Here is a 57,671-nt window from a genome sequence, read left to right as displayed (position 1 = left end):
ACCATTTCCTGATCAATGGAATCGTTGCCACCCTCACGGGCACTGCGTCCGTCGACCGATGGCAAACGCATCATGCCATAGCCTAAGATTGATACTTTTTCTCCGGTTTTGGGATTGTTCCGGTATGTCATTTTATCCGTAGGAATTTCTGTAGTTGCGGTCAGATTCCCGGTCACCGGGTTTTGTTTAGAGTCACAACCGGTCAATGTTGCAACCGAAACAGCGGCAGTCCCGATGCCAATCCGTTTCAGAAACTCCCTGCGGTCTATGTTGTTTTTTTCTTTCATTGCTTCTATGATTTAGATGATTCTGTGATTTTCATGTCCTTCGACATATATCGCGCTGAACGGACGCGCCGGACAAAGGTTTTCGCAGGCTCCGCATCCGATGCAACGTTCATCATTCACGACCGGTACCTTAGGGGAATCAGGATTATCCTTGTCGGAAGGTACCATCTGAATGGCTCCCACAGGACAATGGCGGGCACAATTACCACATTCCACACCGTCAGTAAGAGGTACGCAATTGTCCTTTACCCACACCGCATGACCGATTTGAACTGAAGATTTTTCAGCCCGGTCAAGTTTTATAATTGCTCCCGCCGGACAAACCTCAGAACATTTGGTACATTCCGGACGGCAATATCCACGCTCGTACGAAGAACGGGGTTGCATAAGAGTGTCAAGGTCAGAAGACGGACGCAGCACACCATTAGGACAGGCGGCAACACATAATTGACAACCGGTACAATGGTTTGTCAGATGCCTCAGGCTTATTGCCCCCGGAGGAACTATAGGTGTCTTGCGTTCCGGTATTTTCTTGTCGGTTATCACGGCAAGACCTCCATCAACCGTTTTCTCTTCCGCATGAAGGATGGCAGTCGTACCGATAGCAAATGTTGTCGTAAGGAAATTACGTCGTGAAGGGCCTACAGATCCAGTCGTATCCAACTGCTTGTCAGTATTTACTTTTCTGCGGGAATATGATATTGCGTTTTTGTGACATTTGCCGATGCAATCCATGCAAGCCACACATCGGGAATAGTCAATCGTATGGTTCTTGCTGTTGATACATGCCGCTTTGCAGTTTCTGGCACATAGTCCGCAACTATTGCATTTCGTCACATCTATGACAGGCTTGAATAACGAATACTTAGATAGAAATCCTAAGACTGTTCCGACCGGGCATATCGTGTTGCAATATGTGCGCCCGTTTCGCCACGCCATTATTCCGAGTGCAACAATGGTTGCCATAGCGATTCCGAAAGTTATGCCACTGCGTATCCAGACATCTACCGGATAAAAGGCATAGCTTTCATATCTGGCTGCTAATTCCGCAAGAAGGTTATTGCCATATCCCCATATCGGAGAGAGCAGGTTTTGCGCAATGCGTCCATATGAACTATAAGGAGCAAGCAATGCCACAATTGAGCCGATACCAAGAATAATGGAGGCAAGCATCACTATCAGCATTGTATAGCGCAATATGTTTTTAGCAGGGGAATACGAATAACGGTTTTTCTTTTGTTTCTTTCCCATCCAACCGAATATGTCTTGCATAACCCCCAACGGGCATATCACAGAACAGTAAACTCTGCCAAGAAGCAGAGTCAATGCAACAAGCGCAACGATTACACCGAGGTTCAACGCAAGCACGGCTGGTAGGAACTGTATTTTAGCCATCCAACCGAGCCATGTGTGAGTTACTCCGGTGAAATCGAGAAAAAGCAGCGTGATACCTATAAAAAATATCATCGCTAATGTAATTCTGATTTTTCTCAACATGGTCTGTTATTTTGTTAAGTAGTTATGATTATTTCAGCCTTTCAAGCCATGTGTTGACTGTTTTTCGAGCCTGCTCACGATTGTTCTGTGCTGTAGAGCCTTTCACCGCAAGACCTTTGGTTATCGTTGCACCTTTGCACACATCTGATATGTATTTTTCTGTATCAGATAGTCCACTGCCTTCATGTGTGCAAAACGGAATTACGATTTTTCCTTTCCAATTATGTTTTTCGAGAAACGTATAAACAGGCATCGGCATATCTGCCCACCAGTTCGGATAGCCAATGAATATTACATCATAATCCTCTACGGCGATGTCCCCTTTTATTGCAGGTCGAGCTTTTTCCGCCTTTTCCTTTTTGGCGATATCCACCACCTCATCATATGAATCATGGGGATATTCTTTTTCTGGCACGATTTCAAATAGTTTACCTCCGGTTGCCTCACCAATCATTTTAGCAATGATATGAGTGTTACCCTCAGAGATATTGCCGACAGAGTAGTTTTCCCCCGTATGTGAAAAGAAAACCACAAGAGTCTTTTTGTCTTTAATACTTGTTTCCATACTATCTTTCTTATTATTCTTATTCGCATTGTTCCCGGCACATGATGTAATTGCCGTTGTCAATATTATCATTATAATGCTTAGTATTCTTTTCATTTCAGATCTGGATTTAATGGTCCGTAAAAATAGGATGCGGTGGCACCTCCGTCAATTAGAAAATCTGTACCGGTAATAAACGCGCCTTGTGGACGCATAAGCAATTCAGCGACATTGGCCACTTCATCAGCTGTGCCGGGACGTCCTGCCGGACATTTGGCAAACATATTTTTGTAGAAGTCACCGCGTGGTCCATTGAACTCGTCAATGGCAAGCGGTGTAACAATTATACCCGGTGATATGGAGTTGATTCTCGCGTTGCGTTCTCCCCATTTCACCGATTCAGCCATGACGCGCTTCACATTGCAACGTTTAGCCAACTGGTAGGCATGGAGTGTGTCACGGATATTTGTCGGATGCAGCATTTCAAGTGACAGCAGTTCTTCTGTGGGGGTCATGGCGAACAGCGTGTCCTGTTCCTGTGTCAATGCCGGCATACGGTGTCCGCTTTGGCTGGAAATTGTAATACCCGTGCCACCTTTCGCAATGACCTTACCCACCTCTTCAAGTAATACGGCGGTGCCATACAGATCCACTTTCAAAATGGTTTCAATGGATGCTTGACTGGGAGATACGCCTGCGGCATTGACAAGCATGGTTATGTCCCCATGTTTCCGTGCTTCTGCTATTATGGCAAGGATACTGTCACGACTTGAGAGGTTCATTTCAAACGGGACACAATCATATCCTGCGTTATTCATCACATCACAGATAGCGTCGGCATTCTCTATCTTTTTATCGCCAATAATAATCTTCATGCCGTATCCCATCCGCCGGGCAATCGCCATACCTATCTGACCGGCACCGGTTAAAAGCATAACATCTTTCCTCATTGTACTTGTTTCTTTACTATCTTTTTTATTATCCTTGCTGGATTCCCCGCAACGATGGTATTTGGTTCAACATTGTGCGTGACAATGCTTCCGGCTCCTACAACTGCATTCTCGCCCACAGTTACGCCGGGAAGAATTGTAGCTCCGGCTCCAATCCATGCACGTTTGCATATATGCACCGGCTTACACGTTATGACCCAACGATCGTTAAGGTCGTGGTTATTGGAGATAATCTGCACGTTTGCCGCAATCATCACATCGTCATCAATAGTGATTCCTCCGGCAGACATCATCAGGCATCCGGGCATAATAAGCACCCGATTCCCAATAGAGACTTCATCTGTCCGCACGGCAGTGATTGGTGTGTTGATGCGACATTCCACGCCAATATTGGGAAATACCTTTGCAATCAATTCTTCATATTCCTGCGTATAGGGCATTGTATGGTTGAGCCGAAACATCAACTGCGAGAGATTTCTTGCCTTCTCCAATTCTTCTGTGGTTTGGTGGGCACAGTCTATTCGTTTTTCTTCCATATTGTCATCTTATTGATTTCCCCATTTCGTATGCCTGTCGCATATATGGTGTGCCGCTAATTTCTCCTTTTTCATAGACTCCTTTGCCGCATATAACGCCCATCTCTTTTGAGCCTTCAAAGCAAGCGGCAAGACCACGGAAACATTCAAGTGTGCAATCCATAGTATGTCCCTCGTCTTCTGCTGCTGTCATGATGTAGTAGAACTCCTTATTCTTTAATTCAAGCCAACGGGCCACAGTTCGATCGATAACCGCTTTCATCTGAGCGTTGACTGAATAGAAATATACGGGCGATGAAAGCACAAGCACCTCTGCATCAAGCATTTTCTGCAAAACTTCGGACATATCGTCTTTTACGCAACACTCACCGCCATGATTCTTACAGTAATAGCAGGCACGGCAATAGCCAATCTTTTTGCTGGGAATCCATATTTTCTCCACGACATTGCCACTTTCCTCTGCTCCGCGCATGAACTCATCGCAGAGCAAATCTGAATTTCCTCCTTTTCGAGGACTTCCCGACAGTATCAATACCTTTTTCATTGTTATATTCATTATTATCAGTAATATCAAATTTATCCAAGTGCAAAGTTATAGCGTATTATAATAGGGGGTACCACACAGATTACGGATTGAATAACCAATTTTACCTATATGACGAAAAGTGCTTGGTTGTAATGAATTGATAGTGTAATTTTGCACTAAATTAGCAATGTAATTATGAAAGATAATATAATCAATCTCCCGTCTGTTCAAGACTATTGCCGCTTGCTTGGAACGAAGGCTCAGCATCCTCTCGTTTCGGTAATCGATATGTCTGAGCTTCCCCAAATGGCACATTCAGTTAAAAAATTTGGGTTCTTTTGTGTCTTCTATAAGGAAATTAACTGTGGGGAAATGCTTTATGGCAGGAATAAATATGACTACGAAGAAGGCACCATGATGTTTATTGGTGCAAATCAGATTGCAGGAGTCAATGACGGGAAGATTGTTCTAAATCCTAAAGGACAGATTCTGATGTTTCATCCAAACTTGTTGATTGGCACATCTCTTGCGAAGCGTATGGAAGAATACTCGTTTTTCTCCTACGATTCTAATGAGGCACTTCACATGAGCGATAGGGAGAAAACCATTATACTGAATTGCTTCCATGAAATCCGTGAAGAACTCGACCATGCCATTGACAAGCACACGAAACATATAGTTACGTCAAACATAGAAACAATGTTGAATCACTGTGTCAGGTTCTATGATCGTCAGTTTGTGACACGTGAGATATTGAACGCAGATGTAATGGCTCGGTTTGACAAAGTTCTTGCCGACTATTTCCATTCAAATAAAATTGTTTCACAAGGTTTGCCAACTGTGAAATACTGCGCCTCGGAAGTATGTCTTTCTCCAAATTATTTTGGAGATCTTGTAAAAAAATCAACCGGGCATACTGCAATTGAGCATATACATCTATTCGCTCTTAACCGTGCTAAAACAATGCTAACCGAAACCAACAAGTCTATATCGGAAATTGCCTATGCTCTTGGGTTCAATTACCCACATCACCTCACTCGGTTATTCAAAAAGCATTTCAATATCACCCCGGTTGAATACCGTGCCATAGCAAATTAATATTCTATTGGGAATGAAATAATATGGCTTGGCTGTCACATTTTGACAATCAAGCCATATTATTTGCAATTGTTTTAGCACAACCCTCGCCACGACATAAACAAACGGGCAGCTTCTGCCGAATGGTGGTCAAAGAACTGGCTATATCCGAGATCGAGTTTCGCTATTTCGAGCATATCTTCTTCGGAAAGTGAGAAATCTGTAACACTCAGGTTCTCACGCATACGTTCTATGTGCGTTGACTTCGGTATGATTATGACTCCACGCTGATAAAGCCATCTTAAAGCGATTTGAGCCACACTTTTACCATATTTTGCGCCGATATTCTCTAATACAGGATTGGTAAAAAGACCATTGCGTCCTTCTGCCAAAGGTCCCCACGACATTATATGACACCCGAATTCCTCCATAATTTTTTTGGCTTCAGTCTGTTGGTTGAATACGTGGGTTTCCACTTGGTTTATCATCGGAGGAATTTCTACATTACTGGCAAGGTCGATAAAGTGGTCAGGGAAAAAGTTACTCACCCCGATAGCCCGGACTTTACCATCCTTATACGCTTGCTCAAGTGCGCGATACGCAGAATACCTATCACAGAAAGGCTGGTGTAGCAACATCAGGTCAATGTAATCAGTACCAAGTTTGCGAAGTGATTCATCGATGGAAGAGAGAGCTTTGTCGTAAGTATAGTTTGAAATCCATACCTTACTCACAAGGAAGAGTTCATCACGACTAATGCCACTATTGGCAATGGCTTTGCCCACTTCTGCCTCATTGTTGTAAGCCTGAGCTGTATCAATCATTCTGTAACCTACACTGAGTGCGTCTGCAACACATCGCTCACATTCTTCGGGTGTCACTTGATAAACGCCATAACCGATCTGTGGCATTTCCACACCATTGGAAAGTTTAATCTTATTCATATCATCTTTATTTGTTGTGATTTATGTTGCAAAATTACCAGATTATATCATAGGAGTTTTTACCTTTTTCACTCCATTACTTTTCAAAATTCACCAAATCAATTATATTTGCAGCATGGAATATGCTCTTATCCCTCAAAATACAATATATTCGGAAAATCTATTGTCAATACTTGACAAAGGTTTCGGCAAAGATTGGTGTGCACATGTATTGTGTCATGCTGGAACTTTTGCAATGATTTTTAATGGTCAATTGATTACTATGAATCCCGGTAATTTATTCGTATCATCACGTCTTGACCTGATTTCCAAACTACAAATAGGACCTAAGGGGTGTAAAGTCGAAATGATTATTGCTCCGCACCAATTTCTTCAAAACCTACTTCCTACCAATAATTACTCTGTAGGAGGCAGTATATCCCTTTTTGAGAACCCGATAATAACGCTTGATGAATATGAAACGGAATTAATTTCTACAGATTTTCAATCAATAAACAGACGACTTTCAGACTCATCTCATCCCTTTTTTGAAGAAATAGTTGGAAGTCTTTGCAGAAGCTTGATGTATGATATATTTGCAGCCCATATAAGGCGTAATACTATGAATAAGCCAACAACAATACAGGGAGCCGATATAATATCACGTCTGCTGGAGTTATTATCATCAGGATTACCGGAGCGTCACCGCACAGTTGATTTTTACGCCGACAAATTATTCGTTTCATCAAAGTATCTTTCAAATCTTGTTCGGCGTCACACTGGACAAACAGTGACAGACCTGATTAACAGTCACGCCTTGCCCATACTTTCAAACTATCTTAAAAATACAACTCTCACACTTGACCAAATTTGTCATGCTATGAACTTCTCTTCTCCATCATATCTAAGTCGTTACATTACCCGTCATTTTGGAATGTCCCCTAAAGCATACCGTGGTTTATAACTATCAGTATGCACTTTTTATTAGATGTAGATACAAGATTTTTGGGAATACAATTGAAATGAACACTACATTCATTAATTGGCGTTTTAGAAAATAATACGCATATTGAAAAATAGAAAAACAAAAATTGTCCGCATCAGTGAACCGATACGGACAGTTTTAGATGTAAGGTTTATATTTTCAATCCTTTCGGACGGGTCTCATCCTTGACATACAGCCCCGGACGCCCGATTATGACATGGTCGGCAATGAAGTTGCCTGTGGGACTTCGTTCACTTGCCGGACTGCGTATCTGCGGTGGTGCATTTTCAGGATATTGCGTCTGCCTGTTCCGCACATCTTCCGCTTCCGGCTTTACTTGCTGCCCCTCATTCTCCTTTTCGGCAACTTCGGGTGTGGGTGGCGCAAGCTCCAGCTGTATCTTGCGGTCGAGGGCGGCAAGTTCGGACTTCAACTGTTTCAGTTCGTCCTCCTTCTTCCACACCTTGCCCGCTATCTCCTGCAACTGCGGTATCTCACGTTCCAGCACCTCGTTCTTCGTCTTGTACTGGTCGATGATGGAGGGGATGCGCTCCAGTGCGTTGAGAAAGTTGCGGGCGGCAGCCACCGGATCAGCCATCGCCAGATGCCCGTTGTTGTAGGTGTACTTGTAGTTACCTTCAATCACGAAGCGGTTGTCGGTGAACTCCAACCCCTCTTTGAGCATCCTCTCGCTTACCACTTTCACCGGGAAGCCGTACAGTTCCCCGATTGGGCTGTACTGCCCTCCGGTGGTGGCGTTCTTGGCTATCTCCTGCAAACGCTTTCCGAGAACCTTCTCGTCGGTGGAATCCACTCCGTCCACCCGCAGGTGGTTAAGTCGGTTGCCCTCCTTGTCGGTCTGCACCACCGAGAGAAAGCGGTTCCAGTCCTCCGTCATGGCATCCACCATTGCCGTGTTATTTCGCAGTTCACTTGTCTTCGACTCCAATTTGAACTCCGAATCGCGCCTGCCCTTGTTGAACGACTTGCGTTCCCCTTCGAGCGAGGCTATGCGCTTTTCAAGTTTCGCCTTGTCCAAAAGATCGGTGTTGCCGGATAGCAACGCCATGTACTCCGAGAAGTTCATGCCCGACTTCTCATCCATAGCCCCCTCGTCGATGGTACGCGCACCCATCGCGCCGCTTTTGAGCTGACTGATGAAAGTCTGCTTGCAGTGCAGGAGGTTGAACTTGTAGCTGTCCAGCGACTTCTCAACGGCATAGATGATTACATCCACGTTGTTCCCGGCGAAATGCTTGGCGATTTCGTTGCCCGCTCTAACTCCGCGTCCGTCACGCTGTTGCAGGTCAGATGGTCGCCACGGTGTATCGAGATGATGAATGGCGACACACCGTTTCTGAGCGTTCACGCCCGTGCCGAGCATGGAGGTGGAGCCAAACAGCACCCGCACCGTCCCGGCGTTCATGGCGTCTATCACCGCCTTCCGTGCCTTGTCGGTCTTGCACTCCTGAATGAAGCGTACCTCACCCGGCGGTATGCCGTAGTCCTCCGTCAGCTTGCGCTTGATTTCCGAATAGACGTTCCACCCGTCGCCCGGCTGGTATGTCCCCAAGTCCGAGAAGACAAATTGTGTGCCTTTCTGCGCGTCGTATTTTTGGTAATACTCCGCAATCATCTTGGCGCAATGACTCGCCTTGTTGTCGGGGTGATCTTCATAGTTCGGGTCTATCATGCGCATATCCAATGCCATCTTGCGGGCGTAGTCCGTGGCGATGAGCATCTTCGCCTTCTCCTCCGTTTCCGAGAGCGGCAGCCTGCCCAACAGGGTGGCGTCGCCCGTCTTGGCGAACTCCATCAGTTGCTTGATGAAATACTCTTGGTCGGGCGTGGGCGGTATGTGGTGCAGTATTTCGTTCTTGTGCGGACGGTCCACGCCCACGTCCTCCGCCGTGCGGTAGTCCGTTATCTCGTTATAGAAGGCGGCAAGTTCCGGCACTTTGATGAAGTAGCGGAAACGCTCCTTCTGCACCACGTTGTTCGTCACGTTGAACTCGAAGTCGGTGGTCTTCTTGGCGAAAATCGCAGCCCACGCATCAAAACAGCGGATGTCCTGCCGCTCCAGCTCCTTCGGGCGCAGGTACTTGAACAGCAGGTACAGCTCCGTCAGCGAGTTGCTGATGGTCGTGCCGGAGAGGAAGGTAGCCCCCAAGTCCCTGCCCGTGCGCTCCTGTATGGTGCGGATGGCAAAGAGCATATTGAGAGCCTTCTGGCTTCCCTCCGAGTTGCCCAGTCCCGCCACACGGTCGTGGCGCGTGTTGAACGTAAGGTTCTTGAACTGGTGGCTCTCGTCGATGAAGATGTGGTCGATGCCCATCTGCTTGAAGTCCACCACATCGTCCGTGCGTGACTGGATGGCGTGTTCCACCTTCTCCAATTTTGCCACAAGGTTGTGCTTGCGCTTCTCCAGCCCTTTCAGCATCGCCCGCGACACGTTCTTTCCCTGTTCACGCAGCACTTCGAGGTTTTCCTCCACGGTGTCAAGCTCCGCTTGCAGGATGCGCTGCTGCAACTCCGGCGACTGCGGTATCTTGCCGAACTGGTCGTGCGACATGATGACACAATCGTAGTCGTTGTTTCGGATGTTGTTGAAGAAACGCACGCGGTTGGCGGTCGAGAAGTCCTTTTCCGAAGCATAGAGAATACGCGCGTTGGGATATGCCGCCTGATAGGTGGCTGCAATCTCCGCTACATTGGCTTTCAGCCCGATAATCATCGGCTTGTGCGCCAAGTTCAGACGCTTCATTTCATGCGCCGCAATGCACATTATCAGCGTCTTACCGGTTCCAACTTCGTGGTCACAGATCCCGCCGCCGTTCTGTTTCAGCATCCATACGCAATCCATCTGCGAGGGATATACGCTCTTGATACCCCGGCTTGCCAAGCCTTTCAGATTGAGGTCGGGGAAAGTCTGGTGTGAGCCGTCATACTTCGGGCGCACGAAACAGTTGAACTTGCGGTTATACATCGTTGTCAGCCGTTCCTTGAACTGTGGCGACTGTTCCTCCAGCCACTCGGTGAATCCGTTTCGTATCTCGTCAATCTTGGCGTTGGCGAGCTGTATGCCCTCGCTGTCGCGCACCTTGATGTCGTTGCCATGCTCATCCTTGCCGATGGACTTCATCATGTCGGGGCAGGTGTTGTGCAGGGCGTGTTTCAAAAGGCTCATGCCGTCGTAACTGCGGTAATAGCCCTTCACGCAGAATTCGTCCCATATCTTGAAATTCTTGTGGCTGCAAGCCACCGAGAACTCATCCAAAGTCGGAGAGTAAGCAATTTTCACGTCCGTGCTGTAAAAATGGCTCATGTAGGCGGAATAGACACCTGTCGGAATCCAGCGTTCCCCGAAGTTGAAGTCCAGATCCTCGAAGGCGATGCGCGGCGGTTCGGCGTCTTTCAGTGCCTCCAACGCCTGTTTGACCTCCGGCATACGCTCATTTTCGGGATTGTTATCCATCCAAACCTCTATGCGTTCCGCCTTTTCTATCACGTTCCCGGCGATGAATCGGTCTTTTATCTCGTAACCGGTCACGAGCGGATTGTAGTAGATGCGCCCTTGCAGGGCTGTGAGCAAATCCTCCGCCGTGCTGTCGGTTATCTCACGCATATAGTCGAGATTGACCGTGCCGAACTTGTTGAGCGATGCGGACAGGGCTTCTTCGGGAGTGCCAACATTGGCATGGTTCTCCACCGAGAAGGAAACGGGACGCTCGAAGATGTCCGCCTTGACGAACTTTCCGTTCTCCGCCCGTTCCAGCGAAAGGATGTCACGCCCGCCTGCGTCCATCATCACCAGCTTCACATTCTGCTTGGCGTTGAGGTTGCCGTAGCGCATGACGAACTCGTCGTAACAGGTGTTCAGATGCTCACGCCACGGTACATTTTCCTCTTGACTGTTCGATTCATAGCGGTACAGACGCTCGTAGGCATCGCGCAGCGACACATACAGCAACGCCTTTTCCTTCTGGTAGCCTTTCAGGTCAAGCGGCTGGAATGTCGCGCCGTAGGGCGTGATGTCTTTCAGGTAGCCGACGGTACTACGCGACCTGTCAGCCACCAGCGACCCTTCACGCAGGTGCATTTCCGGTGTGCGGTGGTAGGCACGGGGCGAGAGGTCTATGACTTCCTCCTTCGGCTTCTCCGCCTCGATTTCGGGGAAAAGGGAGGATGCCGCCTCCGACGGTGTGTCAGTGGCGACTGGTGTTGCGGCGACCTCCGGCTGTGTTTCCTCCTGCCGTGGTTGCTCACGGGGAGTTTCCGGTGCGGTTTTCACCTCTGCCTTTTCCGTTGCCACCTGCTTCTCATTGTGCTGTCTTGCCAACTCCCGAAGTTCTTTCCGACGTTCCGGCGTGAGGTTCATCATCATCTCATAGAAACCGTTGATGGGAGGATTGGTTTCCCAGTCCAATGTGGCGTAGATGTCGTCCGGGTCGGCAGGCTTGGCGGTGTTCTCCGCTTTCACCTCCTTATTTTCCACAACGGTTTTTGCAGTTGGTGCTGTCGGCGTAACCGTGGCTTTCGGTTTGGGCGGAGTGGTCTTTGCCGTAACTGCCTTTTTCGCCGTCTTTTTCTTTTTGGCGGTTTTCGGTTGTTGGCTGACTTCTTCCGTCATTCCCCAAAGGTCAAGTAATGATAGCTGCACCCCGTCGGAATATTTCGGACGTGGCTCTATCTCCGGCTTTTCTTCAACGGGTTGTGGTTTCTCCGTCGGAGTTTCAACAGTGTGTGAAAATACCGTTTCCTGTGTTACCGCAGGACGTTCCGGCTCCTTTTGAACGGTAACCTTTTCTTCCATTCTTGACCGTTGGATTGAACCCGAATACAGGCGCATGACAAGGCGGAAATGAAAATCCTCGTCAAGCATACGGCGCAAGTCCCCGGCGATGCCTTCGGTCTTGCCCTCGTGCAGATAGACCATAGCGGGCTTCCCGTAGGGGTCGGTGTCAAGTTTCGCCGTCGTATGCACGATGCGTTCCGGGTGGTGGATGAAGTAGGCGTTGTCGGTCAGGTCGGTTTTCGTGTCCGTCTGTATCACGGTCATCAACCGCTCGTCCTGCGACATTTCCGTCTTTTTCAGGTCCTTTTGCAGCACGATAAGGTCACTACCCACCTCTGTGCCCGCATTGTCCGTGAAAAGGTTGTTGGGCAGGCGTATCGCCGATACCAGATGAGCCTGCCGGAACATCTCGTTACGCACGGAGGTCTTGGTGCTGTTCAACACCCCCTGCGAGGTGATGAAAGCCACGATGCCGCCGTCGCGCACGGCATCCAGCCCTTTGAGGAAAAAATAGTTGTGGATGGCGTTCTGTGCCGACCGTCTGCCGAAGGAATCGCTACGCTGAAACTCAGGGTCGAACACGGCGATGTCGCCAAACGGTATGTTGGACACCGCCAAGTCAAAATAATTGTTGAACGGTCTTTCGATTTTCTCAAAACCGCAGGTTCGCATCTTTTGGTCGGGATAAAGATGCCGCAGGATTGTACCCGTGAGCAGATCCTTCTCAAAAGCCATCACATCCGCACTGGGGCTGTGCCGCAGCACGGAGTCCACGAACACGCCGACGCCTGCCGACGGTTCGAGCATACGGGCGGGGCGGACGCTGTAATCCGCCAGCACGTCCGCGATGGTGTCGGTTATCTCTTTGGGGGTGTAGAAGGCGGTAAGCACGGACGCTTTCAGTGAATCCACAAACCGCTTGTACTCCGTTTCGTCCTTGCTGTTCTCTCGGATGAGCCTGTGCAGCTCCACCGTCGGGGCGAACAGTTCGAGGTCGGATTTCGCCCAACGGACGGCATCCGTCAGTTCCTTCGCGGGGTTCAGGATACATTTCAGACCGCCGAAACCGCAGTACCTTTGAAGTATGGCACGCTCTTCAGTTGTCGCTGTCCTGTTTTCCCTGTCAAGGATGAATGCCGTCCGTATCGCCTCGATGTTGTCCCGTAACTTCTGTTTACGGTTAAATGCCATATTCCTCCAAATAAAGGACGGTTGCACCCGTCAGCTCTGTGTAGAGCAGGTCATGGTCGGGCGACAGGGCGAAGTTGTCGTCCGAAAGGTCATAGACGGAGAACACGTTGCCGACAAGCGGCAGTAGTTTCAGGATAAAGGCTTCACGCTTCTCTTCCGGCACTTCGTCGGAGAACTCGTTTTCCACCACTTCGCGGAGGATGGCGTACCGGGAATAGTGCAGTCCGCGCAGCAGCGTGTCCATCGCCAGCTCTTGCGCACCATCGGCGGGATAGCCTTCAAGCCGTGCCTTCTCATACGTTTCGGCGGCACGGTCGGCGCGTTCCCGAATGAAGGCGGCATCGGAAGCCTGTTCAAACTTGTTCGTGCGGAGGTAGTCCAGCAGGTACAGACCGTAATAGGAAAAGTCGGTCTGACCCTCGTTTCTTTTCTTGTTGTTCATTACTTTGGATTTTAGTGGATTGATATTTAACGGGATAATTACTTGTAGAAAAGGAAGAAAAAGGCACTCGGTATCCCTCCGAGTGCCACCACTAAATCCAAAGTATGAGTGTAATCCGGTATCGAAGAACAATTCATTACTCTGAACAAGTGGCAAAGTTAGTGATTATTTCCTTTTCTTCGGAGAGGAAGCCTTGCTTTTCTTTTCCGGGAACACGAAAGTCGTGTTATATTCCCCGTCAAAGGCGACAATGGCATCGAAACTCTTGCCTTGTTTGCTCTTGAAGCCTTTGAGCAGCTTGGTATGCCCGTCGGTGAGCAGATCCTTGATTTCGTCGTCTGACAGGGTGCGTCCCGCTTTCAGGCGGAACACGGGCAGCCCGCACTCCGTGTTGTCGCAGCGTACCACCTTGCCGTAGAACCGCATCCTGCCAGTGCCGCACTTGGGACACGCGCAGCCGGAGTCGCGGCTGCCGAAGAGCTTGTCGCACGAGAGGAGTTCGGAGGTGATCTCCCGTGTGTACGCCTCTATCTCCTTGCGGAAGGTGTCGGCGGACAGTTCCCCGCGCTCGATGCGTGCCAGTTCCTTCTCCCATTCGCCCGTCATGGCTACATCGGCGATGCGCATCGTCTTGACGACGGAGTTGAGGGCAAGCCCCTTTTCGGTAGGCACGAGCGACTTCTTGCAGCGTTCCACATATCCGCGCTTGAATAGCGTTTCTATGATGGCGGCGCGTGTGGCGGGAGTGCCGATGCCGCAGTCCTTCATCGCCTGCCGCAGTGCGTCGTCCTCGATTTCCTTGCCAGCGGTTTCCATAGCGGATAGCAGGGTGGCTTCGGTGTGCAGCGGTTTCGGCTTGGTCTTTCCTTCGGTAATGGACGAGCCTTTCAGCATGAGCGTGTCGCCTTCCTGCCAGCCGGGGATGGTGGTTTCCTCCTTGTCCTCGCCATAGACGGCACGCCATCCGGCTTGCCTGATGACGCTGCCTTTCACGGCAAACTCCACTCCGGCACATTCCGCCGTGACGTTGGTGACGTCCTTGACGCATTTCTCGGAGAATGCCTCTATCATGCGCCCGGCAATCATCTGATAGACGGTGCTGTCCTCTTTGGAGAGGAAGAGCGGCTTCTCGCCCGTGACGAGCAGGGCGTGGTGGTCCGTCACCTTGCCGCCGTCCACGCTGCGGCGTGTCGGCACGGCTTTCGCCTTTGCCTTGCCTTCCCATTCGGGCAGTGTGCCGATGAAGGCGAGCAGTTTGGGGATTTCGGCGAACACGTCTTCGGGGATGTAGCGGCTTCCCGTTCTCGGATAGGTTATCAACTTCTTCTCGTAGAGCTTCTGAGCGATTTCAAGCGTCTGTTCCGCCGTGAAGCCGTGCTTGGAGTTGGCTTCCTTCTGGAGTGTGGTCAGGTCGTACAGGAGCGGTGTTTCCTCCGTCTTCTCCTTGCGCTCGGCTTTTGTGACGGTGGCGAAGCCTGCCGCCTTTACCTTATTATACAGTTCCATCGCCGGCTCTTTCTCTTTCCATTTTTCGGAGGATGAGAATTTCACGACCTCACCGTCGCAACCGTCCGTTGCGATATGCAGTTGCCAGAAGGCTTCGGGTGTGAAGCGGCGGTTCTCCCAGTAGCGTTCACACACCATCGCCAATGTGGGGGTCTGCACCCGTCCCACGGAGTATGTGCCGTGTCCGGCGGCGATGGATAACGCCTGAGTGCCGTTGATGCCCACGAGCCAGTCGGATTCGCTCCGCGCTTTGGCGGCGAGATAGAGGTTGTCGTACCTGCTGCCGTCTTCGAGGTTGCGCAGCCCCTCGCGGATAGCCTTGTCGGTAAGAGAGCTTATCCACAGGCGCACAAACGGGGTGGTGCATCCCGTGTAGTGGTAGAGGTATCGGAAAATCAGTTCACCCTCGCGCCCGGCATCGGTTGCCACGATGATCTGTTCGCTTGTGTCGAACAGCTTTTTGACTGTCTTGATTTGCGACACCACGCCGCTGTCGGGCTTGTAGCCCTTCTCCGTCCTGACCTGACGGGGGACGAGCGTGAAGGTGTCGGGGATAATCGGGAGGTTGTCACGGACGAATCCGCGCACGCCGTAGCCGTCGGGCATGGCAGGCTGTACGAGGTGTCCGAATGCCCATGTAACGAAATAGCCGCCTCCCTCGAAATATCCTTCCTCTCTCTTTGTCGCGCCCACGATGCGGGCGATTTCACGTGCCACGGAGGGCTTTTCTGCAATGATTGTCTTCATGCTTTTTCTTTTTTAATGATTACTTTTTTTACTTTGGATTGGATTTAGTGGCGGACACGGATTTACATCTTCATGCCCTTGTTGTTTTTCTTCGGCTTGTCCTGCTGCCGTTGCTGGTTCTCGTTCTTCGGGGCGGTCTGTCCCTTCTGCAACGGCTCTTTCAGTTCCTTTGTCGCCTCGTTGGTCTTGCCCTCGTTGTTCACCGCCGTCTGTGTGCGGCTCTCGTTGGACGGGGCTACCTGCTGCGCGTTGTCGGGGTTCGTGTCGTAGCGGTACGGGCGACCCTTCTCCGGGTTGAACTTGAGGTACATGGTGGCGTGGAAGCCCTGCTTGTCGGTTACGTTCTCTAATTTGATGGTCTTGCCCGCCACATAGTCGGCTTTCTGCTGTTCGGTGAAGTTCACGCCGCTCCATTTGCTGATGGGGCGGATGCTGCCGTCCTCGTTCGTCCATGTGTTGCGGCGTTCCTTCGTGGTGTTGGCGGCGTTTCCACCGTCATGCGTCTGGCTCTGCGAGGTGTCGCTCTTGGCTTCCTGCGTCTGTGCGGTACGGGGTGACTTGCCCGTTCCCGGCACGAACTCCACGCCGCGCTGCTCCACGTTCACTTGCAGGGTGGTGACGAACTTCCTGCCGTCGTTGCGCTCGATGAGCTTGTCGCGCACGGGCAGTCCGGCGCGGAGCATATCCTGCTCCTGCTTGGTGATTTCCGTCTTGCCGATACGCTTTGGGATGCGCACCCTGCTTGCCGCGATGTCCGTGATTTCATTAGTCTTGCGGTCGATGCTGATGAAGGAGGGCGTGATTTCTCCCGTTTCCTTGTCCACAAGGTCCACGACCCTGCCGAGGTTGCCCGTCTCGCGCAGACTTTTCCGTTCCTCGTCGGTGAACTTGTGTCCCTTGTATTCGTCCAGTTTCTGCTCCTTGCGGATGAAGTGCGGCACGAGGCTGATGTTTCCCTCGCCGTCCTTTTTGAAGGAGAGGCGGGCGTCCAGCTCGAATGATTCGCCGCCGAAGGTGGGCTTGACCTTCACCAAGTCGGACTTGCCGTAGTTGAGCATCTTGGTGAGGTCGCCCGACTGTTTGAGGTCGTCATACTTCACGCCCCATTTTTCCTCCAGCTCCTGCCAGTTGATTCTGCTCTCGTCAATGGGTTGGTAGCCCTGTCTGCCCTGCGTCTGCTGCGGGCTTTCCTGTTGCTGTTCTTTCTGTTGTTCCATGTTTTCTTGTTTTTGATGTTCTTGCTTTTCTGTCTGTTGTGCCGCCTGTTCTTCCTGCACCTTCTTCTCATATTCGGAGGTGTCCACCTTGTGAGGGGCGAGCATCTCCTTGTTTCCTTCGGGGTCTTCAAGAAGTTGCCTGATTACCTCCAGAACATTCTCGGCTTGGTCTGCCGCGATGCGATAGAAACCGAAGCGGCTGGGTTCCTTGCACTGCCGGAAGAAGTTGGTGAAGAAGTTATCCAGCGCGTCGCCGTGTCGGTCGAGTTGCAGGAAACCCTGCGCGTTCTCCGCTTTCGCGGGGATGCGCTTGGGGGAGCCGTCCGCGTTCAGCCCGGCTACCACGCTGATCTCGCCCGTCTTCTCGTCACGGACCACCAGCACGTCCTTTTCGTCTTTTTTCTTTGCCATTTGAAAAAGTTTTTAATTGGTTATTTATGAAAGAAATTATGGATACGAGCCTTGTAGAAGGCTATATCTTCCTTTTTGAACTCCTTGACATGGTTGGAAAGGAATGTCAGCACGTCTTCCTCGCTGTAATAGGTCTTCTTCCCAAGTGTCTTGTAGGGCAACGCGCCGATGCTGCGGTAGCGTTGAAGCGTGCGCTTGCTTATCTGGAGCAGCATGCACAAGTCCTGATTGTCGAAAAGGCGGACGCTTTCCGAAAGCGTGGGCTGTTGCCCCTCCGCCTTCATTGACAGCAGAAGTTCGTCCTGACGGTCGAGCCGTTCCATCAGCTTCTGCATCCAGCCCTCGAAATTGTTTCGTGTGAGCATTTCCATGACCTATGTCCTCCTTCCTTTTGGTTTGCCGCCCGTGCGCAGCCTATGGTTGTGGAAAAGGGTGTCTATTGTCCCTTCCTCGTTCCTTACGGTGTTGTCCTCCAGCAGCCGCAGTATCTCGGAAAGGCGGTAGCGGCAGCTTCCGCGTACCACCACATACTCGATGCGGTGGTCGGTGCGCATACGCTGCATGGTGCGCTTGCTCACGTTGAGCATCTTCGCCGCCTGCGCCGTGTCAAGCAGCTTGTCTTCGGTTTCCCGCTTCCGTTTCTTCTCGTCCCTTGCCTCGCGGATGTATCCGGCGATGTCCGCAATCTGCGCCATCATCTCCTTGTAGGCGGAACTTTCCATTGTTATCACTTTCATATTCAGTCCTTTTTTCTTGTTTCTGCGGCAAAGTTCGGGAATAAACAAAGGGGGCATTAACAACTCACTACATGACTCACGCAAGATTTTTATGGAAGATGGCTCCGTAACCCGGTCAAACGGCGCAACAAGCGGCCTTTCAGCGGAAAACGATACGTCTTGTATGCCGTGTCGTTACCTTTGCGGCAAATTCTAAATGACATGAATATGGAAATAGTATCTATCGAGAAACAGACTTTCGACGGGATTATGGCACAGATGGGTGCTTTCGTGGAGAAAGTCGCCGCCTTGCAGCGCAAAGGCGATGAAAGGCGGCTTGCAAAATGGCTGACCGGGGAAGAGGTCTGCCGACAGTTGAGAATCTGTCCCCGCACGCTGGCGAAACTGCGCGACCGTGGCTTCATCGGCCACTCGCAGATCGGCTACCGTTTTTATTACAAGCCGGAGGACGTGAAAAGGGTCATTCCGCTGGTCGGCACGATTTACCCCGCAGACCGTTAATCGAGTGTTCACCTTAAAATCCGATGCAGAATGAACGAGGAGAACAATGTAATCACGATGGACACGGAAGATGTGACCGTGCTGTTGCAGAACGTGCAGAAAAACTCGAAATGGCTTTCCGCATTTCTGGAGAGTTACAGCCCTCCGCTGGACGGGGAGCGTTACCTGACGGACAAGGAGGTGTCCGAACTACTCCGCGTGAGCCGCCGCACCTTGCAGGAATACAGGAACAACCGCGTGCTTCCCTTTATCCTTTTGGGCGGGAAGGTGCTTTACCCGGAATCTGGTCTGCGTGAGGTGCTGGAAACGAACTACCGCAGACCTATCAGATAGGGCGATATGAAAAAAGGAAACGGGCGGCACTTCAAAATGGTGTCGCCCGTTTCCTTTGTCCTATTTTTCTTTATATCTCAACTGTACCCGATGTTCCCGTTTGGGAAGAACATGACGTATGCCTGCCGCTTCTCTTGTGAGAGAGCCTTGCCTACCAGCCATGTGCGGAACAGGTGGGTGTTGTAGGTGTTCAGCCTGAAAGCAATGGGGATGATGATTTCAATCGCATACACATCCGCGTACAGTCCGTTTTCAAGCTGCATATAGCGGCACACCTCGTAGTCGTTCAGCACGTCCGACTTGCGGACGGCTTTGATGGCGGCGTTCACTGACGGAACTCCCGCGTGGAACAGTCCGGCGATTTCGGTTGCGGTCATCCACACGTCGTTACCGGTTACGCTGATCGCCTTGTCCTCTATGATGATTATGTCACGTTTCATGGCTTTTCTTTTTAGATGGTGCAACCTGCAAATTCCTCGACACTGTTCAACCTTGCGGCAAGGTTTTCCATGTCCTGATTGAGCTTCTCTTTGGTTATCTTCGCGTAGATCTGCGTCGTCTTTATGCTCTTGTGTCCGAGCATGGAACTGACGGTTTCGATGGGTACGCCGTTGGAGAGAAATACCGTCGTGGCTGCGGTATGTCGGCTCTGGTGCCAAGTGATATGCTTGGTTATGCCGCATCTTTTAGCCACGGCACGGATGCCGTACAGACAGGTCATGTAGTGCGGTACGGGGAATATCCTGCCGTCCTCACACAGCCCGCGATACTTGTCTATGATTCGCTTGGCGATGTCAAGCAGGCGGATGTTTGACACCACGCCCGTTTTCTGGCGGTTGATGTTTATCCACTCGTGTTCGTCGAAGTAGGTACGGATATTCTCTTCAGTGAGGTTGCGCATATCTGCGAATGACAAGCCCGTGAACGCACAGAACAGGTAGAGATCACGGTACAGTTCCTGTTTGGCGTTTTTCAGCTTGCCGTCCATCAGCAGGCGGATTTCCTCTTTGGTCAGGAAACTGCGGGTGGTTTCCTCCTTCTTGATTTCGTACTCGCGGAACGGGTCGCGTGTCAGCCACTCGTTGTTGATGGCGATGAATACCATCGTCCGAAGTGGGCAGACGTACAACCACACGGTGTTGGTGCAGCAGTGCTTGTCCGTGCGCAGGAACATCTCAAAGTCGGAGATGAAAGCGGGGGTAAGCTCCTTCAAGGCTATGTCCTTCACATGGTAGCGGATGGTGAGGAACTCTTGCAGGTGCTTGTAAACGGTGCGGTATTTGGCAAGCGTGCCTTTGGCTTTCATGCCTGCCTCCACCTGTTTCTCGTAGTCCTCGTTATGCTGGCGGAACACCTGCATCAGCGTGTGGTAGCGGTGTTCCAGTCCGAGAAAGGCGTTCTTCACCTTTTCAGCAGTGACATAATTGTCACGCTCCATGATTTCCTGATAGTGCCTGTTGATGCGCACCCGCATCTTGTCAAGCATACGGTTCGTTTCGAGTGCCGCCGTGCTTCTGCCCGTGACACGTCCTCCTTTGGTGTCCCACAGCTTCGGATCGACACTCAGCTTGCAACTGAACTGTGTCTGGCTTCCGTCCACCGTGATACGTCCCATGACGGGAACTGTCCCGTCCTTTTTCACTACCTGCCGTTTGAGGTAATAGATTACTGAAAATGTACTCTTCATCGTCCTAAAATTTTTTTGGTTCAAATTTAGTTGGTGAAGAGTCCGCTGTCGATACGCAAAACGGGGAGGAACGGCGCAATCTTTGTCAGGGGCGGATTATTTTTGCGTGAGTTGTTGGTAACTCACTATAAAATAACTAATTTCGCCATTCTGCAAACAGCAGAAACCCCGGATTTTCGCATGGTTACGGAATGGTAACGTAGCGAAGTCACGACATGGCTTCCAACTGGCTTTTAATGCCTCCGGCAGTATTTTTCAACTTCTCCGTTTTGCCTATCTATCAAAGACTTTGCCTAATATTTCCGTATCTCACTATTTATCGCTAACTTTGTGTCCGCAATAAATCAATCTATCAGCATGGCATACTTAGAATCAAAACCACGTTACGAAATTCTTGACGGTTTGCGCGGTGTAGCGTCGATGATGGTGATACTTTTCCACATCTTCGAGATCTACTGTCCGCACGGCGAACAGCAGCACATCAACCACGGCTATCTTGCCGTAGACTTCTTTTTCCTCCTTTCCGGCTTTGTCGTTGGCTATGCCTATGACGACCGCTGGGGAAAGATGACCACATGGGACTTCTGCAAGCGCCGCCTTGTGCGCCTTCATCCTATGGTTGTCATGGGAACATTGATAGGAGGCTGCATGCTGTTCTTCACCGCAGGCAATTTCCCTATGGTGCTGGAAGTCAGCGGTTGGCGGATTATTGGATGTTTCTTTATGGCGCTGTTCATGCTGCCCTGTCCGCCAAGTATGGACATTCGCGGCTGGGGTGAGACAAATCCGCAGAACGGACCAAACTGGTCACTGACGTTTGAGTACATCGCCAACATACTTTATGCTTTCCTCTTCCGTCACCTTCCGACATGGGCGTTGGCAGTGCTTGTAGTAGTTGCAGGCTATTTTACACTTGATTTGACCCTCGGCATAGACCTGTTCAACTTCCTTTCCGCACCACATTATCATGTCAAGGGTGGCTGGAGCATCACTGCAGACCAGATTTACATAGGTTTCACACGCTTGCTCTATCCGTTCCTCTGTGGTTTGTTGATTTCCCGTTTGCTGCCAAGCCGTATGACAAAGGACAATCCAAGCGGCAGCCCTATAAGCGCACGCGGCGGTTTCTGGTGGGCATCATTGATTCTTGTCGTCATATTCTCCGTGCCTTGCATCACAGGCGATGACGGCATTGCCAACGGTATTTATCAGGCAGCGGCAATCCTGCTTGTGTTCCCGTTTGTCGTTCTACTCGGCGCAGGAAGCAGTACCACAGACCCACGCAGTGCAAAGGTGTGCAAGTTTCTTGGTGATATATCCTATCCGATATACATCACACATTATCCATTGATGTACATGCAAATGGGATTCGTCAAGGAACATCCTGACGCACCGTTATGGATGCACATCGCAATGAACACCGGAGTGTTCGTGATGTCCATACTCCTTGCCTATTGCGTGATGAAGGCATACGATGAGCCTGTACGTGAATGGCTCAAAAGGAAATGGCTGAACAAGAAAGCGTAAAATAAAACTATTGCTGCCGTGGGAGAAATGAATACTGTTTTTCCACGGCAGCAATAGTTTTATTTGTATAATCATATTTTCTCAAAGCATCAGACGGCGTGCGAACTCCCATATTATTATGCCCGCAGTGACAGAGACATTAAGCGAATGCTTGGTGCCGAACTGCGGAATCTCTATGCAGCCGTCGCACAAGTCGATGACCTCCTGATGCACGCCATGCACCTCATTGCCAAGGATAACGGCAAATTTTCCGCCCTTTTCGTTGGGAGTCACAGCGTCGCCGAGCTTGTCAAGCATGGTCGAACCCTCACACTGCTCCACCGCAAACACTTTGTAGCCGTCGTGATGCAGCTGTTCCACAGCCTCCACGGCAGTAGGGAAATGCGTCCAGCTGACACTCTCCTCCGCACCGAGAGCCGTCTTGTGAATCTCGTTCTGTGGCGGTGTGGCGGTTATTCCGCAAAGGAAAACGCCCTCGGCACGGAAAGCGTCGCAGGTGCGGAACACACTTCCGACATTGTGCATCGACCTTACGTCGTCGAGAACGACAACGAGAGGCATCTTCTCCGCCTCATGGAACTCCTCGACAGAGATGCGCTGCATCTCCATTGTCTTTAGTTTTCTTATCATAGTGGTATTTTCTTTTCTGCTTGTTTTGAGTTATACACCGCCAATCCCTTCACCGTCAGCTTGTATTTCTGACGTGGATGCTTCGGGCTGTCAGGATAAATCATCGTGACAAAGCCGGCTTTCATGGCAGGGCTGAGATAGTTTTCGATAAAGTTTTTACGGTCATTAAGCCCCATTGCCGCAAGCATTTCCTTTATTGACAACTGCTGTTCTGCCAATGTCTCAACAAGTGTTTGAACTTGCGGGGTACTTGTAGGGTACTTGTGGGGTGCTTGTGGGGTGCTTGTGGGGTTATGCTTCGGAATCCACTCCGGTGGCGGATTGACAACCATGTGGCGGTTCTTCAGTTCGTTCTGCTCGCCCATCATCAGGTTGCGGAAGAAGAGAACAAGGAAACTTATGTCCGGTTCGATGCCTTTCACGATGTTGCGATAGTTCGCTCGCACCAGCGCATTGCGGAAGTACCACGAATGTTCCGCAAACAAATCATTGTCAACATCAAAGCCTATGCTTCTCAGATACTTTATCGTGAACACTGCCGTCGTTCTCGTGTTGCCCTCGCCGAACGGATGAATCTGCCACAGATTGGAGACAAACTTCGCTATGTGTGCGACAACATCGTCAAAGGACAGCCCTCGGTAAGAGAACTCTTTCTCCTGTTCAAGGTCATATTCTATGGCACGGTGCAGGTCTTCCGCATTGACATACAGCACCGTGTCACCACGCAGAACCCACTCTTTCTTCGTTATGTCGTAGTCCCTTATCCTGCCGGCAAACTTGAAAACGCCCTCAAATAGCCTGCGGTGAATGGACACGAAGCCGGCAACGGAGTAGGCAAACGACTGCTCGTTGAGAATCCGCACTATGTTTATGGACACCTTGTCCGCCTCCTCCACGCCCTCGTCGTCAGGCGTCCGCACGGTCTTCGATTGGTAATAACCGTTGATAAGCGCCTTTACCTCATCGATGCTTATGTCACCCTCAATGTGCCTTGCTGCCGTTTCCTTCAGATAGTCGGAGGTCTGCAGACCGTCCACAGCCTGCAGTCCGATAGCCGTCTTCCATGCTGAGGCTTTCTCTTTTCTGTCAGGCTCCCCGTGGCGGATATATTCATCGAAATCAATCATTGTCGGTCGGTTTTGTCGTTTATGTGTGAAAAGGGCAGACATGCTACTTTCCGGCAGCGCATACGCCCTCAAAAACATAAGGTTCACGGCTCTTTCACATAGCCCTCATAATAGTAAGACTGCTCTATGCCTTTGAAAATCACATCCCTGTCGTCCACATTCTCCGTCAAAGCAGGTTGCAGGAGGAAGCGCAGTTCCAGGTCATTTATGGGGCTGCGCTCCATGGCTTGCAGGTACATGTCCTTGTCCACCATGCGCCAATCGACGACTTTTCCGAGGTTCTTCTTCAGCATCATGTCAAGCCAGATTCTTGTGGCGCGTCCGTTTCCCTCCATGAAAGGGTGGGCGATGTTCATCTCCACATACTTCGCGATGATTTCTTCGAATGTCGTTTCCGGCATCTTCTCAATCACGGGTAGTATAACATCGAGGAACATGGCATTTGCAAATCGGAATCCACCCTTTGCGATGTTAAGTGTGCGCACCTTTCCTGCAAAGTCGTAAAGGCCGCCAAACAGGCACTCATGTATCTGGCATAACCCTTTGGCTGTGCCTGTTTCTATGCTGTTTATGCAGCCTGTCTCAAACAGTGCTTTGGCTTTCTCAAGGCTCTGTTCGTCTATGTTGCGTTGCGTCTTGTTTTCCATCTTTGGTGATTTAGGTGCTTTTTCGCTTATCTTATGCAAATTTACATAAAAATATTGATATATAATCCTGTTGGTATAAAAAACTGAAAAGAAATCTCCGAAATACAGAAAGTACAATAAATTATACTTACGCATAATATTTAGCGAAATTAAGTCTGAATAAGAAAACTCACGCTGTTTTTGTCCTCTGAGAATCGCGTGTAAAGATTTTTATGAAAGAGAAATTTCGGAATTGCGAAATTTTTATCGAGTCGTAGTGTACTGAAAACCAATGTTTTATGTTGTATCGCTTTGTGTTTTTCTGCCAAAATGCCGGATTTTCGTGTCTTTTTTATGCTCAAAAAGCTATCTTTTTTCATGCAAAAGGTTATACATTGCAGTGCAAAAGGTATGCCTTCTTGCTGTGAAGGGTTATACTTTCCTGCGAAAGTTGTCTTTTTTGGTATAAAGAACGCATATTTTTCCGATTATGATAAATAGAGCATTAGAAAACTCATGCATAAAAAGCATGCCGTTTTTCAAGGCAAACAGCCACCTCATCCATGAAAGATTGCGGTTGTAATGAAAATGAAAAACATTTGTCGCACAACCTTTAAGTCCATGTAATCTCCATGAAACTTAACCTTCCTACCTTTGCAGCGGATTTATAACTTACTAAAAAAGTATATGAAAAAAGTTATTAAAGCAGTTTCTTTAATGTTGATGATGGCCGGCTACAATAGCCACGCCTTTGCAGAAGTGAATGAGAATGTAAAGCAAGGTGCTGTCCATGGACGTGTCGTGGACAGCGGAAACCAAACTCTTCCGGGAGCTTCCATTTTTGTGGAGAACCTGAAATCCGGAGTCGTAAGTGATGTGAACGGTTTCTATACATTGTCAAACCTGAAGCCGGGAACGTACACTGTGAAGGTGACATACGTCGGTTACAAGCCTATAGAGATGCGACTCACCGTCCCCGAAGGCAAGACTTTGGAGCGCGACATTGTGATGAACGATGGCTTGGAATTGCTGGAGGTGCAGGTGCAGGGCGCATTTCAGGGGCAGAGGAAAGCCATAAATGCGCAGAAGAACAATCTTGGCATTACGAACATTGTCTCTGCCGACCAAGTCGGGAAGTTCCCTGACTCTAACATTGGTGATGCGTTGAAGCGCATCAGCGGCATTAATGTGCAGTACGACCAAGGGGAGGCGCGCTTCGGACAGGTGCGCGGAACAAGTGCAGACCTTAGCTCCGTCACCATCAACGGCAACCGTATCCCCTCTGCCGAGGGAGACACACGCAACGTGCAGCTGGACTTGATACCTGCCGACATGATTCAAACCATCGAGGTAAGCAAGGTGGTCACTCCGGACATGGACGGCGATGCCATCGGCGGCTCTATCAATTTGGTCACCAAGAACTCGCCTTACAAGCGCACTTTCAACGCTACCGCCGGAAGCGGTTATAACCGGATAAGCGGGAAAGCGCAACTGAATCTGGGGCTTACTTACGGTGACCGTTATTTCAATGACAGGCTTGGAATGCTGCTCTCTGCCTCTTACCAAAACTCTCCGTCAGGTTCTTATGACACAGAGTTTATGTGGGAAAAGGGCAAGGACGGCAAAGTGTATCTCAGTGATTATCAGATGCGCCGGTACTTTGTCACCCGTGAGCGGCAAAGCTATTCGGCAGCCTTTGACTTTAATGTGAATGGGAACAACAAACTGACGTTCAAGAGTATCTTCAACAACAGGAACGATTGGGAAAACCGTTACCGCACAAACATCAAAGACCTTGACGAGGACGGAAAGGGAACAGTGCGCATACAGACGAAAGCCGGCACTCCGGACAACCGCAGTGCACGTCTGGAGCGTCAGCGCACCATGGATTTCGCATTGGGAGGCGAACATTTGTGGGGAGCAATAGGCATGGACTGGACAGCAAATTATGCCAAGGCAATCGAGGAACGTCCCAATGAGCGTTATCTTGACTTTCAGTTGAAGAAGCAGAAATTTGACATCGACCTGAGCGATGAGCGCCGTCCGTATGCCGTTCCGAAGTTAGGCTCCACCATGGTGTTGGGCGAAGAGTTCAGTCTGAAGGAGCTTACGGAGCAGCAGGAAAGCATAAAGGAAGAGGATTTGAAGTTCTCTGCCAACTTCAAGGCCTCCATGAACAATGGCGCAAAACTGAAGTTTGGCGCGAAGGTTGTACGCAAGACGAAGGAGAAAGATGTTGATTTCTATGAATATACACCGACGGACGAAGAGGTTTTTATGGCAAACAGTCTGAATAACGCTGTGGACAAAAGCACGGAAAAGTTCATGCCTGACGCGAAATACCAGGTGGGTGTGTTTGCCGACAAAGACTATGTTGGCGGTCTTAACCTGAACGATGCCTCCCAATTTGAGAAGGAACAGGTGCAAGCGGAATTGGCAGGGAACTTCGAAGCGCGTGAGACAGTCACTTCGGGCTACGTGCGTTTCGACCATAAGTTCACTCCGGATGTGAACCTTATGGCAGGTTTCCGTCTGGAACACACATCGTTGCGTTACACCGGAAGGAACTATGATGACGAGACAGACGTGACAACAAAGACGGAACGCGTGACAAACAGTTATGTGAATTTCCTCCCTTCGCTGCTGGTGAAATGGGATGTGAACGACGATTTCAAGGTGCGTGCGTCATACACTCAGACTTTAAGCCGTCCGAAATATTCCGCTTTGGTTCCGAGTGTGAACATCAGCAGGGGCGACAATGAGATAAAGATAGGCAATTCGGACTTGAAACCGACTCTCTCGTATAATCTGGATTTGAGTGCCGACTACTACTTCAAGAGCATTGGTCTTGTGAGTGCCGGTATGTTCTACAAGAGGATTGACGGCTTCATTGTTGACCAGGTGGTGAACAATCATGAGTATCAAGGCAACGTATACACTCGTTTCACCCAGCCGAAGAACGCCGGCAATGCCACTTTGTTGGGATTGGAGTTCTCTTATCAGCGTGATTTCGGCTTCATTTCCCCTGCCTTGAAGTGCTTGGGATTCTACGGAACCTACACCTATACACACTCACGCGTTGAGGACTTCAACTTTGAAGGCCGGGAGAATGAGGGCGGTCTGAGCCTTCCGGGGGCGCCTGCACACACGGCAAACGCTTCACTTTACTTTGAGAAAGGAGGCTTGAATGTGCGCCTGAGCTATAACTTTGCGTCCGCTTTTATCGACGAAATGGGAGCAAGTGCTTTCTATGACAGATACTATGACGCAGTGAACTACATGGACATCAATGCAGGCTATACGTTCGGAAAGAATGTGAAGACGACTTTCTATGCGGAGGCAAGCAATCTCCTGAACCAGCCTTTGCGCTACTATCAGGGAACAAAGGACCGCACGATGCAGGCGGAATACTATGGAATTAAGGTGAATGCAGGCATAAAAGTGAGTTTTTAATGAGTATGGATTTAATTTATTAAGCATTATATGAATATGAAAAGAATCATTTTGTTGGCATTGACCGCTGTCATTGCCTTGTCAGTAAACGCCCAAACTCCTGAGGCATGGAAAGGGCTGAAGCGAGGTCTCAACTTCTATATGGTCAACGATTTGGGGCGCAATGGTTACTATGACCAGAAGCCCATTGCCGAATTGATGGGAGAAATGGCAGAGGAAATCGGACCGGAATGTGTGTTCGCCGCCGGCGATGTGCATCATTTTGAAGGAGTGCGCAGTGTGGATGACCCGCTGTGGATGACCAATTACGAACTCATCTACAGCCATCCGGAACTGATGGTCGATTGGTTTCCTATGCTTGGCAACCATGAGTATAGGGGAAACACTCAGGCTATCCTTGACTATACGAACGTAAGCCGGCGATGGACGATGCCTTCCCGATATTATACCAAGGCGTATTCCGGGAAAGGAACATCAATAAGGTTTGTCATGATTGACACCACTCCGCTGATTGGCAAATACTGCAATGACGGCGAAGGCTATCCGGATGCCTGCCGGCAGGATGCGGACAGGCAACTGGCATGGGTCGATTCGGTGCTGAATGCGGCAAAGGAGGATTGGGTGATCGTCGTGGGGCATCATCCTGTTTATGCCGAAACACCGAAAGACGGCAGTGAGCGCGACGACATGCAGAGGAGGCTTGACCCGATACTCCGTAAGCATAAGGTGGACATTTATGCTTGTGGGCATATCCATAATTTCCAGCATATCCGTGTGCCGGGCAGTGATGTGGATTATGTTGTCAACTCTTCTGCTTCGCTAAGCCGTAAGGTGAAGCCGGTGGAAGGCACAGTGTTCTGTAGTCCGGAAACGGGATTCTCGGTGTTTGCTGTGGACAAAAACGAACTGGCGATGCACATGGTTGACAAGACAGGGGCAGTAATCCATACTGTAAAACGCACGAAATAGTTTTCAGAGGGCTGTTGTTCAGCCCATACGAAGATACGCATAAGTAGACAGAAAACTTTGAATGAAATTTGGTTTTCTGTCTACTTATGCGTATCTTTGCAAATTATACAGCGATTGCTGTACAGGATTTATACTAAAAAATATAGAATATGAAGATTTATGAGATTTGTTTCAGCCCTACAGGCGGAACAGAGAAAGTTTCCCACATACTGGCTGGAGGATTGGGATCTGAGCCGATATTCGTTGACCTTTCCGACAATGCCGCAGTGTCTGCCGGTGTGGTGCTTACAGATGATGACCTTGCCGTGATTGCCGTTCCGTCGTACAGTGGCAGAGTGCCTGCCACGGCTGCCGAACGCATTGCAAGCATAAAAGCCAATGGAGCCAAAGCCGTGATTGTGGCAGTCTACGGCAACCGCGCTTATGAGGACACGCTTGTGGAACTGCAAGATGTGGCGGAGAATGCCGGATTTGCCGTTGTCGGTGCTGTCGCTGCCATCGCCGAGCACTCCATCGCCCGCCGCTATGCAGCCGGAAGGCCTGACGCGGAGGATGCTTCCTGCCTGAAAGAATTTGGAGACAAGATAAAGGCGAAACTCGATAAAGGGGATATGAGTGTCCCTGCCATTCCAGGCAACAGACCGTATCGTGAGGTAGGTGGCAAAAAGATTGTGCCTTCCGCCGGTGGCAAATGTACCAACTGCGGGCTTTGTGCAGCGAAATGCCCTGTGGGAGCAATCAGCAAGGACAATGCCAAGGAGGTTGACAAAGCGGCATGTATCTCATGCATGCGCTGCGTGGCAGTGTGTCCGCATAATGCAAGAAAGATTAACTGTGTCCTTCTTTCTGCTGTCAATCTTATGCTCCGCAAGCCTTGTTCGGTAAGGAAAGAGTGCGAACTGTACATATAATGCCAATGTCTCCGCACATATTTTGCGTAAATGCTGTTGTCCTTTTTTAGGAATAATTGTGACAAAAGATGTTGTTTCTTGTTGTGAAAAGTGACAAATGGTTGAAAAAATATCTGCTCATCTGCATTTAAAAATATGCAAATCGGTTGCTGTTTCATGGTTTCTTTCTATCTTCGCCGCAGAAGCGCATGGGAAACATGTATCTATTTCTTGTAAGGTACGTGTAATACAAGAAACAGTGTTTCCCGGCAGCGTGGAGAGTTAGCCAACGCGGAAATCCTCCATTTCAAGCGCGATGTGCTTCGTCAGCACTCTTTCTTCAAAGAGGTGATGGGCTTGGATGCGAAGCCGGAATGTGATGTGCAGGAACAAATGCCGGTTTATTTTTGATTTTGGAGCCTGTTGCTTCAAATGTCAGATGAACAATATATTATAAGTAAGATAGTCAGATGACTATTCTGCAAAAAAAAAGGACTGCCTGATTTTCGTCAGGCAGTCCTTTTTTTCGCAGAATATGTTTGTAAAATAGTCTTGCAGCATGTTTTTTTTATTTCATATATTTCTTTCCGTTGCGTATCACGATACCACCGTTCTGTAGATATGAAGGATTGATACGCTGACCCGCGATGTTGTAGGTGGCATTATTTGTTGTATCCGTGTCAGAAATGGAGACGTTGCATATACCGGTCAGGATTTCTTGCAGTTCTTTCCAATAAACCACAGGTGAGTAGGAAACATGTGGAGGTTGGTTGTAGGTAGTGTTCTGCCATACGATGGCATTGTCGTAGACATGGTCGTCACGCAAGTACGGCAGCATGTAGTTGCTTTCGTAGTTTGTGGTGATGATATTCAGCCCGAATTTTCCGGCTGCAGCGTCTATGGCATAGTAATAGACAACCTCCTCGCGCCAGTCGCCGAGGATGTCAGCCTGGAGAGACGGAACATTCTTTGAGCCGTTGATGGATGATGCACCCGGTGCGATGTTGTAGAGGGTTGTCAGGCGCTGCCACTGTTTTGTTGTGCTGTTCCACTTGTCTATGTGCTGTCGGTCGTGGTACTCGTCATAGAGGTCTCCGTCCCAGTAAATGCGGAAATTTATGGAAGAGGAGCTTGTTGTGCCTACATGCCAGTCGCTAATGACGTTACCCTTGCTGTCGTACAGTCCGGGATAGGCGGAGCACATGGATTCCGCTCCCTCATGCTTGTCGTCAAAGTCACCACAGAGTCCGCGTCCGCAGTCGCCGCCTGTCTTCGGGGTGCCCCAAAGAAGCTGGCCTGTCTTTGCGTCGCGCATATCCTGTGCGTAGTGGACATAGGATGCTTTGCCATCCTCCATGACAGAATAAATCTCCATTCCAGGGTTGTTCCAGTCAAAGTCGCCTATATGCAGCGCGTCACCATGACCTTCACCACTTCTCCACAGCACATTCACACCGTCATGGTCAAGCACTGCCGAACCGGCAACTATCTCATCAAAGCCGTCACCGTCGACATCCGCTGACTGGAGTGTGTGGTAGCCTTGCCCATACATTCCCTTTCCGCTTGTTGTGGAGGAGTGACGCCATAACTCATGGAGTTCCTTGCCGTCAAAGTATGCTGCCATATAGTATGCCTGGTTGTAATAGCCATGATTCATCACTGCACATGGAGTAGCCTTGCCGTTGACGTCAAGTCGCGCCATGGTTGCGTTATAACGCTCTATGCGTGCTGCACTGCCATAAGCCTGTACGTTGTCGCTGAAATCATCGTGTGCAGGCCAGTAGTGGATGCTGCTTATTGCACCACCTGTTGTGCCGTCGAATACAGTGAGATACTCCGGTCCGCTCTCCACGCGCCCATTGGCAGCAACGTAGTTTGCATAAGGGTCATCATTGCCCATAAGCACGAAATTGCCTTCGCCGTCTATTGTTCCTGGAGCGGTGCGTACAATCATCTCGCCATAGCCGTCACCGTCAAAGTCATAGCAGAGGAATGTTATTGTGTGCTGTGACGCCCACATGTTCCTTCCAAGATTGATGCGCCAAAGGTGTGTTCCGTCAAGTTTTACACAGTCAAGGAACACTGCACCCGTTGAGCCTGTATTTGCGCCATCGCGTACATTGGAAGGTTCCCAGCGTATGACAATCTCCTGCTCGCCGTCGCCGTCCATGTCGTAGCATGAAGCATCATTCGGCGTGTATGTAGCTCCGGTACCGTTGGTGTCCGTAGGAGCCTGTGGCAAGACGAAAGCAGTGTTCTGCGCACCCCATGCTGAAGTCTCCTGCGTTTCAAGCACAGCACCGTCGGCACTGCATACTTCTATGCGATAGTTCGTTCCGGCAGTTTTGCCACGGTCCTTGTAGTTTGTCTTTAGTTTCAAGGTCTGTATCAGTTCGCCCTCACGATAGAGTTTGTACAGAGTGGAACCCGGGATGTCTGTGGCACGCATACGCCAGCTGACAAGATTTCCATCGTTAAGATGAACAGCCAGCAAGCCACGGTTGAGCGGTTTCGCCTCGCCACGGTTGCCGATGTGGCTGACCATGAGGCGTACAGCTGATGAGTAGACAGTGCTGCCATTCTCCTTTATGGTAACAGTGGCAACATTGTTTGCATAGTCGACATTGGCAGTATAGCCTTCCGTCGGTACGGCATTGAAATCTGTAGGAATTTCTGTCAGTTTTGTTCTGAAAAGGCTCTCGACACCATTGCCTGAATCCTTTATCACAGGGTACAGGTCAATGGTTTCTCCGTTGGAACGGCAAGTGAATGCGGACAGGTAATGTGACATGTTGTACACAGGCTCATCCACGATGCCTTCTATTGCCACACTGCCTATTGCAATCTGCTTGGTGTTGGCGATTCCCATGATGTATATGTTCACAGTGTAGGATGAACCTTCTGCTATCACACCGTTGATGTTGTATTCATGCGTGCTGAATCCGGTAGAGTTGCCTGACATGATTTTGTTGCGCAAAGGGGTGATTCCTTGTGCAAATGTTGTTGCAGGAGCAGAACCTGTCTGTGTGGTTATGCTTATTGTGCCTTTGTCTGTTCCGCAGCGTGCCGCATCGAAGGACAAGCGAGTTGGTTTGAATGTATGCCCTTCAGCAATGTTTATGCTGAAAGAGACACAATAGCCGTTGGTGATGTTTTTCACTTCTGCGGCAGGTTGGAACTTGGTCATCGGGCGCTCGTATGTCACGGCAGTATAGCCGTTGTCGGCACCGGAAACTGTCAGCAATTCTGTAGCTGTCAGCTTGTCGCCTGTCGTGCAGGCTGCCGTCAACTGGGCAACTGCAGTTTCATCGCCTGTAAGGCTTGCAGTTGTCAGGTTCTCCAAATCATTGAGACTCCATAATGCTGTCGCTTTCTGTGCCCACATTGTTGTGGTTGTTGCAAGTAAGAGTACAAATAGTAATTTTCTTAGCATGTTTGTTAGTATTTTTAGTTAGTGTTTTGGTTAATCAGGTCAAGCCGTTCCATGAGACCGTTTGGCTATGTTGGAAGCCGTCTTTTTGTTAGGTCATTTCCATTTCGGGTACAAAATTACGAATTTATTTTGATATAAATGTCTATATGCAAGCGATTTTTCATTTCTCATTCATATAATAATAAGGTGAATTAATAAACTTTTGCGAAATAATTTTGGTGGTACTTTGGGTATTTTGTAATTTTGCATATTAATTGTTGTGATTTATCATTTATCCGTCTTGAACGGCATGGTGTACACTCTCTTTGGTGAAAGATATAGGGTTTTCCCATATACAGTTAGGGGAATTCTATTCTGACGTTACCGTGGAAATGAGTACCTTTGCACCAAGTGACAGAAATGGACAAGCCAACAGATAAATATATTTGCAACACTTATTGCTGCTTATGGGCGGCATAGTATTAAAAATGACAATTAAAAACGTAAAACAACAATGAAGAAGATTCTAAGCATTATCGCAGCATTAGTATGCGTACTTACAGTAAGTGCACAGTCAGTCAACCAGTCGGACGATACCCAAAAGGCTACAACAACCTCATGTGTCAGGAAGCAGTGCACACAGTCTGACAAATGTACAGCGAAGTGTGGCACAGCGAAGTGTGAGAAGCAGTGTGACAAGTCCGCAGACTGCAAATCAAAGTGTGAGAAGAAATGCGAGAAGTCAACAGACTGCAAGCAACAGTGCACAAAGCAGGAAGAGTGCAAGAAACAGTGCAATAACAGCAACGCCAAATAAGCGGCAATGTGCTTTGTCACTGATGTGAACAAGTGAATTTCTTGATAATAATATATTCAACATTACTTTTTGATGAAAATTCTGTTGCTTGGCTCAGGTGAACTGGGTAAGGAGTTCGTTATTGCTGCAAAGCGCAAGGGCGTGTATGTTGTGGCATGTGACAAATATGACAATGCGCCGGCAATGCAGGTTGCTGACGAGCGTGAGGTGTTCTCCATGCTTGACGGTGACAAACTTGCAGAGGTGGTTGCTAAGCATAAGCCTGACATCATTGTCCCGGAGATAGAGGCGATACGCACAGAACGCCTTTTCGACTTTGAGAAGCAGGGCATACAGGTTGTACCGTCGGCGCGTGCCGTGAACTATACCATGAACCGCCAGGCCATACGCGACCTTGCCGCAAAGGAACTCGGGCTGCGCACAGCGAAATATTTCTACGCAAAGACCTTCGAGGAACTTGAGGCAGCAAGCCGTGAGATAGGTTTCCCGTGCGTCATCAAGCCTCTGATGTCATCTTCCGGTCATGGCCAGTCCACTGTAAAATGTGCTGAGGAACTGCGTCCGGCTTTTGATGCGGCTATGGCAGGTGCACGTGGTGATGTGCAGGAAGTAATCATTGAGGAGTTCATACACTTCACATCTGAATTCACATTGCTTACCGTAACACAGAAAAACGGCCCGACTCTCTTCTGCCCTCCGATAGGTCATGTGCAGAAAGGCGGCGACTACCGTGAGTCATGGCAGCCTTACATGATTTCTGAAAAAGACCTCAAAGACGCACAGGACATGGCGGCAAAGGTCACTGCGGCACTCACAGGTGCAGGCATCTGGGGTGTGGAGTTCTTCCTTACCGAGACAGGCGTTGTCTTCTCTGAACTTTCCCCACGTCCGCATGACACAGGCATGGTGACCCTCGGTCATACCACAAACCTTTCTGAGTTTGAACTGCATCTGCGCGCTGTCCTCGGTCTGCCTATCCATGACATCAAGCTGGAGCATGCCGGAGCGTCAGCCGTCGTACTTGCCGACAAGGATTATGAAGGCGTGCCGGAATACAACCTTGCCGATGTGCTCTCCGAAGAGAATGCACGCATCCGCATCTTCGGCAAGCCTGAGGCTCACAAGGGACGCCGTATGGGTGTTGTACTGACCTATGGCGATGTTGAGAATGGCACAGACTGCCTGCGAGACAAGGCCAAGCGTCTTGCCGAGACAGTACTTCGATAAAACATTTTTTATATCAGCATTGGGAATGGGACGCATTGTGCGCCTTGTTCCCAATGTTCATGAAAAAGAACTTACAATGCAAACATTATATCCCAAACTAATCACCGACGCACTTGCCACAGTGAACTATGCCGGAACGAAAAAGAACCTCATCGAGAGCGAGATGCTTGTCGATGATGTCCGCATTGATGGCATGAAGGTCTCATTCACACTCCTGTTCCCAAAAGAGACTGACCCTTTCCTGAAATCCACAGTGAAGGCTGCTGAGGCTGCAATACACTACTACGTGGGCAAGGAAGTGGAGGTCACCATAAAGACCGAGTTCAAGACAAAGCCGCGTCCGAAGGAGGACAAGTACCTCACAGACCTGAAGATAATCGCCGTAAGCTCCGGAAAGGGTGGCGTAGGCAAATCCACGGTATCGGCAAACATCGCTGTTGCCATGGCACGCCTCGGCTATAGGGTAGGACTTCTTGACACAGACATCTTCGGCCCTTCCATGCCAAAGATGTTCGGATGCGAGGATGCGCGCCCTTATGCCGTGGAGAAGGACGGCAGACAACTGATTGAACCTATCGAGAAATTCGGCGTGAAACTCCTCTCCATAGGCTTCTTCGTGTCTCCTGAGACAGCTACACTGTGGCGTGGCGGCATGGCTTGCTCCGCATTGAAACAACTTATCTGTGATTCAGATTGGTCGGATATAGACTACCTTATCCTTGACACTCCTCCCGGAACGAGCGACATTCACCTGTCATTGCTCCAGATACTGAACATCACGGGAGCGGTAATCGTCTCCACTCCGCAGCAAGTGGCGCTTGCCGATGCACGCAAAGGCATAGACATGTACCAGAACGACAAGGTCAATGTGCCAATCCTCGGTCTTGTGGAGAACATGGCCTACTTTACTCCTGCCGAACTTCCGGAGAACAAATACTACATCTTCGGCAAGGACGGCTGCAAGAATCTTGCCGAGCAACTCAACCTTCCGCTCCTTGCACAAATACCTATCGTGCAGAGCGTTTGCGAGAATGGCGACAACGGTACTCCTGCGGCAATGGATGTCGCCTCACCTACCGGCCAGGCGTTTCTCGCCCTTGCGCAGGGAATTGTTTCCAAGGTACGCTTATTATAATATGGTAAGTACGTCAAAGAACTCTGCAAACCAACATTCTTGATGTTTCTGGTTTCGCTTGCAAAGGTACGACATTTCACAAGCGATTCCAAATATTATAGGGGTATAGATAGGGGTATGTTCCAATGCAATAGAATAATTCTGTAGGGTACTAATAATATAAGGTGTAAATTATTTATACATTTCCAATGGGGCTGGCTTCATAAATGAGAACGGTCCCATTGTGCTATATGATAGTTCCGTAAGAACAAACTACATTATATTTTGCAATATTGGTGTCGTTCAGCAAAACAAACTGTAGTATCTCGTTGTGCAATATCACGTGAGTTCGACGAATTCTCGCTATCCGCAAAAATCACTGAATTAAAATTCAAGCTAAATCAGCATAATCTTCTGAATCCGCATGATAACCTGTTTGCAACCAACTTGCAAAACATTTTCCGTAATTTTGCACTCGGAAATCGGGATATGTGCGAAATCCACTGTATATTTCCCAATAACATATACATTAAACAAACTACATAAAAAAATGATTATGATTAAAGACATTTTCTCAGACTATGTGCTTTCGTTCTGGCATCTGTTGTGCGAAATGGCACCTTACCTCCTTCTGGGATTCTTCATTGCAGGACTGCTCCAGGCATTTGTGCCTCGCAGCATGTTCTCACGCCACCTTGCCTCCAATGACTGGAAGTCAGTGGTGAAAGCAGCACTCTTCGGCATACCACTGCCATTATGCTCTTGCGGAGTCATACCAACCACTGCCGCTCTTCGCCGCGAAGGAGCGTCGAAAGGTGCTGCGACATCATTCCTCATCGCCACACCGCAGACGGGAGTGGACAGCATAATGGCGACATACTCCGTGCTTGGACCGGCTTTTGCCATCATACGTCCGTTGGCTGCGCTTGTCACATCGTTCTTTGGCGGCGTGCTTGTCAACAAGCTTGACGGTGGGGAGGAATGGAAGGGAAATGCAGAGACCGAGACAGAGGAATGTTGCGGCGAAGGCTGCTCCTGCCACAGCCATGAGGACAAGGGCTCGTTCGCAGCACGCATGAAGTCCGCCCTCAACTATGGTTTCGTGGAGATGCTTCAGGATGTTGGCAAATGGCTTTTCATCGGTCTGCTCATCGCAGCCCTCATCACCGTTGCGGTGCCTGCGCAGTTCTTTGAACTCTTCTCGGGCAACACACTCCTCAGCATGGCTCTCGTGCTGCTGGCTGCCATCCCTATGTACCTTTGCGCCACAGGCAGCATACCAATCGCCGTGTCGCTGATGCTGAAAGGCCTCTCTCCCGGCACAGCCCTTGTCATGCTCATGGCAGGACCGGCAAGCAATGCCGCCTCAATCCTTGTGGTGCGCAAGATTATGGGTCGCAAGACTCTCATGATATACCTCGCATCCATCATCTTGGGCTCCGTCCTCTGCGGTCTGGCGATGGACTATCTCATGCCTCGCGAATGGTTCGCACTGTCTCCTTTTGGCGCGATAGCAGACGGTTGTTGTGAGGAGAGCGGCCCGGGCTTTGTGGAGATAGCTTCCGGCATTGTGCTTGTCGCGCTCATGGCCAACGCTTTCATTTTCCGTCGTGGCAATCATCATCACGGTCACGAGCAGAAACCGACAGCCACCGACATGCCGGCCTACAGGATAAAGGTTGCCGGCATGACCTGCTCCCACTGCCGCGCCGCTGTCGCAGGCGCCGTGCAGTCTGTCCCGGGAGTGGAACGTGCGGAGGTCCTTCTGGACAATGGCGAAGTGCGAGTATGGGGCACTTGCACGGCGGAAGCGGTGATGAAAGCCATTGACTCCGCAGGATTTGACTGCCGCCTGCTGTAATTTTACACATTTTTAATGACATCTCTCCCGACATCAGACAATTATCTTGTGTCGGGAGAGATTGCCGGTTGACCTGACCGGAATTGAAAAAAGAGAAAACAAATGAAACAGTTCGTTGATTTGGAAAAATGGAACAGGAGAGAGCATTTCGAGTTCTTCTCCTCCTTTGACGACCCCTTTTTCGGGGTCACCACTTTGGTGGATTTCACAAATGTCCGCAAGAGATGCAAGGCGGAACAAAAATCCTTCTTCCTGTATTCTGTGCATTTCTTGCTGCGATGCATAAACGAGACAGAGGCTTTCAAGTTGCGCATCGAAGATGGGAATGTCGTGAAGTACGACACGGTTCACGTGTCGCCGACCATAGGAAGGGATGACGGGACATTCGGTTTCGGCTTCTTCGAATACAATCCGGATTTTGCCGTATTTGCGCAAAACGCCGATAAAGAGGTGGAGAGAGTGAAGAACAGCAGCGGGCTCGCTTTCTCCGACAATACGGGGCGTGAGGATTTGATTCGTTATTCGGCTCTCCCTTGGTTCGCATTCTCGGAAATGAAGCACGCAGTCTCTTTTGGCAGGGGCGATTCCGTTCCTCGCATTTCCACCGGAAAGTTGATAACGGAGAATGGCAAGCACCTGCTTCCGGTTTCCGTTTCCGTCAACCATGCTCTCATGGACGGGCGTGATGTGGCTGAACTTATCGAGAAGCTGGAAGCCGCAAGCAGATGACATAGAGCAATTCCCAACAGCCGTTTATAGTCAAACAAAATTGATTTGCGAAAACACTCCTGCCTTATTGTCAACATCTCCATGCAAAGTGTGGCGGAGCCACAACCCTTACGGTAACCTCCGGCTTTAGCCGTGAGGACTGTAAAGCAACTCAAACGCTGTGTGGTAGAACCACACTCCTTTATGCTGAACAAGACGGCACGAACCTCAACAATCCACTTCATACGCTTGTGCGAAGATGGACCATAAAGGAGTGTGGCGCTGCCACACGTTATGTATGGACTATTCACTGCCCGCAGGGCTGAAGCCCGCAGTTACCGTAAGGACTGTGGCTCCGCCACACTTTATGAGAAACATTTCCTATGAAAATGTGATTCCACAACAACTTGTGGAGTTTTACCGGACAGTAATAGTTAAATATAAAGCTACTGTATTAAACCGCTGACGCGGTTTTCTGCACATAAACATCCGGACGCATATACAATCAGAGATGTATTTTGCGTTTTACCGGACGACACCAATAATTTTTTTTGTTTGTGGGAAATAGAATTTTGATACAAAAAGAAAATTTTCTCAAATATATTTTGTAAATTAGCACTTGGTTGTTGACTGATTTTGCACATAAAAAACAAACATAACTGATTATGAGAAGAACCATTTTGCTCAGTATGATGCTGTTTTGAGGAACATGACTCCAAGAAATCAAAGAACTTAAAGAAACGGCTTCGCCATGGCATTGATTATCAGCAATGCCTGCAAAGGGAAGGTTCTTTTGGTTCTTTTCTTTCTTCGAGCGATAACAAGAGAGGATGCCTCCCATATCGTCTCTTACGGCAACGATATGCCGACACCTATTGCGAAATTGTTTTCGGAAGACGCGGGGAGCATGTTCCTTGCGTACTCCGCCTTGACGACTATGTGCTTGATGGGCAGGTAGTTCAGGCCTACGGTCACACTGTGGCAGTCCTCCTCATGGTTGGAGAAATCATAGCGTGCGAAGGCGAAAAGCCGACTCCCGGCTTTTGACAGGCCATGGAGCAGGTCATAGCCGGCCTCCGCACCACAATGGACAGCCTTTGCCGTCTGCGAATAGGTGGCAATGGCACGCCCGGTGAAAGCATCGGAGGAGAGATTGAGGTTGCCGCTGACAATGAACTTGCCGTCGTAATATCCGCCGATGCCAAGGCTGAGATTGTCGTCAGGGCTGTTCTCGATGTGCACAGCCACTGCCAAGGAGCCATTCTGCAGCAGCATTTGCGCCTCATAATTCCATGTCTTCCTGCTTCCGAGGAACGAGATGCCCATGAGATTGCAGTTCTCGGGCAGAATCTCTATCTCACCCGCCGGCAGGGACACGGCGAAATGGTTCATTGGATTGTCGTGTATGTTGGAGATGCCGAAAGGCACAGTCATCTTTCCGAGGCGTACCGTTGCCCATTCCGTGAAGGTCTTCTGTATGAAAAACTGTGTGATGTCCACCTCATCCATGTACTCCACCTCTCCGAATGCGCTCCATCCGTCCCTCCATGTGTACTCCGCGCCGGCTACTATATGCGGGTCGATTGCGCTCCAGCCGTCTTGCGTTTTCATTATTCCCGTCTCGCCGTAGCCCTCAACGGCTATCGAGTTGTCCCTTGTTTTGCTGCCGTTGTCCTCATTTGCCGCCGCCGTGAGTGACATGACCGCCATTGCACAGAGGCAGATGATTGCTTTTCTCATATTTTGTTCTTGATTTTCTGTTTTTGAATCGAGGTGCAAAATTACAAAGTTTCTTTTTCCGGGGCAATACCTAAAAATAGGTAATTGGGTTGCAGGATTCAAATGCTTGGCAAATGACAGGTTGAAGAATATGCTCTTTAATCGATAGGTGAGTAGTCAATGATTCGCTTTTGTCAATATGCAGTCAAATAGGGTGTGGTTGCTTGCAAAGTGATAACTTGTGCTCAATTTTTGATAAACCAAAAGATTGATAAATGTTAAAATATAGTTGATATGCCAAAAGGTAACACTTTGGCCAACAAAAGGTTACCTTTTGCCAAGTCAAGTGTAGCCTTTTGCAATGCAAAGCATTACCTTTCAGTTTGTCACATAGTATGACATGGGGATGTGTTGCTTCCCTTCGGTTTTGTTAAGGTAGAGAGACTGCACCGGAGCTCTTTCCATGTCGGATAATCAGAACTGTTTGGAGGCGTGACGTTTTTCTTGGGGGATTTAAGGTTTCTTCTCCTTATGGAATCAATGTTCTTTAGGAAAAGGTGTGTTGGTCTATATGCTTTACATGGAGGAGTTCCGTATGGTGAGCGAGGTGGACTACACAATTTTGCCCGAGATGGCAAGACTATAGCCAAGTATGTGAACAATGCACAGTAAGAAAAGTTGCACTGTATGTCAGTTGTCGCAAAGTTTGCGACTATTCAAAAGGAATGTATTTCTAAAATAAGTCATGTGGCACAAAGGAAAAGTATAAAAGAAAATCAAACGTTATAAGCAAAAATATCCCCAAAGTTTGGCGGTGTGGGAACAATGTTGTACTTTTGCAGCATACCCCCTTACAAGCTCAGTCGTGGGAGCTTTTATTCTTATGCTATGGAAAACCTTTCTGTCGGCTACCGTGTGAACAGCAAAAATGCCACTCTTTTCCGCCGTTGGGCAAACAGTGTGCTGAAAGACTATCTGCTGAAAGGCTATTCTGTCAACCGCCGTCTGACAGAGTTGGAGCATACTGTCGCTGAACATTCCCGAAAGATAGGCTTCTTTGTCCGCACCTCGCTGCCTCCGGTGGAAGGGATTTTCTACGACGGACAGCTGTTTGATGCTTATAAGTTCGCCACTGACCTGATACGCTCCGCACGGAAATCCCTCTTGCTGATAGACAATTATGTGGACGAGTCGGTGCTGCTGATGCTAAGTAAGCGTGGCGACGGTGTGACAGCAGACATCTACACGCAGACCATCAGCCAACGGCTGCAACTGGATTTGCAGAAGCACAACAGCCAATATCCCTCGATAAACCTGCACACCTGCAAGAAATCCCACGACCGTTTCCTTATTGTTGACGGTGTAGAAGTATGGCACATCGGTGCCTCACTGAAAGACCTCGGCAAGAAGATGTTCGCCTTCTCCAAATTGGAACTTCCCGCCACAGCCATCACCGCCCTGCTGTAGTCTGTCACGAAACCTGACATTATCCATGCTACACATCGCTATCAATGCCATGATTTCCATGGCAGGGGAGGTGTGAATGTATGATTTGTATTGCCTTGTTTTGCTAAATGATATGCTTAAAAGTTATATTATCTTAAAATTTAGTATTGGTATGGCGGTAAATATCTATTTAATTATGTTATTTTAGGGAAATTGTGTAACTTTGCACCCTGAATCGGCTTTATGGGAGTCGTGTATACCTATGCATATAAGTAAATACAATAATATATAAATTAAAAACAAAAAATTATGCCTACAATTCAGCAATTAGTTAGAAAAGGCAGAAAGGTGCTCGTAGACAAGAGCAAGTCTCCGGCTCTGGAGGCGTGCCCACAGCGTCGCGGCGTTTGTGTGCGTGTCTACACAACAACACCTAAGAAGCCTAATTCGGCAATGCGTAAGGTTGCCCGTGTTCGTTTGACAAACCAGAAGGAGGTCAACTCCTACATCCCGGGAGAGGGACACAACCTCCAGGAGCACTCTATCGTGCTTGTACGTGGCGGTCGTGTGAAAGACCTTCCGGGTGTACGTTACCATATCGTGCGTGGTACACTCGATACCGCAGGTGTGGCTAACCGTACACAGCGCCGTTCAAAGTACGGAGCAAAGCGTCCTAAGGCTAAGAAGTAATCAGGTTACAGATATAGCACAAGACATCTTTTAGAAAGAAAAACAAACAAGAAAGTTTTGCTGGAGTCTATATAAAGGTTGAGTAAATGTCCATGAGAGGACGTTGAAGAACAAGAAAATGACAGCCCCATGCAAGATTAAACGACAAACAAAACAATGAGAAAAGCAAAACCAAAGAAGCGCGTAATCCTTCCGGATCCGGTGTACAATGATCAGAAAGTGTCAAAGTTCGTGAACCACCTTATGTATGATGGCAAGAAGAACCTCTCTTACGAGATTTTCTACAACGCCCTCAAGACTGTCGGTGAGAAGATGCAGAACGAAGAGAAGTCAGCTCTCGAAATATGGAAGCAGGCTCTCGACAACGTTACTCCTCACGTCGAGGTTAAGAGCCGCCGTATCGGTGGTGCGACATTCCAGGTTCCTACAGAGATCCGTCCTGACCGCCGCGAGTCCGTGTCAATGAAGAACATGATCCTCTTCGCACGCAAGCGTGGTGGCAAGGGTATGGCTGACAAGCTCGCTGCTGAGATCATGGACGCATACAACAACCAGGGTGGCGCATTCAAGCGTAAGGAGGACATGCACCGTATGGCTGAGGCTAACCGTGCATTCGCTCATTTCCGTTTCTAATATTTAAGGAGGAAAAAGAAAATGGCAAAACACGATTTGCATTTTACCCGTAACATCGGTATCATGGCTCACATCGATGCCGGTAAGACAACAACATCAGAGCGTATCCTCTTCTACACAGGTAAGACTCACAAAATCGGTGAGACTCACGACGGTAGCGCAACAATGGACTGGATGGCTCAGGAGCAGGAGCGCGGTATCACTATCACATCCGCTGCCACAACATGTTTCTGGAACTATCTTGGCAAGCAGTATAAGATCAACCTTATCGACACTCCGGGACACGTTGACTTCACCGCTGAGGTGGAGCGTTCACTCCGTGTTCTTGACGGTGCAGTCGCAACATACTGTGCAGTAGGTGGCGTGGAGCCACAGTCCGAGACTGTATGGCGTCAGGCTGACAAGTACAATGTGCCACGTATCGGATATGTCAACAAGATGGACCGTTCAGGTGCTAACTACTATGACGTGGTTAAGCAGATGAAGGAAGTCCTTGGCGCTAACCCTGTAAGCCTCTGCTGCCCAATCGGTGCAGAGGAGAATTTCAAGGGCTTGGTTGACCTCGTGAAGATGAAGGCTATCTTCTGGCATGACGAGACAATGGGTGCTGACTATGATGTAGAGGACATCCCTGCTGACATGGTTGACGAGTGCAACGAATGGCGCGACAAGCTCCTTGAGTCTGCCGCTGAGTTCGATGAGGCTCTCATGGAGAAGTATTTTGAGGATCCTTCCACAATCACAGAGGAAGAGATTATCGCTGCTATCCGTAAGGGTACACTCTCTCTCCAGTGTGTTCCTATGCTCTGTGGCTCTTCATTCAAGAACAAGGGCGTACAGACAATGCTTGACTATGTCTGCGCACTCCTCCCTTCACCGGTTGACACTGAGAACATCGTAGGTACAAACCCTGACACAGAGGAAGAGGAAGACCGCAAGCCATCTGAGTCAGAGCCTACATCAGCTCTGGCATTCAAGATTGCTACTGACCCATACGTTGGTCGTCTCGTATTCTTCCGCGTCTACTCTGGTGTTGTCGCTGCAGGTTCATACGTTTACAACCCACGCTCAGGAAAGAAAGAGCGCGTAAGCCGCCTCTTCCAGATGCACTCCAACAAGCAGAACCCTGTAGAGGAGATTGCAGCAGGTGACATCGGCTCAGGTGTAGGTTTCAAGGACATCCGCACAGGTGACACACTCTGTGACGAGGCACATCCGATCGTACTCGAGTCAATGACATTCCCTGACACCGTTATCTCTATCGCTGTTGAGCCTAAGTCACAGGCTGACATCGCTAAGCTTGACAACGGTCTCGCTAAGCTTGCTGAGGAGGACCCAACCTTCACAGTGCGCACTGACGAACAGTCAGGTCAGACAGTCATCTCAGGTATGGGTGAGCTCCACCTCGATATCATCATCGACCGTCTGAAGCGTGAGTTCAAGGTAGAATGTAACCAGGGTAAGCCACAGGTTAACTACAAGGAGGCTATCACACGCGAGGTTAACCTCCGTGAGGTCTACAAGAAGCAGTCCGGTGGCCGTGGTAAGTTCGCTGACATCATCGTTAACGTCGGTCCTAAGGATGAGGACTACAAGGAGGGCGACCTTCAGTTCATCAACGAGGTTAAGGGTGGTAACGTGCCTAAGGAGTTCGTGCCTTCTGTACAGAAGGGCTTCGAGGACTGCCTGAAGGCAGGTGTGCTTGGTGGATTCCCTGTTACAGGCCTCAAGGTTACTCTTATCGACGGTAGCTTCCACCCGGTTGACTCTGACCAGTTGTCATTCGAGCTTGCAGCACGCAACGCCTTCAAGAACGCATGTCCTAAGGCAGGTCCTTGCCTCATGGAGCCTATCATGAAGGTGGAGGTTGTTACTCCGGAAGAGAACATGGGTGACGTTATCGGTGACCTTAACAAGCGCCGTGGTATGGTGCAGGGCATGGAAGAGGCTCGCAGCGGTGCTCGCATCGTGAAGGCTATGGTGCCATTGGCAGAGATGTTCGGCTACGTGACAGCTCTCCGTACCATCACTTCAGGCCGTGCAACTTCTTCAATGGAGTACGACCACCACGAGGCAGTGTCAAGCTCTATCGCTAAGGCTATCCTCGAGGAATGCAACGGACGCGCTGACCTCGTATAATCCGGTCACGCACTAAGCAAAGACAAAATGTGAAAAGGGACTCCGTGAGCAAATGACTCTTTACGGAATCCCTCTTTCACAATCATATATCTCATACAAACAAAACAAACAAGAACTAATGAGTCAGAAAATTCGTATCAAGCTGAAGAGCTACGACCACATGCTCGTAGACAAGTCAGCAGAGAAGATTGTGAAGGCTGTTAAGGCCACAGGTGCAGTTGTCAGCGGTCCTATTCCACTCCCAACTCACAAGCGCATCTTCACCGTCAACCGTTCAACCTTCGTTAACAAGAAGTCACGTGAGCAGTTCCAGCTCTCCGACTACAAGCGCCTTATCGACATCTACAGCTCAACAGCCAAGACTGTTGACGCCCTGATGAAGCTTGAGCTCCCTTCAGGTGTTGAGGTTGAAATCAAGGTGTAGTCACTCTCTTGTAAACATACATTATAAAAACCGGCTGCTTAACATTCATTTGTTAGGCAGCCGAGTTTGCGTTTTTTGCTTGGGTTTGTTTTATTTGAGCTAAATTGTAAATTATCTTAGTGTGACACTTTACAGTTTAATATTTTTTACACATGTAAAGTGTCACCTTTTGTATAGTGAAGTGTCACTCTCAATTTTGCGTCTCTTATCTTGCTTCAACGGCTTAGTAAACCCATGGTGGAATTAAAACTTAAGGTTAATTAATGTTATATATAGGTGTAGCCTTGTTATCACATATTTTATTTTTGTACCTTTGTAATGTGAACCTAATTAGTGAAAATGCCTACTATCTGGATTTGCTGAAGTTTATGCAATAGCTTACAGAGAGGTAATAATTAATATAACCCAATAACTATGAGAATAATAATAAAAACGACTCCTAATACTGAATTTGTTAGTTTTGACTATCAACAGAAACTTGTAGGGACTATACATAAATGGATTGGGGAAAACAACGCATACCATGGGATGATTTCACTGTATTCTTTCTCATGGTTGCAAAATGGAAGGATGCAGGATGGTGGGCTAGTATTTCCTGGCGGTGCCAAATTCTTCATCAGCTTTTATGATGAAGATGTGATAAGAGACATTGTCAGATCAATACTAAACGAGCCTGATATGTTTTGCGGTATGACAGTTTGTGATGTATCTATAGTGTCAGATCCTGATTTGTCCGGCAAGGAATTGTTTTATTTGGCAAGTCCAGTTTTCATTCACCAGCAGGAAGAGGACGGCAGGTATAAACATTATACCTATAATGATGAACGTTCGTCAGAGCTTATGACAGAGACATTACGAAGAAAAATGAAAGTGGCAGGCCTGCCGGATGATCCTGATTTTAGTGTTGAGTTTGACATGGCTTATAGTGGCAAACGTATAAAGCTCATGACATACAAGGGGATAAAGAACAAAGCAAGCATGTGTCCTGTCATCATAAAAGGCACGCTGCAAAGCAAGCAGTTTGCGTGGAATGTCGGTATCGGCAATTCTACAGGTATTGGTTTTGGTGCAATTTATTAAATGTGTGGAAGATTATGTATTATGTTGTGAAATATACAGGTCCTTTTGGCTTTATCAAGCCTTGGACTGCTGTTAGAGATAGTGAGACATATAGCCAGCAGTTTCTCACTCCATCGATTATAGAGGGAATAGAGAAGAAACTTTTTCCTGAGATGCTTCCAAAGCCAGGTATTATAGAAAAGATTGCAAGACATAAACTTTCGTATGCGTCCATGAGCGTGCAGCAGGAGGTTACGCAAGCCAAAGGTTGGAAGGTTTCAAAAAAGAGTGCGATGAGAGAGCGCAGTGTGCTGAATAGAGGCGTGATGATAAATCCTGTTCTTCATCTGGCATTTTGGAATGAAGAAGATGCGGCTGTTGCTGCCAAGCAGCATATTTGCTTATGCCGAAATGAAGATGTTTTGCTGCCGCATGCATTTGTCGCCATGGAAGAAGACGCTTTCAATGAAATTCCTGGATTTGAATTGCGCTTTAATATGTCAGAAGAATCATTTCTTGTTGGATATAATCGTTTTGATGAAAACAAGCCAATGTATGGAACGTTAGAAATCAATGGTGAATCGATATTGAAACTATAATGGGTAAATATGACTACATATTAGCTAAAAGTGAAGAGCAAGGTGGACAAACATTATCTTCTCATTTAAAGGATGTTGCAGAAGTTGCGGTGAAAATTGCACAATATTTGCATATGGATGAGGAAACGGCTCGTTTGGGAGCATTGCTGCATGACATTGGCAAGGCAAGCCCGCATTTCCAGAAAACTTTGCAGAAAGGCTACACAAGACGGCCGGGAGAAGTGTTCCGCCACGAAATAGCATCGCTTTTCTTTGTTTCTTTGGTTGAAGAATCAAAGCGCGATGCGGTGATAGAAATGATTGCTGCACACCACAAATCTGCTTATAATGATGGGCGAGAACTTGGTATAATAGATTTGGACGAGAGTGACGACTGTTTTGGCATTCATTCAAAAGATTTTGACAAATGGAGTCAGATATCCACAGGGGTACTTGAGGAAATAGGGGTAGCCACGCATCAGGTTTCTTTAGAAGAAGCACATGATAATTATGAATATGCCTTAGACTATTGCGATAATGTAATCCGTAAGTCCTGTTATTCGGAATGGCGAGGCCTGCTTATGGCTGCCGACCATTATGCTTCAGCATTGAATGAGAAGACAGTTGGTAATATAGAAAAGCTGTTTATCAAGCCTGATTTGAAATTCTATGAGCGGCAAAGCGAATTGTATCCGCTTTCGATTATAGAAACGGATGACAAGCGCCCGCATACGATCGTTACAGCCCCCACCGGTGCAGGCAAGACGGACTTCTTGGTTCGTCGTTGCAGAGGACGGGTCTTTTACACATTGCCTTTTCAAGCATCTATAAATGCGATGTATGAACGCTTCAAAAAAGATCTTTCCGACACTGATGCACAGGTTTTTCTGCTTCATTCGGCATCAACACTGAAAGTGGAAGACGGCAACTTGGAGGAAAGCATTTTGCAGCGTCATGTAGGGGCATCAATTAAAGTCTTGACACCCCATCAGATGGCATCTATCGTTTTTGGAATAAAGGGTTATGAGGCGATGATTCTTGATTTGAAAGGACAAGATGTTATTTTGGATGAGATTCACACGTATTCAGGGCCGACTCAGGCAATTGTATTGAAGATAATAGAAGTACTTGCAAATATAGGCTGCCGTATACATGTTGGGACTGCCACAATGCCAACGCTTCTGTATGACAGAATAAAGAATTTGCTGGGTGGAGATAAAAATGTGTATGAAGTGTCGTTACCTGATGATACTTTGGGAACTTTCAATCGCCATATAATCAATAAGGTGGAGAGTTTTGCTTCCTGTACAAGCATCATAGATGAAGCAATAAGAGAAAATCAAAAGATACTCATTGTGTGCAATCAAGTTCAGCGTTCGCAGAATATGTATTGTGAATTGAAAGAACGTTATCCAATGGTAAAGGGAATGCTTCTTCACAGCCGCTTCAAACGTGGTCACAGAAATGAGTTGGAAACAAGGCTGAAAGAGGAATTCAATGAGAGTGCAGAGGCTTGTATTGTTGTGTCAACCCAAGTTGTGGAAGTGAGCCTTGACATAAGTTTTGACATTATGATAACGGAATGTGCTCCGATTGATGCCATGATTCAGCGCTTTGGACGAATCAATAGGAAAAGAACAAAGGATACAATAGGGCGCTACAAGCCTGTCTATGTTCTTGCCCCGTTGGCTGACAAAGATGCTTTGCCATACGATGAAGATGTATTGAAACGTAGTTATGAAGTCTTGCCAAATGGTGAGGTCATGCGAGAAACAGAGGTGCAGCAAATGATTGACACAGTTTATCCTGATACGCATTTTATGGATATAGACTATTCTGGGGCAATATTCATTGATGGAAGATGGACTTTGTCGGAACTTTGCCACCGTGACAAGGCTGCGTTCCTTGATTTGCTTGACATTCAATCGGCAACTTGTGTTACAGAGTCAGACGTTGAAACCTACAAGCATGGCACGTACAAGGAAGCATCGCTTTGCGAAATTCCATGCAGCTATCACTCCATAGCTCACCGTAATCTTGAGCGAATAGACAAACGGCAACATCCATTTGTTGTTCCCAATATGGCTTACACTGAGGACATGGGACTGCTGATGGATAATATTTCACCGGTTAATTACAACAGTTTTGAAATAATTTGAAGAGAATATGGTAACATCAACATTTGGAAAGATTTTCCTTGATGCCTATAATGAGAAATATGACACAAAATATGGCGCAAAGGAATTTTTCATAGAGAAGTATTGGCCACTGTTCTTTGACCATAACAAGTATATGATGTGGGCGCAGAATTCTCCTTTTGTTCAGATGAAAGCTGGGCAAAAGGTGGAAACGCTTACAGAAATTGAGCGTAAGGATAAATTGGAAGAATTCATCGCAAAGGTTGAAGGCGGAGCAGTGGATGCAAGTGTGGCATTAGGATATGCTGCATCTGAAGAAAAGGAGTTTGCAACAACATCCGGACAAGTAACAAGCATTCCATTGGAAAAGAATGTGACTGACATTTATTTGTCATGGATTGGCGCTAGTCTTGCTTTGGGAGTTGTTGGAGGAATGACCATTCTTTTCAACAACAAGGGAATACTTCTGGATATATTTGAAGGATGGGAGGTTTATCGTTCTGCGTTGGCAAAAAACGAGCAGCTGAAGGGCAATCAAATCAGTTCTTGGAATGGATTATGGCTTGCTCATCGATACAGCCGAAGCTATAATCCACAGAGCTGTATGGACAATTTCGCCCCGTTTGTCACAAAGGGAGGAGATATGTCTGTCGGGCTCAATTCATGGACAAAAATCCTGTCAGGGATAGCACGGCAATACGACCAGCCAAAGATGCTTGGGTATGTTTACAATTTTGGACAGACGAACACAACTATCGGTTTCATTCCTTTTTCGTTGAATCATATTCGCCGTACAGCTCAGCTGTACAGACAGTTGTTTGGTTATGAGGAATATCGCCAGGCAGAAGAGCTGTTTGGAACAGCCGAAGGACTGAAGAAAAGTTGCCAGTTGGGAGCGATTGGCATAAAAGCATTAGAACCTAAAGGACTTGCCGAATATGTAAAGAAAGGCATTGTTCCGAAAGACAAGGACATAGAGAAGAAACGAATCAATTTTCATACATATATAATTTGGATTTTAGCTATGCTCAACAACCAAGAATTATGGGATAAAGCCCAGACATTTGCGTCTGCCCTAAAGGCTTTCTCGGAGTCGGGTGAGAAAGGACGTAGAGACCGTGTTAATCTGACCAACGAGGTGCTGTCTTCAACAAACAAGCGTATCTTTATTGATAAACTATCGGGAGTTGTGCCTCTTGTTGAGGATAAGGCTGTGATAATCGAGACGGCAAAGCTTGTTAATGAGATTCCAACAGATAATGTACCTTATTTCCTTACACTTATCCGTTTCCAATATGCAACAATTAAATAAAACCAATATGAATAATTCATTTATCTATCTACGCGCTTTGCGTCACGTTGACTATAGTGTGTTTTGTGTTGCTGATGGTCAGAAAACTTATTTTGACCCAGTGTTCAATCAGTATGTTCCGTTCTCGAGCGGGCAGCAAGTAAAACGTTCGATAATGAATGCTATTGTCGACAATCTTGGCGAACAGCCTTCACCTGTTACTTTTGTGTTTGATATTAAAGGCAAAGCTATGGGAGAAGGTGAAGTCTTGTCAGAATGCGACCCGACATACAGTGACCAACTGTTTGGTGGCTGGATGCGTTCTGTGAAAGGTGGCAAGGAAAAGACCCTTAAGCGTCGCAGTCCTTTGTCTATATCGGCAATGCGTCCGATTCACACTTTGCTGGCTTCATCACCAAGGGAGAATGCCACTTTCGACCGTTCTGACAAACCTAATGTGCATAAAGTTGTTGTTCGCGATGAAAAAGGAAAGCCTTTGACTAACGAGCAGATAGAAGGGTTCTTGGAGGGCACGGACCGCAGCCTGTATCGTAAATGGATTGCTGATAATAAGCGAGCTACCGGACTTTTTGTTTATGATATAGCTATTGACCTTCGCACTTTGTTCTGCGTATCACTGAATCAATTTGAGCCTGAGCTAAGAAAAGACACGGCTGCTGAATTGATTTCTAAAGGTTGGATGGAAAGCGAGAATGTTTTCGGTCCTTGTCTCGTTATGCCAAAAGCAGAAAGAGAGCGTTTGATTCCTGCTTTGGCGGATGCTTTGCTCAATTGGCGAATTACGTCAAATCAAGCACGCACATTCAGTTTGATGGAGACTTTGGCTGTGGCAATCAGCGATAATGCAAACAATCTTGCAGCGGCTATTCGTGCCAAACTAATAGATGATGGCGAGAAACCAAAGGCAAAACCGATAGTCGACGCGAATGCAGGAGCAGAGCTGTTTGTTACGCTACCTTGTGCCGGCTATATGGTGACAGAAACAGAATCTGCCACTGCACTTGATGATGCAAAAGCTGGGCTCATAGCAAAGATGAAAGCCTTTGATTTTGAAAATCAAGTGCTGCCGTCTGCAAAGACAGAACTGTCATTATTCTAAAATGTTTTATACTGTTGCCATCCAAAGAACCTGGTGTGCTCTTTGGATGGCACTTTGATAATGATATGGAAATAACAGGAACACATTTCAATTATTACCAGATATGCCACAGAAAACTGTGGCTTTTTGCCAATGGGATAAACTTTGAACATACGTCTGATATTGTGTATGAGGGGAAACTGATACATGAGAAAAGTTATCCTCAACGCTCAGCCAAGTATGAGGAGATAGAGATTGGGGGCATCAAAGTGGATTTCTATGACGCAAAGAACAAAGTGATTCATGAAATTAAGAAATCCAACAAGGTGGAAAGGGCTCATGAGTGGCAGTTGAAATACTATATGCATGTGTTTGAACAGTGTGGAGTGGAGGGCGTTAGTGGTATATTGGAGTATCCTACTCTTAGACGCACTCAGCGAGTGGAACTGACAGATGATGACCGTGATGCTATCTGTAAGATGAAGGCTGACATTATGGAAATTATTAGTCGGAATGAGTGTCCTGGACTTGTTAAAAAGGGAATCTGCAAGGCATGCAGTTATTATGAGTTTTGTTTTACGTGTGAAAATGAGGATGTATGAAGAAGACATTTTATTTGTTTAATCCGGGAACACTGGAAAGGAGGGATAATACTCTGAAATTCTCTCCTATGGATGATGAAGGGGTATTGCAACCATCGTCGCAAGTTCGCTATCTGCCTGTTGAGGACATCAGTGAGTTTTATGTGTTTGGAAGTCTGCATGCCAATAGCTCCCTGTTCAACTTTTTGGGACAGAAGGATATATGTATGCATTTCTTTGATTACTATGAGAACTATACCGGTTCGTTCATGCCACGTGAGGGTTTGCTTTCTGGCAGGATGCTGCTTGCCCAGACAGAACATTATCGTACGAAGGCAAAGCGTATGGCAATAGCACGTAAGTTTATAGAAGGTGCAGCGGCTAATATGTTGAAAAATCTTGCTTATTATAATAGGCGTGGAAAAGATTTGGAAGACTTGATGAAAAATATTAAAGATTTGTCAGAGAGTATTGACATGATTAGCACTGTGGAGGAACTGATGGGCATTGAAGGAAATATACGCAAATTTTATTATGATGCGTTCAATTTGATAATCAATGATTTTGAGATGGGGATAAGGACGAAACAGCCACCGCAGAATGAGGTGAACGCCTTGATTTCTTTTGGAAATATGATGTGCTATACGATTTGTTTAAGGGCTATTAGTCAGACACAGTTGAATCCTACCATAAGTTATTTGCATACGCCTGGCGAACGTCGTTATTCATTATGTCTTGATGTCTCCGAAATCTTCAAACCGATAATTGTTGACCGCACAATCTTCAAAGTGCTTAATAAACGTGAGATACAGTCTTGTCATTTTGATAATAAGATAGGGCGGTGTTTGCTGAACAACGCTGGCAAGAGGATTTTTGTAAAGGCATTGGAGAATCGTTTGATGGAAACGATACAACACAAATCGCTGGGGCGTAAAGTGAGTTATAAGCATTTGGTTAAGCTTGAATGTTACAAACTTGCGAAACATTTGTTGGGAATAGAAGATTATAAACCTTTTAAAATGTATTGGTAATGTACGTTATATTGGTGTATGATTTTGGAGAAAAGCGTACAGGAAAGATGTTGAAGCTTTGCCGTCGTTATCTCAATTGGATTCAGAATTCAGTCTTTGAGGGAGAAATCTCTGAGGTGAGATTGAAAGAGATGCTTATGCTTGCCGATAAATTTATGGATAGAGATTCTGACAGTATAATAATATTCAAGAGTGAGTTTCAGCATGGTATGGAGAAGATGATTTTAGGTATGGAAAGAAAAAAGTTGGACAATTTTCTTTAGAGACTTTGTTGTCGATGTGATGGTTGTGGCTGGAGGTTGTATCTTTTGAGCGAATCAAGCGTTCTTTGACTTATTGATTTTTAGTGATTTATAGCAGTTGTCGGTGGGCGGGTGTTTTTTTATTATTGGTAATCGACAGATTTTGGATATTTTTTTGTAACTTTGCAGTGTCGTAACAGATTGATGGACAGACAGGTCTGTTTGTGATTGTAACGGCTTTTAATTGCACCTTATGGAATTGAAACAACATACTCAGATCTGCTGATTTCAACGATCTCACACTTTTAATTGCACCTTATGGAATTGAAACGACCTACTGTTTTGGAGACAGTTATTTCCTATCTGTCTTTTAATTGCACCTTATGGAATTGAAACGGTCTGGCAGCATATACAGGCTTGCCAGTTACTCCCCTTTTAATTGCACCTTATGGAATTGAAACACTAACACTGACTACTGGAACCTGTTTGGATCTCAGTCTTTTAATTGCACCTTATGGAATTGAAACGATCACACGTAAGACTGGCACAGAGGACTAATCAACTTTTAATTGCACCTTATGGAATTGAAACGAGCTTAAGGTGCTGGATGCTGATGTGAGAGGGCTGCTTTTAATTGCACCTTATGGAATTGAAACATCTCTCGTTCTTATGACACTTTTGACGAAGACGGCTTTTAATTGCACCTTATGGAATTGAAACTGAGTAGTACGAGTAACGGTAGGTGGAGCACCTTTACTTTTAATTGCACCTTATGGAATTGAAACACTATTTTACCACCTTGATATACTATAGTCAGCAAACTTTTAATTGCACCTTATGGAATTGAAACGCGGACGACATTTCACAATTCACAAGAGGATTGTCTCTTTTAATTGCACCTTATGGAATTGAAACGATTCAATAACTTGCAAAAGTGAGAACGAAGCACACTTTTAATTGCACCTTATGGAATTGAAACTCTTTTGAAGAAAAGACTTTTAATTGCACCTTACTTTTAATTGCACCTTATGGAATTGAAACATACACAAGCTGTATCATAAGGATTGGCAGAAACCTTTTAATTGCACCTTATGGAATTGAAACATAAGCTCCGCGCTTATATAAATCACATTAATTTTAACTTTTAATTGCACCTTATGGAATTGAAACTGTTTCTAAGACGGAAAAGTTTCAAATAAAAAATGTTCTTTTAATTGCACCTTATGGAATTGAAACGCGGCACGTTTATCAGCAGTAGCAGTCTGAACAGCACTTTTAATTGCACCTTATGGAATTGAAACTGTACATATCGAACCCGAAAACAATTAACCACAATGCTTTTAATTGCACCTTATGGAATTGAAACAATAGGACTCTGCCGGGGGCTGTATGCCCTTCGCATCTTTTAATTGCACCTTATGGAATTGAAACTCAATGTCAAGTATCGTGAACGGCAATCCTTCGCTTCTTTTAATTGCACCTTATGGAATTGAAACAAGTGACGTTGATTTGTCCATTTTTTCACTTGAGAACTTTTAATTGCACCTTATGGAATTGAAACGCGGTAATATAATCAATAGAAGACGGAGATTGAACCTTTTAATTGCACCTTATGGAATTGAAACCTTCTGTGTAGATGCGGAAAGTTGGGCGTTAAGCGTCTTTTAATTGCACCTTATGGAATTGAAACAAGGTGGGAACTTGAAGAGTAGCAAGACGAACGACTTTTAATTGCACCTTATGGAATTGAAACTATTATTGTCACATTGTATATTCGTCCTGTTTCTTCCTTTTAATTGCACCTTATGGAATTGAAACATTTCGGATAGTTTTGACACTTATGACGATGAGACTTTTAATTGCACCTTATGGAATTGAAACCATTTCCTGCCTTGAAAACTACTTTAATCATGCGTAACTTTTAATTGCACCTTATGGAATTGAAACGCAGAAGGAGAAACAGCAGTTCCCGAAGAGGGGGACTTTTAATTGCACCTTATGGAATTGAAACTGCGGTTAATAACTAAATAGAAGAGCAAATGGCAGCTTTTAATTGCACCTTATGGAATTGAAACTCCTTATGACGAATAGAGCAAAAATAAGAGGTACCTTTTAATTGCACCTTATGGAATTGAAACTTCAGGCGAAGCGAGTGGAATGCCTTGTTTTAATGTGCTTTTAATTGCACCTTATGGAATTGAAACAAGAGAGAATCGCCCTCAGGGTCAGAAGACAAAACTCTTTTAATTGCACCTTATGGAATTGAAACTGTTTTAACGTGTGGTTAACTCGCTTTTTCTTCGACTTTTAATTGCACCTTATGGAATTGAAACGAGTTTGATTTTACAAATAAAGTACCTTTCAGTCTCTTTTAATTGCACCTTATGGAATTGAAACAGACGAACAAAAGAGTTTGTACGCAAAGTTATATGCCTTTTAATTGCACCTTATGGAATTGAAACGCATTAACAACGCGTTTGTACTCATAGAACAAACGACTTTTAATTGCACCTTATGGAATTGAAACCAAGGCGCAAAGATAGAATCGTGATTACGAGTGTATCTTTTAATTGCACCTTATGGAATTGAAACGTGCTATTGGTAGCTCTATTAATCAAGGTGTTTCCTTTTAATTGCACCTTATGGAATTGAAACCACTATCATTTCAACATCTTCGTTAACGGAGACTATCTTTTAATTGCACCTTATGGAATTGAAACAAGCTCTCCGCAGTCCTGAGTTGACTGGTAATATCTTTTAATTGCACCTTATGGAATTGAAACTTAAGGAACGTTGCCGTGTCGAAAAAGTCCTTATCCTTTTAATTGCACCTTATGGAATTGAAACCGCCTCTTTCTCTGTGTCGTAGTACGTTTGTACAGCTTTTAATTGCACCTTATGGAATTGAAACGATTGAAATAAAACAAGCCACTTGTGTGGTTTTTCTTTTAATTGCACCTTATGGAATTGAAACTGGACACTTGATGTTGCTATTGACGAAATAGGCATAGCTTTTAATTGCACCTTATGGAATTGAAACCTGGTTCTTAAATATCTTGATTCCTGTAGAGAAACTTTTAATTGCACCTTATGGAATTGAAACTTCGGTGAAATCTGTTCTGTGGTTTACAACAACGTCTTTTAATTGCACCTTATGGAATTGAAACAAATTCAAAAACAAATAAAAATGATGAACAAAATAACTATACATTCAAGATAGAAGTGCAATTTCTTGACTGCATATGAGTCCCCCTCCTTCTGTGTATAAGAGGTTCCGGAGCGTAGCGACAGGGTTCTCTTATACACAGAAGGAGGAACCTTCCCATTAAAGATTAACCTGCAATGCAA

At 47.4% G+C, this 57,671-nt stretch carries 45 protein-coding genes, 1 pseudogene and 1 CRISPR repeat array (1 of these 47 running past the window's edge); of the genes and pseudogenes, 26 read left to right on the top strand and 20 right to left on the bottom strand.

Annotated elements, in window-relative coordinates:
* The 6 genes in view from HPS57_RS09410 to HPS57_RS09385 are tightly spaced (at most 28 nt apart) and all read right to left on the bottom strand, a layout consistent with a single transcriptional unit that may run on beyond the window.
* Positions 1–287, bottom strand: partial view of an aldo/keto reductase gene (locus tag HPS57_RS09410; RefSeq protein WP_172182503.1) — the 5' end (the start) only. Its footprint begins 1,129 nt before the window's first position; only the first 287 of its 1,416 coding nucleotides appear in the window; it begins with the start codon at positions 285–287; its stop codon lies beyond the left edge, outside the window.
* A 12-nt stretch (positions 288–299) separates the two neighbouring features.
* The gene (locus tag HPS57_RS09405) at positions 300–1,784 is read right to left on the bottom strand and encodes a 4Fe-4S binding protein (protein WP_172182501.1); all 1,485 of its coding nucleotides are present in this window, start codon (positions 1,782–1,784) and stop codon (positions 300–302) included.
* Between the two features lie 28 nt (positions 1,785–1,812).
* Complete coding sequence (locus HPS57_RS09400) at positions 1,813–2,445, bottom strand: flavodoxin (RefSeq protein ID WP_172182499.1); 633 nt, start codon at positions 2,443–2,445, stop codon at positions 1,813–1,815.
* Positions 2,442–3,278: an SDR family oxidoreductase gene (locus HPS57_RS09395; protein WP_172182497.1), complete on the bottom strand. Its 837-nt coding sequence runs from the start codon at positions 3,276–3,278 to the stop codon at positions 2,442–2,444. The genes HPS57_RS09400 and HPS57_RS09395 overlap by 4 nt, the downstream gene beginning before the upstream one ends.
* The gene (locus HPS57_RS09390) at positions 3,275–3,814 is read right to left on the bottom strand and encodes a DapH/DapD/GlmU-related protein (RefSeq protein ID WP_172182495.1); all 540 of its coding nucleotides are present in this window, start codon (positions 3,812–3,814) and stop codon (positions 3,275–3,277) included. Before HPS57_RS09390 ends, HPS57_RS09395 begins: the two co-directional genes overlap by 4 nt.
* 4 nt (positions 3,815–3,818) lie before the next feature.
* Positions 3,819–4,358, bottom strand: a complete 540-nt coding sequence (locus HPS57_RS09385) for a flavodoxin family protein (RefSeq protein ID WP_172182493.1) — start codon at positions 4,356–4,358, stop codon at positions 3,819–3,821.
* A gap of 177 nt (positions 4,359–4,535) precedes the next feature.
* On the opposite strand from HPS57_RS09385, the gene HPS57_RS09380 reads away from it, so the two are divergent.
* A complete protein-coding gene (locus HPS57_RS09380; RefSeq protein WP_172182491.1) occupies positions 4,536–5,438 on the top strand; it encodes a helix-turn-helix domain-containing protein in 903 nt (300 codons plus the stop codon).
* Positions 5,439–5,512: 74 nt separating this feature from the next.
* Here the strand turns inward: HPS57_RS09380 and HPS57_RS09375 are convergent, their stop codons facing one another.
* Positions 5,513–6,361, bottom strand: coding sequence for an aldo/keto reductase (locus HPS57_RS09375; protein WP_172182488.1), 849 nt, complete (start codon positions 6,359–6,361; stop codon positions 5,513–5,515).
* Here HPS57_RS09375 and HPS57_RS09370 point away from each other — a divergent pair.
* Positions 6,339–7,304 carry an AraC family transcriptional regulator gene (locus HPS57_RS09370; RefSeq protein WP_172182486.1) on the top strand — a complete coding sequence of 322 codons (966 nt, stop codon included), beginning with the start codon at positions 6,339–6,341 and terminating at the stop codon, positions 7,302–7,304. The genes HPS57_RS09375 and HPS57_RS09370 overlap by 23 nt on opposite strands.
* A gap of 172 nt (positions 7,305–7,476) precedes the next feature.
* Here the strand turns inward: HPS57_RS09370 and HPS57_RS09365 are convergent, their stop codons facing one another.
* From HPS57_RS09365 to HPS57_RS09340, 6 genes are all read right to left on the bottom strand, one after another.
* The gene (locus HPS57_RS09365; protein ID WP_172182484.1) at positions 7,477–13,311 is read right to left on the bottom strand and encodes a helicase-like domain-containing protein; all 5,835 of its coding nucleotides are present in this window, start codon (positions 13,309–13,311) and stop codon (positions 7,477–7,479) included.
* Positions 13,301–13,753 carry a DUF1896 domain-containing protein gene (locus HPS57_RS09360; protein WP_172182482.1) on the bottom strand — a complete coding sequence of 151 codons (453 nt, stop codon included), beginning with the start codon at positions 13,751–13,753 and terminating at the stop codon, positions 13,301–13,303. The genes HPS57_RS09365 and HPS57_RS09360 overlap by 11 nt, the downstream gene beginning before the upstream one ends.
* Before the next feature lie 165 nt (positions 13,754–13,918).
* A complete protein-coding gene (locus HPS57_RS09355) occupies positions 13,919–16,006 on the bottom strand; it encodes a type IA DNA topoisomerase (protein ID WP_172182480.1) in 2,088 nt (695 codons plus the stop codon).
* A gap of 62 nt (positions 16,007–16,068) precedes the next feature.
* Positions 16,069–17,634, bottom strand: a complete 1,566-nt coding sequence (locus HPS57_RS09350; RefSeq protein ID WP_172182478.1) for a DUF3945 domain-containing protein — start codon at positions 17,632–17,634, stop codon at positions 16,069–16,071.
* A gap of 20 nt (positions 17,635–17,654) precedes the next feature.
* Positions 17,655–18,005 carry a helix-turn-helix domain-containing protein gene (locus HPS57_RS09345; RefSeq protein ID WP_172182476.1) on the bottom strand — a complete coding sequence of 117 codons (351 nt, stop codon included), beginning with the start codon at positions 18,003–18,005 and terminating at the stop codon, positions 17,655–17,657.
* A 3-nt stretch (positions 18,006–18,008) separates the two neighbouring features.
* A complete protein-coding gene (locus tag HPS57_RS09340; RefSeq protein ID WP_440131438.1) occupies positions 18,009–18,434 on the bottom strand; it encodes a helix-turn-helix domain-containing protein in 426 nt (141 codons plus the stop codon).
* A 138-nt stretch (positions 18,435–18,572) separates the two neighbouring features.
* Between HPS57_RS09340 and HPS57_RS09335 the strand changes: the two genes are divergently transcribed.
* Together HPS57_RS09335 and HPS57_RS09330 are read left to right on the top strand one after the other, a co-directional pair.
* Positions 18,573–18,872, top strand: coding sequence for a helix-turn-helix domain-containing protein (locus HPS57_RS09335; RefSeq protein WP_172182719.1), 300 nt, complete (start codon positions 18,573–18,575; stop codon positions 18,870–18,872).
* Between the two features lie 30 nt (positions 18,873–18,902).
* Complete coding sequence (locus HPS57_RS09330) at positions 18,903–19,205, top strand: helix-turn-helix domain-containing protein (RefSeq protein WP_032594402.1); 303 nt, start codon at positions 18,903–18,905, stop codon at positions 19,203–19,205.
* 77 nt (positions 19,206–19,282) lie between these two features.
* Here the strand turns inward: HPS57_RS09330 and HPS57_RS09325 are convergent, their stop codons facing one another.
* Positions 19,283–19,645: a RhuM protein gene (locus HPS57_RS09325; RefSeq protein WP_172182472.1), complete on the bottom strand. Its 363-nt coding sequence runs from the start codon at positions 19,643–19,645 to the stop codon at positions 19,283–19,285.
* Between the two features lie 11 nt (positions 19,646–19,656).
* Positions 19,657–20,892: a site-specific integrase gene (locus HPS57_RS09320; protein ID WP_172182470.1), complete on the bottom strand. Its 1,236-nt coding sequence runs from the start codon at positions 20,890–20,892 to the stop codon at positions 19,657–19,659.
* 357 nt (positions 20,893–21,249) lie between these two features.
* On the opposite strand from HPS57_RS09320, the gene HPS57_RS09315 reads away from it, so the two are divergent.
* Positions 21,250–22,419, top strand: a complete 1,170-nt coding sequence (locus HPS57_RS09315; RefSeq protein ID WP_172182468.1) for an acyltransferase family protein — start codon at positions 21,250–21,252, stop codon at positions 22,417–22,419.
* 81 nt (positions 22,420–22,500) lie between these two features.
* Here HPS57_RS09315 and HPS57_RS09310 read toward each other — a convergent pair whose 3' ends face one another.
* The 3 genes from HPS57_RS09310 to fic form a co-directional block, all read right to left on the bottom strand.
* Positions 22,501–23,046, bottom strand: a complete 546-nt coding sequence (locus HPS57_RS09310; protein WP_172182717.1) for an RNA methyltransferase — start codon at positions 23,044–23,046, stop codon at positions 22,501–22,503.
* A complete protein-coding gene (locus tag HPS57_RS09305) occupies positions 23,046–24,176 on the bottom strand; it encodes a Fic family protein (RefSeq protein ID WP_172182466.1) in 1,131 nt (376 codons plus the stop codon). The genes HPS57_RS09310 and HPS57_RS09305 overlap by 1 nt, the downstream gene beginning before the upstream one ends.
* 83 nt (positions 24,177–24,259) lie before the next feature.
* A complete protein-coding gene (gene fic / locus HPS57_RS09300; RefSeq protein WP_172182464.1) occupies positions 24,260–24,823 on the bottom strand; it encodes a protein adenylyltransferase Fic in 564 nt (187 codons plus the stop codon).
* Positions 24,824–25,489: 666 nt separating this feature from the next.
* On the opposite strand from fic, the gene HPS57_RS09295 reads away from it, so the two are divergent.
* From HPS57_RS09295 to HPS57_RS09285, 3 genes are all read left to right on the top strand, one after another.
* Positions 25,490–28,255, top strand: a complete 2,766-nt coding sequence (locus HPS57_RS09295; protein WP_172182462.1) for a TonB-dependent receptor — start codon at positions 25,490–25,492, stop codon at positions 28,253–28,255.
* Positions 28,256–28,285: 30 nt separating this feature from the next.
* The gene (locus HPS57_RS09290; RefSeq protein ID WP_172182460.1) at positions 28,286–29,224 is read left to right on the top strand and encodes a metallophosphoesterase; all 939 of its coding nucleotides are present in this window, start codon (positions 28,286–28,288) and stop codon (positions 29,222–29,224) included.
* A gap of 149 nt (positions 29,225–29,373) precedes the next feature.
* A complete protein-coding gene (locus tag HPS57_RS09285) occupies positions 29,374–30,135 on the top strand; it encodes a 4Fe-4S binding protein (protein WP_172182458.1) in 762 nt (253 codons plus the stop codon).
* Between the two features lie 547 nt (positions 30,136–30,682).
* Here the strand turns inward: HPS57_RS09285 and HPS57_RS09280 are convergent.
* Entirely contained in the window at positions 30,683–33,547 is a 2,865-nt protein-coding gene (locus tag HPS57_RS09280) for a rhamnogalacturonan lyase family protein (RefSeq protein ID WP_172182456.1), read from the bottom strand.
* A gap of 493 nt (positions 33,548–34,040) precedes the next feature.
* On the opposite strand from HPS57_RS09280, the gene HPS57_RS09275 reads away from it, so the two are divergent.
* The 5 genes from HPS57_RS09275 to HPS57_RS09255 all read left to right on the top strand — a co-directional run bounded on the left by HPS57_RS09275 (position 34,041) and on the right by HPS57_RS09255 (position 39,274).
* Entirely contained in the window at positions 34,041–34,343 is a 303-nt protein-coding gene (locus HPS57_RS09275) for a hypothetical protein (protein WP_172182454.1), read from the top strand.
* A 69-nt stretch (positions 34,344–34,412) separates the two neighbouring features.
* On the top strand, positions 34,413–35,570 hold the full coding sequence (gene purT / locus HPS57_RS09270; RefSeq protein ID WP_172182452.1) for a formate-dependent phosphoribosylglycinamide formyltransferase: 1,158 nt from the start codon (positions 34,413–34,415) through the stop codon (positions 35,568–35,570).
* Between the two features lie 76 nt (positions 35,571–35,646).
* Entirely contained in the window at positions 35,647–36,705 is a 1,059-nt protein-coding gene (locus HPS57_RS09265; RefSeq protein WP_172182450.1) for an Mrp/NBP35 family ATP-binding protein, read from the top strand.
* A gap of 535 nt (positions 36,706–37,240) precedes the next feature.
* Positions 37,241–38,545, top strand: coding sequence for an SO_0444 family Cu/Zn efflux transporter (locus HPS57_RS09260; protein ID WP_172182448.1), 1,305 nt, complete (start codon positions 37,241–37,243; stop codon positions 38,543–38,545).
* A 102-nt stretch (positions 38,546–38,647) separates the two neighbouring features.
* Positions 38,648–39,274 (top strand): chloramphenicol acetyltransferase, encoded by a 627-nt coding sequence (locus HPS57_RS09255; protein ID WP_172182446.1) that lies wholly within the window; start codon positions 38,648–38,650, stop codon positions 39,272–39,274.
* Between the two features lie 828 nt (positions 39,275–40,102).
* On the opposite strand, the gene HPS57_RS09250 is transcribed toward HPS57_RS09255, so the two are convergent.
* The gene (locus HPS57_RS09250; protein ID WP_172182444.1) at positions 40,103–40,993 is read right to left on the bottom strand and encodes a hypothetical protein; all 891 of its coding nucleotides are present in this window, start codon (positions 40,991–40,993) and stop codon (positions 40,103–40,105) included.
* Positions 40,994–41,869: 876 nt separating this feature from the next.
* On the opposite strand from HPS57_RS09250, the pseudogene rhuM reads away from it, so the two are divergent.
* The 13 genes and pseudogenes from rhuM to cas2 form a co-directional block, all read left to right on the top strand.
* A pseudogene (gene rhuM, locus HPS57_RS09245) lies at positions 41,870–42,439 on the top strand (RhuM family protein); the annotation flags it as partial.
* A 288-nt stretch (positions 42,440–42,727) separates the two neighbouring features.
* Entirely contained in the window at positions 42,728–43,108 is a 381-nt protein-coding gene (gene rpsL, locus HPS57_RS09240) for a 30S ribosomal protein S12 (protein WP_135940237.1), read from the top strand.
* A 156-nt stretch (positions 43,109–43,264) separates the two neighbouring features.
* Positions 43,265–43,741 carry a 30S ribosomal protein S7 gene (gene rpsG, locus HPS57_RS09235; protein ID WP_135940236.1) on the top strand — a complete coding sequence of 159 codons (477 nt, stop codon included), beginning with the start codon at positions 43,265–43,267 and terminating at the stop codon, positions 43,739–43,741.
* 21 nt (positions 43,742–43,762) lie between these two features.
* Positions 43,763–45,880, top strand: coding sequence for an elongation factor G (fusA, locus tag HPS57_RS09230; protein ID WP_172182442.1), 2,118 nt, complete (start codon positions 43,763–43,765; stop codon positions 45,878–45,880).
* Between the two features lie 118 nt (positions 45,881–45,998).
* Positions 45,999–46,304 carry a 30S ribosomal protein S10 gene (rpsJ, locus tag HPS57_RS09225; RefSeq protein ID WP_135940234.1) on the top strand — a complete coding sequence of 102 codons (306 nt, stop codon included), beginning with the start codon at positions 45,999–46,001 and terminating at the stop codon, positions 46,302–46,304.
* A 414-nt stretch (positions 46,305–46,718) separates the two neighbouring features.
* Positions 46,719–47,384 (top strand): CRISPR-associated endoribonuclease Cas6, encoded by a 666-nt coding sequence (gene cas6 / locus HPS57_RS09220; RefSeq protein WP_172182440.1) that lies wholly within the window; start codon positions 46,719–46,721, stop codon positions 47,382–47,384.
* Between the two features lie 14 nt (positions 47,385–47,398).
* Positions 47,399–47,962 carry a hypothetical protein gene (locus HPS57_RS09215; protein WP_172182438.1) on the top strand — a complete coding sequence of 188 codons (564 nt, stop codon included), beginning with the start codon at positions 47,399–47,401 and terminating at the stop codon, positions 47,960–47,962.
* Entirely contained in the window at positions 47,962–50,100 is a 2,139-nt protein-coding gene (gene cas3 / locus HPS57_RS09210; RefSeq protein ID WP_172182436.1) for a CRISPR-associated helicase Cas3', read from the top strand. Before HPS57_RS09215 ends, cas3 begins: the two co-directional genes overlap by 1 nt.
* A gap of 7 nt (positions 50,101–50,107) precedes the next feature.
* The gene (locus HPS57_RS09205) at positions 50,108–51,391 is read left to right on the top strand and encodes a hypothetical protein (RefSeq protein ID WP_172182434.1); all 1,284 of its coding nucleotides are present in this window, start codon (positions 50,108–50,110) and stop codon (positions 51,389–51,391) included.
* Between the two features lie 7 nt (positions 51,392–51,398).
* Complete coding sequence (locus tag HPS57_RS09200; protein ID WP_172182432.1) at positions 51,399–52,490, top strand: CRISPR-associated protein Cas7; 1,092 nt, start codon at positions 51,399–51,401, stop codon at positions 52,488–52,490.
* Positions 52,491–52,555: 65 nt separating this feature from the next.
* On the top strand, positions 52,556–53,071 hold the full coding sequence (gene cas4 / locus HPS57_RS09195; protein ID WP_172182430.1) for a CRISPR-associated protein Cas4: 516 nt from the start codon (positions 52,556–52,558) through the stop codon (positions 53,069–53,071).
* The gene (cas1b, locus tag HPS57_RS09190; protein ID WP_172182428.1) at positions 53,068–54,081 is read left to right on the top strand and encodes a type I-B CRISPR-associated endonuclease Cas1b; all 1,014 of its coding nucleotides are present in this window, start codon (positions 53,068–53,070) and stop codon (positions 54,079–54,081) included. Before cas4 ends, cas1b begins: the two co-directional genes overlap by 4 nt.
* Positions 54,081–54,344 (top strand): CRISPR-associated endonuclease Cas2, encoded by a 264-nt coding sequence (gene cas2 / locus HPS57_RS09185; RefSeq protein ID WP_172182426.1) that lies wholly within the window; start codon positions 54,081–54,083, stop codon positions 54,342–54,344. Before cas1b ends, cas2 begins: the two co-directional genes overlap by 1 nt.
* Before the next feature lie 216 nt (positions 54,345–54,560).
* Positions 54,561–57,490: direct repeats of the CRISPR family, unit length 29 nt; unit sequence CTTTTAATTGCACCTTATGGAATTGAAAC.
* Positions 57,491–57,671: the final 181 nt, after the last annotated feature.

It is taken from the genome of Palleniella intestinalis (assembly GCF_013166595.1).
In the GTDB taxonomy this organism is placed as follows: Bacteria; Bacteroidota; Bacteroidia; order Bacteroidales; family Bacteroidaceae; genus Prevotella; species Prevotella intestinalis.
This window is presented reverse-complemented; position numbering and strand designations above follow the sequence as displayed.

Coding starts and splice junctions, on each gene's coding strand:
- HPS57_RS09405 (WP_172182501.1), bottom strand. CDS start 1,784: ATGTTGAGAAAAATCAGAATTACATTAGCGATGATATTTTTTATAGGT.
- HPS57_RS09400 (WP_172182499.1), bottom strand. CDS start 2,445: ATGAAAAGAATACTAAGCATTATAATGATAATATTGACAACGGCAATT.
- HPS57_RS09395 (WP_172182497.1), bottom strand. CDS start 3,278: ATGAGGAAAGATGTTATGCTTTTAACCGGTGCCGGTCAGATAGGTATG.
- HPS57_RS09390 (WP_172182495.1), bottom strand. CDS start 3,814: ATGGAAGAAAAACGAATAGACTGTGCCCACCAAACCACAGAAGAATTG.
- HPS57_RS09385 (WP_172182493.1), bottom strand. CDS start 4,358: ATGAAAAAGGTATTGATACTGTCGGGAAGTCCTCGAAAAGGAGGAAAT.
- HPS57_RS09380 (WP_172182491.1), top strand. CDS start 4,536: ATGAAAGATAATATAATCAATCTCCCGTCTGTTCAAGACTATTGCCGC.
- HPS57_RS09375 (WP_172182488.1), bottom strand. CDS start 6,361: ATGAATAAGATTAAACTTTCCAATGGTGTGGAAATGCCACAGATCGGT.
- HPS57_RS09365 (WP_172182484.1), bottom strand. CDS start 13,311: ATGGCATTTAACCGTAAACAGAAGTTACGGGACAACATCGAGGCGATA.
- HPS57_RS09360 (WP_172182482.1), bottom strand. CDS start 13,753: ATGAACAACAAGAAAAGAAACGAGGGTCAGACCGACTTTTCCTATTAC.
- HPS57_RS09355 (WP_172182480.1), bottom strand. CDS start 16,006: ATGAAGACAATCATTGCAGAAAAGCCCTCCGTGGCACGTGAAATCGCC.
- HPS57_RS09350 (WP_172182478.1), bottom strand. CDS start 17,634: ATGGCAAAGAAAAAAGACGAAAAGGACGTGCTGGTGGTCCGTGACGAG.
- HPS57_RS09345 (WP_172182476.1), bottom strand. CDS start 18,005: ATGGAAATGCTCACACGAAACAATTTCGAGGGCTGGATGCAGAAGCTG.
- HPS57_RS09335 (WP_172182719.1), top strand. CDS start 18,573: ATGAATATGGAAATAGTATCTATCGAGAAACAGACTTTCGACGGGATT.
- HPS57_RS09330 (WP_032594402.1), top strand. CDS start 18,903: ATGAACGAGGAGAACAATGTAATCACGATGGACACGGAAGATGTGACC.
- HPS57_RS09325 (WP_172182472.1), bottom strand. CDS start 19,645: ATGAAACGTGACATAATCATCATAGAGGACAAGGCGATCAGCGTAACC.
- HPS57_RS09320 (WP_172182470.1), bottom strand. CDS start 20,892: ATGAAGAGTACATTTTCAGTAATCTATTACCTCAAACGGCAGGTAGTG.
- HPS57_RS09315 (WP_172182468.1), top strand. CDS start 21,250: ATGGCATACTTAGAATCAAAACCACGTTACGAAATTCTTGACGGTTTG.
- HPS57_RS09305 (WP_172182466.1), bottom strand. CDS start 24,176: ATGATTGATTTCGATGAATATATCCGCCACGGGGAGCCTGACAGAAAA.
- fic (WP_172182464.1), bottom strand. CDS start 24,823: ATGGAAAACAAGACGCAACGCAACATAGACGAACAGAGCCTTGAGAAA.
- HPS57_RS09295 (WP_172182462.1), top strand. CDS start 25,490: ATGAAAAAAGTTATTAAAGCAGTTTCTTTAATGTTGATGATGGCCGGC.
- HPS57_RS09290 (WP_172182460.1), top strand. CDS start 28,286: ATGAATATGAAAAGAATCATTTTGTTGGCATTGACCGCTGTCATTGCC.
- HPS57_RS09285 (WP_172182458.1), top strand. CDS start 29,374: ATGAAGATTTATGAGATTTGTTTCAGCCCTACAGGCGGAACAGAGAAA.
- HPS57_RS09280 (WP_172182456.1), bottom strand. CDS start 33,547: ATGCTAAGAAAATTACTATTTGTACTCTTACTTGCAACAACCACAACA.
- HPS57_RS09275 (WP_172182454.1), top strand. CDS start 34,041: ATGAAGAAGATTCTAAGCATTATCGCAGCATTAGTATGCGTACTTACA.
- HPS57_RS09265 (WP_172182450.1), top strand. CDS start 35,647: ATGCAAACATTATATCCCAAACTAATCACCGACGCACTTGCCACAGTG.
- HPS57_RS09260 (WP_172182448.1), top strand. CDS start 37,241: ATGATTAAAGACATTTTCTCAGACTATGTGCTTTCGTTCTGGCATCTG.
- HPS57_RS09255 (WP_172182446.1), top strand. CDS start 38,648: ATGAAACAGTTCGTTGATTTGGAAAAATGGAACAGGAGAGAGCATTTC.
- HPS57_RS09250 (WP_172182444.1), bottom strand. CDS start 40,993: ATGAGAAAAGCAATCATCTGCCTCTGTGCAATGGCGGTCATGTCACTC.
- rpsL (WP_135940237.1), top strand. CDS start 42,728: ATGCCTACAATTCAGCAATTAGTTAGAAAAGGCAGAAAGGTGCTCGTA.
- rpsG (WP_135940236.1), top strand. CDS start 43,265: ATGAGAAAAGCAAAACCAAAGAAGCGCGTAATCCTTCCGGATCCGGTG.
- fusA (WP_172182442.1), top strand. CDS start 43,763: ATGGCAAAACACGATTTGCATTTTACCCGTAACATCGGTATCATGGCT.
- rpsJ (WP_135940234.1), top strand. CDS start 45,999: ATGAGTCAGAAAATTCGTATCAAGCTGAAGAGCTACGACCACATGCTC.
- cas6 (WP_172182440.1), top strand. CDS start 46,719: ATGAGAATAATAATAAAAACGACTCCTAATACTGAATTTGTTAGTTTT.
- HPS57_RS09215 (WP_172182438.1), top strand. CDS start 47,399: ATGTATTATGTTGTGAAATATACAGGTCCTTTTGGCTTTATCAAGCCT.
- cas3 (WP_172182436.1), top strand. CDS start 47,962: ATGGGTAAATATGACTACATATTAGCTAAAAGTGAAGAGCAAGGTGGA.
- HPS57_RS09205 (WP_172182434.1), top strand. CDS start 50,108: ATGGTAACATCAACATTTGGAAAGATTTTCCTTGATGCCTATAATGAG.
- HPS57_RS09200 (WP_172182432.1), top strand. CDS start 51,399: ATGAATAATTCATTTATCTATCTACGCGCTTTGCGTCACGTTGACTAT.
- cas4 (WP_172182430.1), top strand. CDS start 52,556: ATGGAAATAACAGGAACACATTTCAATTATTACCAGATATGCCACAGA.
- cas1b (WP_172182428.1), top strand. CDS start 53,068: ATGAAGAAGACATTTTATTTGTTTAATCCGGGAACACTGGAAAGGAGG.
- cas2 (WP_172182426.1), top strand. CDS start 54,081: ATGTACGTTATATTGGTGTATGATTTTGGAGAAAAGCGTACAGGAAAG.